Here is a 57671-nt window from a genome sequence, read left to right as displayed (position 1 = left end):
CATCGATTTGGTTTCTGTCTTTGAGGGGATCGGAAAATGGAACCACGGTGATATGACGGCTGAGGACGTGAAACGTCTTGAATGTAATGCCTGCCCTGGCCCTGGTGGCTGTGGTGGTATGTATACAGCTAATACCATGGCGACTGCTATCGAAGTTCTCGGTATGAGTTTGCCAGGCTCTTCATCTCACCCAGCTGAATCAGCTGATAAGAAAGAAGACATCGAAGCAGCAGGACGTGCGGTTGTTAAGATGTTGGAGCTCGGTCTTAAACCATCAGATATCTTGACTCGTGAAGCCTTTGAAGATGCTATCACTGTAACTATGGCTCTCGGTGGTTCTACAAACGCCACTCTTCACTTGCTTGCCATTGCCCATGCTGCCAATGTTGACTTGTCACTTGAGGACTTCAATACGATCCAAGAACGTGTGCCACACTTGGCCGACTTGAAACCATCTGGTCAGTATGTCTTCCAAGACCTCTACGAAGTCGGTGGTGTGCCTGCGGTTATGAGATATCTCTTGGCAAATGGTTTCCTTCATGGAGATCGCATCACATGTACTGGTAAGACAGTTGCTGAGAACTTAGCTGACTTTGCAGACCTCACACCAGGTCAAAAAGTCATCATGCCACTTGAAAATCCAAAACGTGCAGATGGTCCGCTTATCATCTTGAACGGGAACCTTGCACCAGACGGTGCGGTTGCCAAGGTATCAGGTGTTAAAGTGCGTCGTCACGTTGGTCCAGCTAAGGTATTTGACTCAGAGGAAGATGCGATTCAGGCTGTTCTGACAGATGAAATCGTTGATGGCGATGTAGTTGTTGTTCGTTTCGTTGGGCCTAAGGGTGGTCCTGGTATGCCTGAGATGTTGTCACTTTCATCCATGATTGTTGGTAAAGGTCAAGGAGACAAGGTTGCCCTCTTGACAGACGGACGTTTCTCTGGTGGTACTTATGGTCTAGTTGTTGGACATATCGCTCCTGAAGCTCAGGATGGTGGACCAATTGCCTACCTTCGTACAGGCGATATCGTTACGGTTGACCAAGATACCAAAGAAATTTCCATGGCCGTATCCGAAGAAGAACTTGAAAAACGCAAGGCAGAAACAACCTTGCCACCGCTTTACAGTCGTGGTGTCCTCGGTAAATATGCCCATATCGTATCATCTGCTTCACGCGGAGCCGTGACAGACTTCTGGAATATGGACAAGTCAGGTAAAAAATAAACTCAAAAAGCAAGCCAATCTCGGCTTGCTTCTTTTCATCTCCAAAAGTGATTTGCCTGCTTATACTCAATAAAAATCAAAGAGCAAACTAGAAAGCTAGGCGCAGGTTGCTCAAAACACTGTTTTGAGGTTGTGGATAGAACTGACGAAGTCAGCTCAAAACACTGTTTTGAGGTCGCAGATAGAACTGACGAAGTCAGCTCAAAACACTGTTTTGAGGTTGCAGATAGAACTGACGAAGTCAGCTCAAAACACTGTTTTGAGGTCGCAGATAGAACTGACGAAGTCAGCTCAAAACACTGTTTTGAGGTTGCAGATAGAACTGACGAAGTCAGCTCAAAACACCGTTTTGAGGTTGCAGATAGAACTGACGGAGTCAGTAACATATACCTACGACAAGCCGACTCTGACGTGGTTTGAAGAGATTTTTGAAGAGTATTAACGAGGTGGTAGTCCAAGGGCAATACGGCCATAGCGACTGATTCGTGTGATTTTCCAAGCAGGCGACCAGGTAACTTCAACCTTGACATCTTCGATACCCTCGATTTGTTTCAGACCTGCCACGATTTCGATAGGCAGGCTTTCGGCACAATCGCAGGCAGTATCGGTGAAGGTCATGACAATCTTACAGAGGCCTGTTTCGTCTAGATTGATTTCATAAATCAGCCCTAGATTGTAAACATCCAATTCCACATCTGTATCAAAAACCTTCTCTAGTTTTTCGATAATTTGGTCTTGTATGGCCAAAGCACGGTCATTGATTTTGATATCGTCTCTCATTACAGTCCCTCCACGTAATAAATATCCTCTATTTTCTCATAATTCTGACAATTTGGCAAGTTTTTGATGAATTTTCTGAAAAATATGATAAAATGAAGAAAATACTGAATCAAGGGGAAGTCTATGGAGCAGATTGGAAAAGTCTTTAGACAATTACGAGAGTCAAGAAATATCTCGCTGAGACAAGCAACTGGGGGACAATTTTCACCGTCTATGTTATCTCGCTTTGAAACAGGTCAGAGTGAGCTTTCGGTGGAAAAGTTTCTATTTGCCCTAGAAAACATATCTGCCAGTGTGGAGGAAATCCTCTTTCTGGCGAGAGGTTTTCAGTATGATACAGATTCTGAGTTGAGAAAAGAAATCATAGATGTCTTGGATCCAAAGAATATAGCTCCGCTTGAGGACTTGTATCGCAAGGAGTATCAAAAGCATGCCCATTCTCAAAACAAACAGAAACATATTCTAAATGCCATTATTATCAAGTCTTATATGAAGAGCATAGATGAAAGGGTGGAGTTAACAGCAGAGGAAGGGAAAGTTCTTCATGATTATTTGTTTTCTACCGAGATTTGGGGAATCTATGAACTCAATTTATTTTCAGTCAGTTCACCATTTCTATCTGTTTCTCTTTTTACTAGGTATGTTAGAGAGATGGTACGAAAATCTGATTTTCTAATGGAAATGTCTGGTAATCGAAACCTTTTTCACACTATACTATTGAATGGTTTTTTAGCCAGCATTGAGTGTGAAGAATTTACCAATGCCTCTTATTTTAAACGTGTTATCGAAGAGCATTTTTACAATGAAAATGAAACCTATTTCCGAATTGTCTATTTGTGGGCTGAAGGTCTCCTTGATAGCAAGCAAGGTAGAGTCAAGGAAGGCCAGAAAAAGATGGAAGATGCTGTCCATATTTTTGAGATGTTAGGCTGTGACAAATCTGCCGAGTACTATAGAAAAACGACCGATTGTTGAATATCTGCAAACTAAGAAAATTATTTGAAATTTTAAGCGATAGAACTATTGACCTCTCTCATGTCACTGGATAAATTCTATCGTTTCTTTTTGCTCATTTTATTTGTTGCATATATTCAAAAGTTTTTCCTCTAGAATTTCTAAGTGCTATACTATAGTCATACTTCACATAAAACTTATACTCTTCGAAAATCTCTTCAAACCACGTCAGCTTCATCCACAACCTCAAAACAGTGTTTTGAGCAACCTGCGGCTAGCTTCCTAGTTTGCTCTTTGATTTTCATTGAGTATTCGAACAAGAAGGGAGATTATCTATGAAATTATTGTTTAGAAATCAAGCTTATCGTCTCTTGACTTTGTCACGATTCTTCAATGCTTTTGGTGCTTCGATTTTCAACCTGGTATTTATCGTCTATGCATCGACCTTATCACAAGCATCTTTTGCGGTTGCTATGGCGAATATTGTCATGCTTCTTCCGACTCTCTTTACAGTTTTTGTAGGGATTCGGGCAGATTATACGAGGGCCAAGGTCAAATGGATGGTCTATAGCGGTTTGTTTCAGGCGATTTTATTTTTTCTAGCAGCTCTAGTTGTCCAGCAAGCTAGTCTATTTGCCTTTTCTAGCCTGTGTTTAATCAATGTCATTAGTGATGTCATCAGTGATTTTGCAGGTGGTTTGCGCATGCCTCTTATTAAGGAAAAAGTAGCTGAAGAGGATTTGATGGAGGCTTATTCTTTTTCCCAGTTCATCACCTATATTTCAGCTATTGGTGGTCAAGCTTTTGGAGTCTGGCTCTTAGGTCTATCGGTCAACAATTTTTCCCTCGTTGCGGGAATCAATGCCTGTTTCTTCCTAGTATCAGCCGTCATCCTCTTTTTAGGAAAAAGCAAATTGAGCCTGTCAATGTCATCTGCTGATGGTGAAATTCTAAAAAATGAGAAGCTTTCTATCAAAGATCAGTTCCTAACAATTTACCGAAATTTACGTCTCGTTTTTCTTAAAGGTGGACAGAAAAACTTTGGCTTCATGCTCTTTGCTGTCTTGCTTATCAATGCCTTGGGTGGCGCTTTAGGAAGCATCTATAACATCTTCTTTTTGAGCCATTCTCTTTTGGACTTTTCTTACACAGAGGCATTATTTATCAGTCAATTCTGTGCTTTGTTAGCAATCATCATCAGTAGCCTTACGGGCAATGATTATTTTGGGAAGCAGTCCCTGCCTAGATTGATGATGTGGGCTACCGTAGGGCTCACTCTAATTGGTCTGGCTAACGTATTCAATCAAGTCGTGCTTGGTTTGCTATTTCTCTTTTTAACTTTGTATGTGTCTGGTAAAGTTTCACCAAAGATTAGTGCCATGCTCCTGAAAAATCTAGCTCCAGAGGTTCTAGCTCGTACCAGTAATTTTTTAGGTTTATTGTTTACCTTGTCCATACCTGTGGGAACAGCTTGTTTTTCACTAGTAGCCATATGGAATATACAGTTGACTTGGATGCTATTTGTTGGTCTTTCCTTGTTGGCTATTCTTTTGACAGGTCTTAATCTCAAAAATGATATCTAAATCCTAAATTTTTTCTCACTGTTTTAATCCCTCTATTTATGGTAAAATAAGACTATTAAGTTTAAAGAGGGTTCCCTATGAAATTACAAAAACCAAAAGGAACGCAGGATATTTTACCTGCTGAATCTGCCAAATGGCAGTACGTTGAGGGCTTTGCCCGTGAGATTTTCAAGCGCTATAACTATGCAGAAGTGCGCACGCCTATTTTTGAGCATTACGAGGTTATCAGTCGCTCTGTCGGAGATACAACGGATATCGTAACCAAGGAAATGTACGATTTCTATGACAAGGGTGACCGTCATATCACCCTCCGTCCAGAAGGAACTGCGCCCGTTGTCCGTTCCTATGTGGAAAATAAACTCTTCGCCCCAGAAGTGCAAAAGCCAAGCAAGTTCTACTACATGGGCCCTATGTTCCGCTATGAGCGTCCACAGGCAGGGCGTTTGCGCCAGTTCCACCAGATTGGTGTTGAGTGTTTTGGCTCTAGCAATCCAGCTACCGATGTGGAAACCATCGCGATGGCAGCTCACTTCCTGAAAGAAATCGGTATCCAAGGTGTCAAATTACATCTTAACACTCTTGGAAATCCTGAGAGCCGTGCGGCCTACCGTCAAGCCTTAATTGACTATTTGATACCGCTCAAGGAGACCTTGTCTAAGGATAGCCAACGTCGCTTGGAGGAAAACCCTCTTCGTGTCTTGGACTCTAAGGAGAAAGAAGACAAGGTGGCAGTAGAGAATGCACCGTCTATCTTGGACTTTCTTGATGAAGAAAGCCAAGCTCATTTTGATGCTGTGCGTCAGATGTTGGAGAATCTTGGAGTAGATTACATCATCGATACCAATATGGTGCGTGGTCTGGACTACTACAACCACACCATTTTCGAGTTTATCACTGAGATTGAGGGCAATGATCTGACAGTCTGTGCGGGTGGTCGTTACGATGGTTTGGTTTCTTACTTTGGAGGCCCTGAAACTGCTGGCTTTGGTTTTGGACTTGGTGTAGAGCGCCTGCTTCTCATTCTTGAAAAGCAAGGTGTGGCTCTCCCTATCGGAAACGCCCTAGATGTTTATATCGCAGTCTTGGGTCAAGGAGCAAATGTCAAGGCCTTGGAGTTGGTGCAAGCCCTTCGCCAACAAGGTTTCAAAGCAGAGCGTGATTACCTCAACCGTAAGCTCAAAGCTCAGTTCAAGTCAGCCGATGTCTTTGCGGCTAAGACCCTCATCACCCTAGGAGAGAGCGAAGTCGAAAGCGGACAAGTAACGGTCAAGAACAACCAAACCCGAGAAGAAGTGCAAGTGTCTCTTGAGACAATCAGCCAAAACTTCTCAGAAATCTTTGAAAAATTAGGCTTTTAATAGTAAATAAACTGGTCAGGATCTTATTCCTGACCTTTTTCTTTTGCAAAATGACAAAAATCATAAACTTTTTGACAAATATGCTTGTCAAAAAGAAAAAGATGTGTTACAATATAAGCAAGTTAAGAAATAGGAGGGAGCCACATGTGGGTATGGATTTTGTTTCCTTTTCTCGTCTTGATTTATATGAGTCAATCTAAGAAAATCAAGCGGATAGAGAAGAGGTTAAAGGTAATCGAAAGAAAAGAGAAAGGAAATATAGAAATGTCAAGATTATTGCAAGAAATGATTGGAAAGAAACCAACAATCATTGGAGAACTATTTGGAACAAATTTTTGGGAAGTTGTGGATGTTGATGAGGAATGGGTCAAGCTACGATATGTAGACAATACGGGAAAAGAAAAAATCAAGTTGCAACGTATTGAGGATATTCAAACCGTTGAATTTGACGGAGAGTAGGTGTGTAACATGCAACTAAAAAATCGTCTAAAAGAGCTTCGGGCTCGCGATAGCCTCAATCAAACCGACCTAGCTAAACTGGCAGGGGTTTCCAGACAGACCATTAGCCTACTAGAACGGGACGAATACACCCCGTCCATTATCATTGCCCTGAAAATATCTCAAATTTTCAACGAAACAGTCGAATCGGTATTTCGCTTGGAGGAGGACGAGTGATGAACAAGTATAGAGTGATTTATTATATAAGTGTTCTTATCCTTATTGTGAATGCTTTCGCTATGGTTGGAACATTACTGGGGTGGTTCTATTTTGTTGAAAGTAAGTATTTGTTTTGGGTTAACTTAGTCCTCTTATCCATTTTCAATTGGTTAAAGAAAAAGGAGAAAAATGATGAACAAGTATAAAGTAATCTATTATGTAGTTGCCATAGCTCTATTAGTCAGCCTGTGTCTACTAATTGGAACAAATCTAGGATGGTTTGATCTCTATTATAGCGACCAATTTATCTGGGCCTACTTTGCCCTCATCCCAGTAATTGACTGGATTGAAAAGAAATCCAAAAATCTAGCAAGTGAATAAGGAGAATGAATATGGAAAAGAAAAAGAAACGTGGATTGTTGTTTTTAATGGTTGTTGTCTTGGGATTTTTCTTGGGCATTTTTGTAGGGATGTTTAAGGCTGTTGCCGAATCCCACGGAATTATGTTAGATGTAAAAATCTTGATACCCTGGATATCAGCTATTTGTTTACTGTTAGGTTTCATTAGCATTCTTTTGACTTTCAATTTCTTAAAGAAAAGCAGAAAATTTCATTCCTTGTATCAAGAGGAAATGAATGATGATCTGAATGAAACCTATTATGTGCAAATGTATCGGAATCTCGAGTTTGGAACCATTGCTTTTAATATTGCAAGTGTAGCGATTTTATTGGCTCTTTTCATCTCAGGTAGTGAAGCGGTTGTACTAAATGGAAGCCATATAACCTTATCTCTTTCTTTTTTGGCATTAGTGCTGATTTTCAGTGTTCAAAAATATCTTTTTAAGACCATTGCGATTGTTCGTCAGTTTGATTTGGCATTTTTCTCTATTCCAAAGGATATGTTAGATTATGTCAATTCTTACGATGAAGGAGAACGACAAGCTAATTTGGAACAGAGTTTTCGGATTTTATTTCAATTAAACCAATATGTTTTACCAGGTTTGTATATTTTGATTGATATCGTTTCTGTACTTACGGGAGAAATTCAGTTATTAGGTCTTTTAACTGTAGCTGTAGTCCATATTTATATCAATATAATGTATATACCTATGGTAAAACGCTATTTCAAATAAAGGAGTTTCTATGATTCGTGTTGAAAATGTAAGCAAAAGTTTTGGGAGCAAAAAAGCTCTTCACCAGATTTCTTTTGAGATTAAGGAGGGCGAAATCTTTGGTTTTCTTGGCCCTTCTGGCTCAGGTAAAACAACCATGATCAACGTCTTGACAGGTCAGTTGGCTGCAGATCAAGGTAAAACAGTTTTGTTAGGCAAGAATTCTCAAGATTTAACCTCAAATGATTTGGAACAAATTGGTATTGTTAGTGATGGCAGTGGTTTTTATGAAAAGATGAGTCTTTACAAAAATCTTCTCATCTATGCTAAGTTATATGGTCTCAAGTCAGATAGAGTAAATCAGGTGCTCCAACAGGTTGGATTGGCAGATGCTAAAGATATTATCGCAGAAAAGTTATCTACAGGAATGAAACAACGAATGTTCTTGGCTCGTGCCCTTCTGAATGCTCCTAAGATTCTCTTCCTAGATGAGCCAACCAGTGGCTTAGACCCTACAACATCTAAGATGATTCATACCCTACTCCAAGAATTAAAGCAGGCGGGGACAACTATCTTTCTGACCACGCATGATATGAATGAAGCAACTCTGCTTTGTGATCGCTTATCTCTTTTGAATAAGGGAAATTTAATAGAGTATGGAAGTCCGCAAGATATTATCCAGAAGTACCATGTGGATAAGAAAGTACGTGTGGTTTATAATGATGGACGAGAACAGATAGTTCCATTTGAAGAATTACCACATTTAGACACGACAGATTTGATGGTGGTTCACTCTTGTGAGCCAACTTTAGAAGAGATCTTTATCAGATTAACAGGAGAAAAGTTAGATGTTTAGAAAATTAAATGCCCTACTATGGTTAAGATTACAAGTTCTTATTAGTAATTCAACTTTGTTGGCGACTTTATTGATGCCTTTTGGTATTGCTGTTCTATATAATGAATTCATGAATAAGAATGGAGAATTGAGTATGTTTCTCCTCTCTACGAGTTTGACCATGGTCTTGAGTATGGGAAGTGGTTATATGGTATCGATTATGATGGCAGAAGATAAGGAAAAACGAAATCTTAAATCACTCATCCTAAGTGGTGTGACAGCAACAGAATATACTCTTAGTATGCTCGTCCTCCCTATGTTGATTATGTTGCTTGGAATGATTTTACTCCCAGTCTATCTTAAAGTAGATCTATCAGGTTACTTATTTGCCTACGTTATCTATTTGCTCCTAGCAACTATTAGTATTATTTTTCTCAACCTTCTAATCGGTGTGGTGTCAGATACTCAATCTAAAGCGCAAGTTTATAGTATCTTCCCTATGTTAATTGTCTCTTTTTTACCTATAATTGCTCTTCAAAATGATACGGCTCAAAAAGTGTTGGATTATTCGTTCATCGGTCCTATTGTAAATCTTTTAAATAAAAAAGGTGGGGAAATATCTTTTTCTAATATCGGCATGTTACTTGCATGGGTACTTGTGTTAGGAATAGCAAACCTCTTTGTATTGAAAAACAGCTATAAAGCAAGATAGGAGACTTTTATGAAATTACTTAAAAATTTTGGCTGGTTTCTTCTAGCTGTTCTATCCTTTTTATTTATCTATGGCTTCATTCAGGGGTTGGCGACCTCTTCGCTTGCCTTAGGTGCTTCACCTTATGCTGTTACCCTACTCTATGTGGCCTTGGCTGGAGTTTATGTGTACGGCATTTACAAATGGTATCAGAAAGCTCCTGTTCATATTGAGAAGAGCGGCTTCAACCGATTTATTTGGCTTCCTGCCTTGGTTTGGTTCTTATCTCTGGTTGTCCAGTTTTTCTTGCCAGATGATCCTTCAGTAAATCAACAAATAGCGACAGACTTGACCTTGTCTCAACCACTTTTCTCATTCTTTGCGGTCGTTATTTTTGCTCCTTTGACGGAAGAACTTATCTTTAGAGGGATGTTAGCACGCTACCTCTTTCCTAAGCAGGACAATAGTAAACAAACTCTGATTTTTCTTCTGGTATCCAGTGTTTTGTTTGCTTTGATTCATTTCCCAGGTGATGTGCAACAATTTTTTGTCTATTTTAGCCTTGGTTTTAGTTTAGGCTTGGCTTATATTAGCAGAAAAGGTCTGGTCTACAGTATTTCTCTTCACGCTTTGAATAATTTAGTCGGCTTTTTGATGATTCTCATGCTATAATAGAGTCAGGAGGTCACATGAAACGAGTAATTTTATTAGCAGTGATTCAAGCAGTTGTTCTATTTTTCATTATCGGGGCACTAGCTTATGCCTTCAAAGGCGATTTCTTCTACAATTATCTAGCAGTTGTCTTTGCCCCTATTGCAGGTGTACTGCGTTTTGGGACGGCTTACATAACGGAAATTGTCTTGCCTCGAAAGGCAGCCGAAATTGCTGAAAAGCGTAAAGCAGGCAACAATTCAAAATAAAAGAGTCCGGTGAAGTTCATCGGATTTTTGTTTTGGCGTTAATTTTTAGGTCCTTCACTTGATTTTTAAAGACTGACAAACTTTTCTGCTGATTTTCATGAAGAGCCTGCGCTTTTATGGTAAAATAGTAACAGAATAAAAGAGGAGAGAAACAATGAAACGTAGTATGTATGCTGGTCGTGTTCGTGAGGAACACATCGGACAAGAAATGACCTTGAAAGGATGGGTTGGCCGTCGTCGTGACCTTGGTGGTTTGATCTTTATCGATCTTCGTGACCGTGAAGGAATCATGCAGTTGGTTATCAACCCTGAAAAAGTTTCTGCAGAGGTCATGGCAACAGCTGAAAGCCTTCGTAGCGAATTTGTTATCGAGGTGACAGGTCAGGTTGCTGCGCGTGAGCAAGCCAATGATAAGTTGCCAACTGGTGCAGTTGAGTTAAACGTGACAGCTCTGACAGTGCTTAATACAGCTAAGACAACACCATTTGAGATTAAGGATGGCATTGAGGCCAATGACGATACACGTTTGCGTTACCGTTATCTTGACCTTCGTCGTCCAGAGATGTTGGAAAATCTTAAACTTCGTGCTAAGGTGACCCACTCTATCCGCAACTACTTGGATGAGTTGGAGTGTATCGACGTGGAGACACCATTCCTTTCTAAGTCAACGCCTGAAGGGGCGCGTGACTACTTGGTACCATCTCGTGTTAATAGAGGGCATTTCTACGCTCTTCCTCAAAGTCCACAAATTACTAAGCAATTGTTGATGAATGCTGGTTTTGACCGCTACTACCAAATCGTCAAATGTTTCCGTGACGAGGATTTGCGTGGAGACCGTCAGCCTGAGTTTACCCAGGTCGACTTGGAAACGTCCTTCCTTACTGAGCAAGAAATCCAAGATATTACAGAAGGCTTGATTGCGCGTGTGATGAAAGAAACCAAAGGTATCGAAGTAACGTTGCCATTCCCTCGTATGAAATACGATGATGCTATGGCTCTTTACGGTTCTGACAAGCCAGATACGCGTTTTGACATGTTGCTTCAGGACTTGACAGAAGTGGTCAAAGGTGTAGACTTTAAAGTCTTTTCAGAAGCACCTGCTGTAAAAGCCATTGTGGTCAAAGGCGCAGCGGACAACTACTCACGTAAAGACATTGATAAGATGACCGAAGTAGCCAAACAGTACGGTGCCAAAGGTCTTGCTTGGGTCAAGGTGGTTGATGGAGAATTAAACGGACCAGTTGCTAAGTTCTTGACTAGCATTCAAGCAGAATTGACAGCAGCACTTGCGCTTGAAGATAAGGACTTGGTTCTCTTTGTAGCAGATACGCTTGAAGTGGCTAATGCAACGCTCGGTGCCCTTCGTGGACGTATTGCCAAAGAGCTTGGCTTGATTGATAACGATAAATTCAACTTCCTTTGGGTGATTGACTGGCCAATGTTTGAATGGTCTGAAGAAGAAGGCCGCTACATGAGCGCCCACCATCCGTTCACCCTTCCACAGGAAGAGACTGCTCACGAATTAGAAGGTGATTTGGCTAAGGTTCGTGCCATTGCTTACGATATCGTTTTGAACGGTTATGAGCTTGGTGGTGGTAGCCTTCGTATCAACCAAAAAGACCTTCAAGAACGCATGTTCAAGGCTCTTGGTTTCTCAGCTGAAGAAGCAAATGACCAGTTTGGTTTCCTTCTTGAAGCCATGGACTATGGTTTCCCACCACACGGTGGCTTGGCTATCGGGCTTGACCGTTTTGTCATGTTGCTTGCTGGAGAAGAAAATATCCGTGAAGTCATTGCCTTCCCTAAAAACAATAAAGCAACTGACCCAATGACGCAAGCTCCTTCAACAGTCGCTCTCAAACAACTAGAGGAACTCAGCTTACAAGTAGAAGAAGATGAAACAAGCAAAACGAATTAAGCGGTGGCGCTATTATCTGCGCCGCTTTGCTTATCAGATAAAAATTTTACGTGTCTTACAAAGTATCTCTCGAGAAAAATATGATGAGAAGATTTCGGCCTCTCTGGTCTATGGTTTTTTATCAGCAGTGGCGGTCAATTTCTTTTTCCAACCAGGGCATGTGTATTCGAGTGGTGCGACAGGTCTGGCACAGATTATCTCTGCCTTGAGTAATCACTGGTTTGGTTTTCATATTCCGATTTCGCTGACCTTCTACGCCATTAACTTCCCTTTGATGGTCTTGGCCTGGTATCAGATTGGTCATAAGTTCACTGTCTTTACCTTTATCACGGTATCCATGAGTTCCTTCTTTATCCAGTTTGTCCCTGTGGCAACCTTGACGGAGGATCCCATTATCAATTCCCTTTTTGGGGGTGTTGTCATGGGCTTGGGGATTGGTTTTGCTCTTCGAAACAATATCTCCAGTGGTGGAACGGATATAGTCAGTCTGACCATTCGCAAGAAAACGGGTAAGAATGTTGGTAGTATTTCTTTCTTGGTAAATGGGACCATCATGCTGATAGCAGGTTTGACCTTTGGTTGGAAATACGCTCTCTACTCTATGATTACCATCTTTGTCTCTAGCCGTGTGACAGATGCGGTCTTTACTAAGCAAAAGCGTATGCAGGCCATGATTGTGACCAATCATCCAGACAAGGTAATTGAAAAAATCCATAAAAAATTGCACCGCGGAGCAACCATGATTCACGATGCAGAAGGGACCTATAATCACGAGAGAAAGGCAGTTTTAATCACTGTCATTACACGTGCAGAGTTTAATGAATTTAAACAGATTATGACACAAGTGGATCCAGGGGCCTTTGTCTCCGTATCGGAGAATGTTCATATTCTAGGAAGATTTGTTGAGATAGATAACTAGTGACTAGTACTTAAAATGAGTCTTCCCATAATAAAACGCATACTATCAAGTTTTTAAACACCTGATAGTATGCGTTTTTTGCTTTTAACGACTTTTTGCCCAGTCTCTTATTTTTCAATAATTTTGTGGGCGATCAACTGACGGTAGCAGATTTGTCTATTTTCTTTAGAATCATTGATGATACAGAGAATAGTTTCTAAAGAAGTGCGTCCGAGGGCTAGGCTATTGATATCTATATAGGCTGCCAAATTGAGCTTAGGATTAACCGAGTCAAAGCTGAGAACAGGGACATCCAGCTGGTGTTTGGCAATATAGTCACAAACACCTTCAGCTAGGAGGCTATCGGTTGTGATGATAGCATCAATTTGTGGATCGTGCTTGAATAATCGCTTGCTAAATTTATAGCCCTTTTCTTCCAGAAACTCGTCTGCAAAGTAGATGCGATTGGTGTCAGTGGTAAGTTTGTAATGTTTAAGCGCCTGTTCATAGCCTGTTAAACGGTCTTTGGTCACGAAGAGCTTTTTACTTCCTCCGATAAAGGCAATGCGTTTGCAGCCTTTTTTGATGAAATATTCAGTTGCATCAAAACCAGCTTGAACATTGTCGTTGTCGACAAGTGGGATGAAAGGAGATAGAGATTTACCTAAGATAAGGAAGGGGAACTGTTCTTCTGCTACGAGTTTTACGAGAGGATCTTCTTCTTGGGCATAGAGAAAGATTAGCCCATCTACACGCTTACCGTAGACCATTTGTGAAATAGCGTTGAGACGCTCCTTCTCATCTTTCCCTGTTGCTATCTGAATGGCATAGTGGTTTTCAGATGCGACTTGAGAGATGCCACGTAGAACCGATGGAAAGAAAGGATTCTGGTAGAAGGCATCTGAGTCATCAGGAAGAACTAAGCCGATAACTTGCGTATAACTGCTTACCAAGCTACGAGCGTTGAGGTTTGGGTGGTAGTTGAGCTCCTTCATAGCCTTGCGAACGCGTTTTTTTGTTTCGTCGCTAATGGTTGATTTATTTTGAATAACACGGGTTACGGTTGAAGGTGAAACACCAGCAGCCTTGGCCACGTCTTTAATCGTAACGGGCATAAAAATCTCCTATTTATGGTAATCTGGATCACGGAAATGTGTTTTATAAAAGATAGTGACCAGATAAAGGACAAAAAGAATGTTTTGTACAGTAATCAGGGTTGTCATATTTTGGCCAAATAATCCCAAAATAAGTGTAATCAGAGTTGGTAATCCTAAACAGTTCAAGATAAAATGGTAGCACTCTTTAAAGGTTCTAAATGAAAAGAGGCGTGATTTCTTAGTGATATAAAGGAGAAGACTCGCCCCTAGAGAGACGATAAAGAAATTCAAACCAAAGAGGAAGCTGGCACCGAGAACTAGGAAGAGACTGATATAGACACGATTTTGTTGGTACCAGTCTTTAGAAATCGCTTGGGTCAAGCTGTCTTTGTTTTTGAAACTCTCAGTCTGAATAGCTCGGTAATAGATGCGTGTCAACTCTTTACTTTCCTTGCTGATGACCAGTTCTTTTGTGTCGAAATGCAGTTGCAAGTCCTTAGGTAATTCCTTGCTTTGACTGGGGCCAATCACAACAGAAGGCGATTGACTAGCTGTGCCTGTATAAGTTAATGTGCCATTAAGAATTCTAGCATGCTCAGAGAGATCCTGGACAACCTCATCTGTCAGAGGTTCATAGACATTATCGATAAAGGTTTCTAGCGGATAGGTCTCCTGCGAGCTGTTTTGAATGGCAATGGGTACCATCGACAAGCTGATAAGGAAGATACTGGTAAAGAGAAGCTGAAACCAGTTGAGCCCGAAACGTTTGGACAGGGGCTTACGAAATCCCCAAATACTTGAAAAATAGGAAAATGGATATGGAAGCATAGGTATCTTTCTAAAAGGTGTTTTCTATATGAGTATTATTATATAGAGAAATGTGCTTTATTTCAAGTCTAGGAGAAAAATTGCTTGTTGTAAGGACATTACTTACAGTAACAATCGCTAATACTCAATGAAAATCAAAGTGCAAACTAGAAAGCTAGCCGCAGGTTGATCAAAACACTATTTTGAGGTTGCAGATGGAAGCTGACGTGGTTTGAAGAGATTTCCGAAGAGTATAAAATGAAAAAGGGTGGCGGGGATATATTATCCCTTGTCGCCACCACTTGTGAGTCCTGAAACAAAGTTCTTTTGTAGGAAGAAGAAGAGAATACAGATTGGAAGGGCGATGAGGATAGCACCTGCTGAGAAGTAGGCAATCTTCAAGTTTTTCACATTGCTGACGAAGGTTTGGAGACCTACGGCAACAGTAAAGTATTCTTTCTCACGAAGCAAGAAACTAGAGAGGATGTAGTCCCCAAAAGGTCCCATGAAGGCCCAGAGAGCTTGTACGGCAACCATTGGGCGAACAAGTGGAAGAACAATTTGCCAGAAGCGGCGGAAGTGTCCTGCACCGTCTAGTTTTGCAGATTCGTCTAAAGACATTGGCACTGTATCGAAGTAGCCTTTCATGAGCCAAGCATTCATCGGGATACCACCACCAACGTAGAGGAAGATGAGGAACCAGCTGTGGTTAAGGGCGTTCAACATAAGCGCCATAACGAAGAAGGCTGTCAAAGCGGCCATGGTTGGCACCATTTGGATAATCAAGAAGAAAACCAAACTTTGTTTACGAGCCAAGAAGTTATAACGGCTGTAAGCATAACCAGCAAGTACGATGATACTTGTTTGAACAGCCATGGTAATCAAGGCGATAATCAAAGTGTTGAGGTACCAAGTGCCGTACAAGGTTTCAGTGAAGAGGCCTTTAAAGTTATCAAAATTGAGGTCGATATTAGTATCTAGTTTAAAGGCTGAGACGTTACCTGCTTTAAAGGCTGACATGATGGTAATCAAAAGTGGATAGATAATCACGATTGAAAGGCCAATCAGGTAAAGGTAAGTAAGGGTTTGAGTCAGTCTACGTTTGAGTTTAATTGAGTTATTCATCTTAGACGTCCTCCATATCAAATGCGTGTAGTTTCTTGAATGCGATCATAGAGATTGAGATGACAATGATAGAGATAATCAAGGTAACAGCTGCCGCCATTGAGTATTGAGGAGATGTACCTGTTGTCAAACGGTAGATCCATGAGATCAAGATATCGGTTGAACCAGCTCCACCACCGACACTACCAGGACCACCACCATTGAAGAGGTACATGATAGAGAAGTTGTTAAAGTTGAAGGTGTATTGGCTAATCAAAGTAGGTGCCGCAACAGCCAAAATCATTGGGAAAGTGATGTTGCGGAATTTTTGCCAAGCATTAGCACCGTCAATATAAGCTGCCTCGTAAAGGTCGTTAGGAATAGATTGCAAGATACCCAAAGTCAAAACGTAGATGTATGGGAATCCAAGCCAACCTTGCATCATAATCAAGGCAATCTTAGTCCAAGTTGGGTCTGTTTTCCAAGGGATAAGAGCACCATCAAGGAAAGGAAGGAATTTAGCAAAGATTGGCAATACTTGAGTGTTGATAGCACCGACACTATCGTTAAACATGTTTGAGAATGTCAAGATAGTGATGAAGGCTGGAACAGCCCAAGGAAGAAGGAAAATAACACCGAAGATACGTTTTCCTTTGATAAACGGTTGGTTAGCAATGATAGCTGTGAAGATACCAATTACGATTTGTAAAGTAGAAGCTGCCAAAGCCCAGATGATAGTCCAAGAAAGAACAGACCCAAAGGCTGAACGGAAGGTACTCAAGCTCCAGATATTACTAAAGTTTGTCAAACCAACCCAGTCCAACAATTTGTTTGGTGGTAAGTGTTGGAAGTCATAGTTAGTAAAGGCGATCATCAAGGTTACGATAACTGGGAAGATAATCGCAAAAGTCATTGCAATATAAGATGGAATGATCAAGAGGTAAGGGAAGCCATTTTCATAGATTCCTTTGACCATTTCTTTGAGGGTACGTGGAACTGGAATTCCATTGTTAATGCGTTTTGCAATCGTATGTGCATCTTTAATATTTGCGAAATAAAAGAGTACATAAACGACTACAAAGATTAAATGGAAGGCACCACGAATCAGCATAAAGAGGGAATTGTCACGACCTGGCTTGTCACCAAGAGTGATGAGGTTGCTCAATTCAGGGGCTGCAAGTGCTAGGAAATAAAGGACAAATACAATGGTTACACCAAGGAAGATAAAACCTTTGGCTTTTTGTTTATTGTAAATCTGTCCTAACCCAGGAACGATAGACAGCAGGGCTGCTTTACTAGGTTGTTGCTTTTCCATAATAACTCCTTTCATAGGATACTGCTTTTTTATAAGAAAGCTAAATTATTTGTGTCTCTATTGATAAATTCAAAGGGGGATTTGATTTCCACCCCCCTTGAACAAACTTTTTTATTCACCAAATTTTTGTTTAATTGTTTCTTTGATCAATGTTACAGCGTCGTTAGCAGATGTTTTCGCATCTTTTTGACCACTTACAGCATCAAAGAGCATATTTTTCGCTGGATCCCAAACTGCAGACATTTGAGAGATGTTTGGAATTGGTTGAGCGTTCTTGAACTGTTTGATAACAGCTGTTGTCAACTCATCGTTTTTACCTTCAGCGTATGAACGAGCTTCGGTGTTAGCTGGAATTTCGTTAGTTGCATCGTAGAAGGCTTTTTGTTGTTCAGTTGAAACAAGGAAGTCTACAAATTTTTGAGCGCCTTCAAGGTTCTTAGTGCTTGATGGGATGATCCAAGCTTTACCCCCACCGAATGCAGCATATTCTTTTCCGTTTGGAAGAGTTGGGATAGTAGCAACACCGTAGTTTACTTTAGCATCTTTGAAGGCTTGAGCTTTCCAAGGTCCGTCGATGATAGCAGCTGTTTTACCTTCTTGGAATTGAGTTTGGATTAAGTTTCCAGCACCTTCAGTATCTTGCATACCTTTAGGCCATTTTTCGTACCAAGATTTAGCGTAGTTGATACCTGCGATAGAACCGTCGTTTGCAAGACCGATGTCTTTAGCGTCTTTACCGTTTTGTCCGAATACGTAAGCGCCGTTACCAGCAAGAAGTCCGTATGCATAGTAGAAGTTTGTCCAGTCAGCTAGGAAGGCAGTAGTTTTTCCATCTTCTCCAGCGAAGGCATATTTGCTATCTTTAGCAAGGTTTTCCAAGTCAGCAAATGTTTTTGGAGCATCTTTCACCAAGTCTTTGTTGTAGTACATAACAAGTGACTCGATAACGGCAGGAGCACCGTAAACTTTACCATCAGCAGCGGTTACAAGAGATTTAGTTGTGTCGTCTGTTTTAGCACCATCGCTCAATTTCACTTCTGAAAGTTGGCCGTCAGAACCAAGACTACCTACACGGTCGTATGGAGCCATCATAACGTCAGCAGCTTGACCTGATTGGTTGTCAAGAGAAAGTTTGTCAAGTCCACCAAGTTGGTCACCAGATTTGATGTTAATTGTTGTGCCTGATTGCTCTTTATAAGCTTTGGCAACTGTTTCAGCATAAGCTTTGTATTGGTCTTCAACGTAGAAAGTGAGTTCTTTGGCTTCAGATGAACCAGAATCAGCAGGCTTATCAGCAGTTTTGCTTCCGCAAGCTACCAAAAGCAGGCTAGCAAGTGTAACAGTTCCAAGCACAGCAGCGCTCTTCATGAATTTAGATGACATAGTGTATTCCTCCTAAAGAATAACAAGTTTTATTGACAAGGAAAACGCAAACGTTTTCCTTTATGAGCTTAGTATAGCACAAATAGAAAACGGTTGCAAGTGTTTTTGTTAAAAATTTTAAAAAAATTTTAAGTTTGATTTGATAGCATGATTTTGCTTTTTAATAGAAGAAAAGTATGAAATAGATAAGAATACAGTATTTTTAATAAAAAATAGATGGAATCTGTCTAAAGAGGGAAATCAGGAGGGGCACCTCCCTGTTTCTAATCCCTATCTATTTTCTATAGACGTTTGTGCCTCCTACATATAAATTAAAGCTTTCTAAGGAGGTTCTGCACTTTGTAGACTGTCCCGTGAGGCTCAAACTTTAGGATTAGATAGTTTTAATACTCTTCGAAAATCAAATTCAAACCGCGTCAACGTCGCCTTGCCGTACTCAAGTACAGCCTGCGGCTAGTTTCCTAGTTTGCTCTTTGATTTTCATTGAGTATAAGTTATCCTTGCTAAAATGGGTTAGTCCCCTTAAAAATAATCAAAAAAGTTTTTTAAAAACGCTTGCAATTATGCTTGAAAAGGAGTATAATTATAAGTAACGCAAACGTTTGCGTCTGCTAAAATACGCAACGTTCCATTATTTTAACACATGAGGTGCTATTATGAAAAAACGTCAAAGTGGTGTGTTGATGCACATCTCTTCTCTCCCAGGAGCCTACGGAATCGGATCGTTTGGTCAAAGTGCTTACGACTTCGTTGATTTCTTGGTTCGCACAAAACAACGTTACTGGCAAATCCTTCCACTAGGAACAACTAGTTACGGGGATTCTCCTTACCAATCTTTCTCAGCCTTCGCAGGGAACACTCATTTTATCGATTTAGATATCTTGGTGGAGCAAGGTTTGTTGGAAGCAAGTGACCTTGAAGGAGTTGACTTTGGTAGCGATGCGTCTGAAGTTGACTATGCTAAGATTTACTATGCACGTCGTCCTCTTTTAGAAAAAGCTGTGAAACGTTTCTTTGAAGTCGGAGATGTTAAAGATTTTGAGAAATTTGCTCAAGACAACCAATCATGGCTTGAGCTCTTTGCTGAGTATATGGCTATCAAAGAGCATTTTGACAATCTTGCTTGGACTGAATGGCCAGATGCTGATGCTCGTGCTCGTAAAGCTTCAGCCCTTGAAAGCTACCGTGAGCAATTGGCAGACAAGTTGGTTTACCACCGTGTGACTCAATACTTCTTCTTCCAACAATGGTTGAAATTGAAAGCATACGCTAACGACAACCACATCGAAATCGTTGGGGACATGCCAATCTACGTAGCGGAAGATTCAAGTGATATGTGGGCAAATCCACATCTCTTCAAGACAGATGTCAACGGTAAGGCTACTTGCATCGCAGGATGCCCACCAGATGAATTTTCTGCAACAGGTCAGCTTTGGGGTAACCCAATCTATGACTGGGAAGCAATGGACAAAGACGGCTACAAATGGTGGATTGAACGCTTGCGTGAAAGCTTCAAAATCTACGATATCGTTCGTATCGACCACTTCCGTGGTTTCGAATCTTACTGGGAAATCCCTGCTGGTTCTGATACAGCAGCACCTGGTGAGTGGGTGAAAGGTCCGGGCTACAAGCTCTTTGCAGCCGTTAAGGAAGAACTTGGTGAGCTAAACATCATCGCAGAAGACCTTGGTTTCATGACAGACGAAGTTATTGAGTTGCGTGAACGTACTGGCTTCCCAGGGATGAAGATTCTTCAATTTGCCTTCAACCCAGAAGACGAAAGCATCGATAGCCCACACTTGGCACCTGCTAACTCAGTTATGTACACAGGAACTCACGATAACAATACGGTCCTTGGTTGGTACCGTAACGAGATCGATGATGCGACTCGTGAGTACATGGCTCGCTACACTAACCGTAAAGAATACGAAACAGTTCCACACGCTATGCTTCGTACAGTCTTTTCATCAGTTAGCTTCATGGCAATTGCAACTATGCAAGATTTGCTAGAATTGGATGAGACAGCTCGTATGAACTTCCCATCTACCCTTGGTGGAAACTGGTCTTGGCGTATGACTGAAGAACAATTGACACCAGCTGTCGAGGAAGGTTTGCTTGACTTGACAACAATCTATCGCCGAATCAATGAAAATTTGGTAGAATTAAAGAAATAATACAATATCAGGAGACATCTTAAACATGTTATCACTACAAGAATTTGTACAAAATCGTTACAATAAAACCATTGCAGAATGTAGCAATGAAGAGCTTTACCTTGCTCTTCTTAACTACAGCAAGCTTGCAAGTAGCCAAAAACCAGTTAACACTGGTAAGAAAAAAGTTTACTACATCTCAGCTGAGTTCTTGATTGGTAAACTCTTGTCAAACAACTTGATTAACCTTGGTCTTTACGACGATGTCAAAAAAGAACTTGCAGCTGCAGGTAAAGACTTGATCGAAGTTGAAGAAGTTGAATTAGAACCATCTCTTGGTAATGGTGGTTTGGGACGTTTGGCTGCCTGCTTTATCGACTCAATTGCGACTCTTGGTTTGAATGGTGACGGTGTTGGTCTTAACTACCACTTTGGTCTTTTCCAACAAGTTCTTAAAAACAACCAACAAGAAACAATTCCAAATGCATGGTTGACAGAGCAAAACTGGTTGGTTCGCTCAAGCCGTAGCTACCAAGTGCCATTTGCAGACTTTACTTTGACATCAACTCTTTATGATATTGATGTTCCTGGTTACAAGACAGAAACGAAGAACCGCTTGCGTTTGTTTGACTTGGATTCAGTTGATTCTTCTATTATTAAAGACGGTATCAGCTTTGACAAGACAGACATCGCTCGCAACTTGACTCTCTTCCTTTACCCAGATGATAGTGACCGTCAAGGTGAATTGCTCCGTATCTTCCAACAATACTTCATGGTTTCAAACGGTGCGCAATTGATCATCGATGAAGCAATCGAAAAAGGAAGCAACTTGCATGACCTTGCTGACTACGCAGTTGTACAAATCAACGATACTCACCCATCAATGGTTATCCCTGAATTGATCCGTCTTTTGACTGCACGTGGTATCGAGCTTGACGAAGCAATCTCAATCGTTCGTAGCATGACTGCCTACACTAACCACACAATCCTTGCTGAAGCCCTTGAAAAATGGCCTCTTGAATTCTTGCAAGAAGTGGTTCCTCACTTGGTACCAATCATCGAAGAATTGGACCGTCGCGTGAAAGCAGAAGTGAAAGATCCAGCTGTTCAAATTATCGATGAGAGCGGACGTGTTCACATGGCTCACATGGATATCCACTACGGATACAGCGTTAACGGGGTTGCAGCACTTCACACTGAAATCTTGAAGAACTCTGAGTTGAAAGCTTTCTACGACCTTTACCCAGAAAAATTCAACAACAAAACAAACGGTATCACTTTCCGTCGTTGGCTCATGCATGCTAACCCAAGATTGTCTCACTACTTGGATGAGATTCTTGGAGACGGTTGGCACCATGAAGCTGATGAGCTTGAGAAACTCTTGTCATACGAAGACAAAGCAGCTGTCAAAGAAAAATTGGAAAGCATCAAGGCTCACAACAAACGTAAATTGGCTCGTCACTTGAAAGAACACCAAGGTGTGGAAATCAATCCAAACTCTATCTTTGACATCCAAATCAAACGTCTTCACGAGTACAAACGCCAACAAATGAACGTTTTGTATGTGATTCATAAATACCTTGACATCAAAGCTGGTAACATCCCTGCTCGTCCAATCACAATCTTCTTTGGTGGTAAAGCAGCTCCAGCCTACACAATCGCTCAAGACATCATCCACTTGATCCTTTGCATGTCAGAAGTTATTGCTAACGATCCAGCAGTTGCTCCACACTTGCAAGTAGTTATGGTTGAAAACTACAACGTTACTGCAGCAAGCTTCCTTATCCCAGCATGTGATATTTCAGAACAAATCTCACTTGCTTCTAAAGAAGCTTCAGGTACTGGTAACATGAAATTCATGTTGAACGGAGCTTTGACTCTTGGTACTATGGACGGTGCTAACGTAGAAATCGCTGAGTTGGTTGGCGACGAAAACATCTACATCTTCGGTGAAGATTCAGAAACTGTTATCGACCTTTACGCAAAAGCAGCTTACAAATCAAGCGAATTCTACGCTCGTGAAGCTATCAAACCATTGGTTGACTTCATCGTTAGCGATGCAGTTCTTGTAGCTGGAAACAAAGAGCGCTTGGAACGTCTTTACAATGAATTGATCAACAAAGACTGGTTCATGACTCTTCTTGACTTGGAAGACTATATCAAAGTCAAAGAGCAAATGCTTGCTGACTACGAAGACCGTGATGCATGGTTGGATAAAGTTATTGTTAACATTTCTAAAGCAGGATTCTTCTCATCTGACCGTACAATCGCTCAGTATAACGAAGATATCTGGCACTTGAACTAAGATACAAATTTATACGAATACATTTTGTAAAAAAGCGAGTTTCGATTGAAATTCGCTTTTTTAATGATGTAGATTTGAGTCAATCTTGTCTTAAAAAGATAGAAATCATAGATACAGTGAAGGCTTTAAATACTGCTTTTTACTCTCTTTCAACCTCATAGTCCTTATATTCGCTTACATAAAGTATTATAATATAATTGTAGGAAAGAAGGTGTTTTTATGTGGAAAAAATATTTTTCAAAATATAAATGGACTGATTTATTTTGGATACTATTTGTTATTTTGACATGCCTCTTGACGGGTAATAATACTCTTTTCCCCCTTACCCATCAAGAAATCTCTTATCATGGGTGCTTATTGGGAATTACACTTGCCTTATATCACTTGCTATTTATTGATAAGTTTGTTATCTCGAATCGAAAATAAAGATTAGGGCTATGCTTAACTGTGTACTTTTAGAATTTATTTTGGAGGGAAGATTTTGTCTCTATTATTTATTATTTTAAATTTGTTTATCTTGTACAAGATCTATTCTTTGAGGCGGGAGAAATCGAAATACTTGATTTATACGGCCTATATCATATTTGGGATAAATGTACTATATGGTATTCAATGGTTATTAAGAGAACTGATTTCAACTATTTCCCCTTAATGTGTATAGAAACTCCAGTGATTTTTGCATAACAAAACGCATAAGATTAAGGATTTAGTTCTGTATTGCACAGGACTGAGTCCTTTTAGTTTTACCTTAATTCGTTTATTGTTGTAGTAATCAATATAGTCTACAATGGCTTGTTCCAATTGCTTAAGCGACTGAAACGACTTCTCATAACCGTAAAACATTTCCGATTTCAAAATCCCAAAGAAGGACTCCATCATACCGTTGTCTGGGCTGTTACCCTTACGTGACATGGATGCTTGAATTCCCTTACCCTCAAGAAACTGATGATAAGAATCGTGTTGGTATTGCCAGCCTTGGTCACTATGGAGAAAGGTATTCTCGTAGCGTTTCTCTGTGAATGCCTGTTCCAACATTGCTTTTGCTTGTTCTAAGTTGGGTGAAGTTGAAAGATTATAGGCGATAATTTCGCTATTAAAGCCATCTAAAACTGGTGATAAGTAAAGCTTTTGAGTACTTGCTGGAATGGCAAATTCTGTCACATCTGTGTAGCACTTTTCCATTACTTTAGAGCCTTCAAATTGACGTTGAATGAGATTCTCTGCCTTCTTGCCAACATCTCCTTTATGAGAAGAATATTTTCGTTTCTGTCGCATTTTAGCTTGTAAATTGAGTACTTTCATCAAGCGTTGAACTCTTTTCTGGTTTACCATATAACCACGATTTCTTAGTTCTAAATGAACCCGACGATAACCATAATTTCCCTTGTGTTCGATAAAAATGAATTGAATTTCAGCTTTAAGCTCTCGGTCCTTATCTGGTTTATCTAGCTGTTTCAAGTGATAGTAGTAGGTCGAACGAGCTAGTTTAATGACTTTTAGAAGAATATCTAACGAAAACTCAGTCATTAATTCTTGAACAATTTCTGTCTTTCTTCTTTCTCTTTTTCCTCCTTCAATCGGAGTTCTCTTAACTTTTTTAGGATAGCATTCTCCGCTCTCAGGTACTCATTTTCTGCTTGAAGACGTTCTAATTCTGTTCTCTCTTCAGGTTTCTTTTTTGGCTTACGTCCCATTTTAGGTACTCTCCCTCTTGTTTTCTCAACAATAGTATACCCGTTTTTCCTGTATTGTGCTAGCCAATTAAGAAGTATCGTACGACTTGGGAGGCCGTATTCAAGAGAAACTCTATCTTTAGTCCAGCCTTCATGTATGACTTTATGAATCATTTCTTGTTTTAAATCAGGAGAATAGTAACGATTTTTTCCTTTTTTGACGAACTCTATTCCGTAACGATCAATCAATTTAATCATGTACCTAATATTAGAATTGTTTATCCCAAATTTATTTGAAAGCTTCTCTAAGCTATATCCTTGTTTTCTAAGTTCATAGATCTGAACTTTATCATCATAAGTTAACTTCATGATAAAAACACCCCAAAAGTTAGATTTTTTTCTGTCTAACTTTTGGGGTGCAGTTCATTCACTAAATTACCGTTTTTTGTTTGAATTCTATTACTATTAACTACCTATTATTACTAATATTATTACCAACAGTACTAATATTAGTACTAATTACCCTGAGGCCATCGTTTGTAAATTGACCCAAAACGTCAAATCCGTCATAAATTCCTTTATAAATAAAGAGTCCTAAAATTATAGATGAAATAATAATACTTGCACAAATAAAATATGTATGTTTTTTTTCGTTCATAATATCAATCCTCCTTTTTATTTGTATCCGCTTACATTTTATCATATAATGTTATTGTAGTCAAGAAAATGTGCTATTATGTTAAAAAATATTTTTCAAAATATAAATGGACTGATTTATTTTGGATTTTATTTGTTATTTTGACCTGCCTCTTGGCGGGTAATGATACTCTTTTCCCCCTTACCCATCAAGAAATCTCTTATCATGGGTGCTTATTTGGAATTACACTTGCATTATATCACTTGCTATTTATTGATAAGTTTGTTATCTCGAATCGAAAATAAAGTTTAGGGATATGCTTAGCTGTGTACCTTTAGGATTGATTTTTGGAGGAAGATTTTGTCTCTATTATTTATTATTTTAAATTTGTTTATCTTGTACAAGATTTATTCTTTGAGGCGGGAGAAATCGAAATACTTGATTTATACGGCCTATATCATATTTGGGGTAAATGTACTATATGGTATTCAATGGTTATTAAAAGAATTGGTTTCAAAGATTTCCACTTAATGTGTATGGAAACTATAACAAAACGCATAAGATTAAGGTTTTGACCACCTGTTCTTATGCGTTTTTGTAATATTGAAGATTTTCGATAAGTTTTATAGCTTTGGGAAGTATAGTTTAGAATGCTTTCCCAACAAGGATCTCTGCTTCAATGGTAATCTCTGTCAGTTGGCTCCAGTCAATCTTGCTCTGGTCGATGTGAAAGAGGAGAGGAGTCATACTGAGTAGGGCTTGGAGCTGCTCTGCTGTGATAGTCTTAGTCAGAGAGGCCGTTTGGCTAGATAGGATGGTAAAGTGTTCTTGGAAATGATTTTTGATGTCTTGGTTAGAATAATCCTTGTTTGTCAGCTGGTCCTGTACCCTTTGACGGATTTCTTTAAGGTGATTTTCAGTTGGGATAATCTTTATCAAGATACCGTCTTTGGATAAAACGCGACGAAATTCTCCATAGTTGGCAGGCGAAAAGATATCAAGCAGGATGTCCATGCTTGCGTCTTTTATAGGAAGACGAGTCAGGTCGCCAACAAACCAATTGACTGCCCAGTTTGGTTCGCTCTTGGCAGCGATTTGGACGGAATCTTTTGAAATGTCAAAGGCATAGAAGGTTTTGTCAGAGTGATTTTCTTGGAGTTTACGAGAATAAAAACCTTCGCCACAGCCAATATCCAAGATTGTTGTGCTAGTTTTTGAGCTTGCAAGCAAGTCAGATACAGCATCTAAGATAGCCTGATAAAAGCCGGCTTCTAGGATTTGTTGGCGGTTTTGAAAGTTTTCCTTGTCGTAGTTAGCAGATTGCTTGATTTGAGGCGCTAGATTGACATAGCCAAATTTCGCCAAGTCAAAAGAATGGCGGTTGCAGCACTTGAAACTAGTCTCTAACAGAGTCAGATTTTCTTGACAGATAGGACAGGCAAAGGCAGTCGCAGAAGCAAAACGCTGAAGTTTAGGTTTGAGATTTGTATTCATAGTTTAAGTGTATCAAAAGAGGCAAATGAAAGCAACTTTAGGATGATTTGTAATAGAATTAAATAGTAGTATAATTACTTTTCAAAGTACCAAAATTAAATTGCTTTTATATCCAAAATGCTATATAATAATGATAAGGAGGAAATAAGTATGTTAAAAGAAGTATTAACCGTTGCAAAAGTTGCGAAAAAATCATCACTCTTTTTGGGTGGTGTCGCATTTGGTACCCTTGGTTTGAAAATCTTGGCAAGTAAGGAAGCTAAAAAAGGTTATTCTAAAGCCTTGGCTAAGGCTTACAAGTTGAAAGACGGGCTAGATGCATCTGTTTCTGTTGTGAAACAACATGGAGACGATGTCTTGCAAGATGCCAAATATTTGTACGAGCAAGAGAAAAAAGAAGAGCAATTAGATAGCCTTATAGGAGAATAATATGTCTTTTAAAGTGCTACATAGAGGATACCAACATATCCGACTATCATCTTCTTTTTCACTCACCTTGGATATTCAAGACTATCTTCGTTCCTTGGCGAGAGATGAAAAGGGGATTGAGTCTATCCAGTTTTACATGGATCAACAGCACTTTACTCTACGCATAAAAGAAGGCTTTTCTGTATTAGATAATGCAGAAGCCTTTTTAAAAAGAATTGATAAAGGGAAAGTTTCTGAGTTGATGACTCTTCCCATTCGTAGAGAAGAGAGTGCTTATTCTATTGTTTCAGGTGCAGCGATTAAGCGTATGATTTTTCGTAGTTTTGTGCCGTATCCTATTCGCTATATATGGACTTGTTATCAGGCTTTTGGCTATATTAGAGAAGCCTATCAAACACTAGCGCGTAAGGAACTAACGATGGAAGTCTTGGACTGTTCGGCGATTTTATTGTCCTTGTTTATGAACCAATCCAAGACGGCAAGTAATATCATGTTTATGCTTGATTTGGGGAATCATTTAGATCAGTGGTCCTTGAAAAAAACTGCAACAGATTTAGAACAGAGTCTTCTTGCAAAAGAGAGCGATGTATTCTTAGTGCAGGGCGATACGGTCGTTAGTATCAAGAGTTCCGATGTTCAAATAGGAGATGTCTTGGTCCTATCTCAAGGAAATGAAATTCTGTTTGATGGACAAGTGGTTTCAGGTTTAGGTATGGTCAACGAAAGTTCCTTGACGGGAGAGAGTTTTCCAGTTGAAAAAAGAGAGTCTGATTTGGTTTGTGCAAATACAGTATTAGAAACTGGAGAGTTACGCATTCGTGTAACCGATAATCAGATGAACAGCCGTATTTTACAACTGATTGAGTTGATGAAGAAATCTGAAGAAAACAAGAAAACGAAACAACGCTATTTCATCAAGATGGCGGACAAGGTCGTCAAATATAATTTCTTGGGGGCTGGTCTGACTTACCTATTGACAGGTTCTTTTTCTAAGGCTATTTCTTTTCTATTAGTCGATTTCTCCTGCTCTTTGAAAATCTCTACTCCTGTAGCTTATTTGACAGCTATCAAGGAGGGGTTGAATCGTGAAATGGTGATTAAGGATGGGGATGTTCTGGAGAAATATCTGGAAGTTGATACTTTCTTGTTTGATAAGACGGGAACAATCACAACTAGTTATCCTATAGTTGAAAAGGTGTTACCTTTTGGGGACTATAGTGAGGAAGATATTCTCAGAATCAGTGCCTGTCTTGAGGAACACATTTATCATCCTATTGCTAATGCCATCGTCAAGCAAGCTGAGATAGAGGGGATTGAACATGAGGAAATGCATGGGAAACTTCAATATATCGCAAGCAAGGGAATCAAATCTCATATAGATGACCAACCAGTTCTTATTGGAAATTATGTCTTGATGCAGGATGAGCAGATTCATATCAGTTCAGAACAAAATGCTTTAATTGAAGAGTACAAGAGTCACTACAATCTCTTATTCTTGGCTTATCAGAATGAATTGATTGGAATGTTCTGCATTCATACTCCTTTGAGAAAAGAAGCAAAAGCAGCCTTGGAGAAACTTAAGGCACAAGGGAAAAAATTGATTCTGGCAACAGGGGACACCTTGGTTAGGACAGAGGAATTAGTCAAAGATTTGCCCTTTGATCAGGTTTATACAGATTTGAAACCTGATGGGAAATTTGAGTTAGTAGAGGAACTGCAGAAAGCAGGTCACACTATTTTGATGGTTGGGGATGGGTTGAATGACTCAGCTGCTCTAACCCTATCAGATATCGGTGTGGTGATGAATGAGAGTGCAGATATTTCTAAGCAGATGAGTGATATCTTATTGTTAGATAATCGTTTGGATTTCTTCCAAGAGTTGGATTGGCTATCATCATCTTTGCAAACACTCATCAAGAAGAATATTCAAGATACTGTTGTCGTAAATAGTAGTTTGATTGGCTTTGGCTTATTTAATTGGCTCAGTCCTTCAAATCTCTCTATCTTACATAATCTAACAACCTTGCGCATTGTACTGCGTAGCCTGTCTATTAAAAATAGATAGATGAGAGTTATCAACAACAAAAAGGAGTTACCTTTCTCGAGGTTAACTCCTTTTTTTATAGGTAAATGTTGAACAGTTTAGTAAGTCAATACAAAGTATTTTTTCTTTCCACGACGAATAACAGTCAGTTCGTTTTCTAACTTATCTGCGTCACTCAAGACATAGTCAAGGTCTTGGATGCGATCGCCGTTGACGTAGATAGCTCCGTTTTGGACGTCTTCACGGGCTTGGCGTTTTGAGTTAACTACACCAGATGAGACGAGCAGTTCCACGATATTGTGGTTTTCGTCTGCCTGAACTTGGTAGTTTGGTACACCACGAAGTCCTTGTTTGAGCTCTTTGACAGAAAGGTTTTTGATGTTTCCTGCAAAGAGTTGTTCAGTGATGTTGAGGGCTTCTTTGTAAGCTTCTTCGCCGTGAACAAGTGTGACAACTTCACGAGCCAAGACTTTTTGAGCCAAGCGTTCGTGTGGAGCCGATTCAAATTGTTTGCGGATGTCTTCAATCTCATCAAGTGACAAGAAAGTAAAGATTTTCAAGAAGCGAACAGCGTCAGCGTCCATAACGTTCATCCAGAATTGGTACATTTCGTATGGAGAAGTCTTTTCAGGATTGAGCCAGACTGCGTTTCCTTCTGATTTACCAAATTTCTTACCAGTTGCATCGGTAATCAGTGGAACAGTGACAACGTGACCAGTTTTGTCAGCCTTACGACGAAGCAATTCAGTACCAGCTGTCATATTTCCCCACTGGTCAGAACCACCGATTTGAAGAGTGACATTATGGTCTTGGTTAAGGACGAAGAAGTCGTACCCTTGCATGATTTGGTAAGCGAACTCAGTGTAAGAAATTCCTGTTTCAATTCGTTTTTTCACAGATTCCTTGCTCATCATGTAGTTGACAGTGAAGTATTTTCCGATATCACGGAGGAAGTCAATGAAGCTGATGCTGCCAAACCAGTCGTAGTTGTTGACCATGACAGCCTTGTTTTCGCCATTTTCAAAATCAAGAAAACGAGAAAGTTGTCCTTGGATAGACTTGACCCAGCCATCTACTGTGTCTTTTGTTTGGAGACTACGTTCAGCATCTTTGAAGGACGGATCTCCGATGAGACCTGTAGCACCGCCAACGAGCGCATAAGGTTTGTGACCTGCTAGTTGCAAGCGACGACTTGTCAAGATTGCGACAAGGTGGCCTAGGTGAAGGCTGTCAGCAGTTGGATCGTAGCCAGTATAATAAGAAACTTGACCTTCTTCTAGGGCTTTACGCAAAGCTTCTTCATCAGTCGTTTGAAAAATCAAACCACGCTCTTTTAGCTCATCAAAAATGTGCATGTGTCTTTTCTCCTTTTTAAAATTATTGTTTCTACCTATTGTATCACAAACTTGGGCAATAGCCTAGCAGAATAGGGAAGAAAGTGGCTATTTTATTGAAAGTTTCCCTTTTGTGGTATAATAGATAGAGTGAGGAAATCCATGCAAAATCAATTAAATGAATTAAAACGAAAAATGCTGGAATTTTTCCAGCAAAAACAAAAAAATAAAAAATTAGCTAGACCTGACAAGAAAGGTTCAAGTACCAAAAAATCTAAAACCTTAGAGAGGCCAGCCATTTTTCCAGCTATTTTACTGAGTATAAAAGCCTTATTTAACTTACTCTTTGTACTCGGTTTTCTAGGAGGAATGTTGGGAGCTGGGATTGCTTTGGGGTACGGGGTGGCCTTATTTGACAAGGTTCGGGTGCCTCAGACAGAAGAATTGGTACATCAGGTCAAGGACATCTCTTCTATTTCAGAGATTACCTATGCAGATGGGACGGTGATTGCTTCCATAGAGAGTGATTTGTTGCGCACTTCTATCTCATCTGAGCAAATTTCGGAAAATCTGAAGAAGGCTATCATTGCGACGGAAGACGAACACTTTAAAGAACATAAGGGTGTAGTGCCCAAGGCGGTGATTCGTGCGACCTTGGGGAAATTTGTAGGTTTGGGTTCCTCTAGTGGGGGTTCAACCTTGACCCAGCAACTGATTAAACAGCAGGTGGTTGGGGATGCGCCAACCTTGGCTCGTAAGGCGACAGAGATTGTGGATGCTCTTGCCTTGGAACGCGCCATGAATAAAGATGAGATTTTAACGACCTATCTCAATGTGGCTCCCTTTGGCCGAAATAATAAGGGACAGAATATTGCAGGGGCTCAGCAAGCAGCTGAGGGAATTTTCGGTGTAGATGCCAGTCAGTTGACGGTTCCTCAAGCAGCATTTTTAGCAGGACTTCCACAGAGTCCCATTACATACTCTCCTTATGAAAATACTGGGGAGTTGAAGAGTGATGAAGACTTAGAAATAGGCTTGAGACGGGCTAAGGCAGTTCTTTACAGTATGTATCGCACAGGTGCATTAAGCAAGGACGAGTATTCTCAATACAAGGATTATGACCTTAAACAGGACTTTTTACCATCGGGCACGGTTGCAGGAATTTCACGAGACTATTTATACTTTACAGCCTTGGCAGAAGCTCAAGAACGTATGTATGATTATCTAGCTCAGAGAGACAATGTCTCCGCTAAGGAGTTGAAAAATGAGGCAACTCAGAAGTTTTATCGTGATTTGGCAGCCAAGGAGATTGAAAATGGTGGTTATAAAATTACTACTACCATAGACCAGAAAATTCATTCTGCCATGCAAAGTGCGGTTGCTGACTATGGCTATCTTTTAGACGATGGAACAGGTCGTGTAGAAGTAGGGAATGTCCTGATGGACAACCACACAGGTGCTATTCTAGGCTTTGTAGGTGGTCGTAATTATCAAGAAAATCAAAATAATCATGCCTTTGATACCAAACGTTCGCCAGCTTCTACTACCAAGCCTTTACTGGCCTATGGAATTGCTATTGACCAGGGCTTGATGGGAAGTGAAACGATTCTCTCTAACTATCCAACAAACTTTGCTAATGGCAATCCGATTATGTATGCTAATAGCAAGGGAACAGGAATGATGACCTTGGGAGAAGCTCTGAACTATTCATGGAATATCCCTGCTTACTGGACCTATCGTATGCTCCGTGAAAAGGGTGTTGATGTCAAAGGTTATATGGAAAAGATGGGTTACGAGATTCCTGAGTACGGTATTGAGAGCCTGCCAATGGGTGGTGGTATTGAAGTCACAGTTGCCCAGCATACCAATGGCTATCAGACCTTAGCTAATAATGGAGTTTATCATCAGAAGCATGTGATTTCAAAGATTGAAGCAGCAGATGGTAGAGTGGTGTATGAGTATCAGGATAAACCGGTTCAAGTCTATTCAAAAGCTACTGCGACGATTATGCAGGGCTTGCTGCGAGAAGTTCTATCCTCTCGTGTGACAACAACCTTCAAGACGAATCTGACTTCTTTAAATCCTACTCTGGCTAATGCAGATTGGATTGGGAAGACTGGTACAACCAACCAAGACGAAAATATGTGGCTCATGCTTTCGACACCTAGATTAACCCTAGGTGGCTGGATTGGGCATGATGATAATCATTCATTGTCACGTAGAGCAGGTTATTCCAATAACTCTAATTACATGGCTCATCTGGTAAATGCGATTCAGCAAGCCTCACCAAGCATTTGGGGGAACGAGCGCTTCGCTTTAGATCCTAGTGTCGTAAAATCCGAAGTCTTGAAATCAACAGGCCAGAAACCAGGGAAGGTTTCTGTTGAAGGAAAAGAGGTAGAGGTCACAGGTTCGACTGTTACCAGCTATTGGGCTAATAAGACAGGAGCGCCAACGACCAGTTATCGCTTTGCTATTGGTGGAAGTGATGCGGATTATCAGAATGCTTGGTCTAGCATCGTGGGGAGTCTACCAACTCCATCAAGCTCCAGCAGTTCAAGTAGTAGCTCTAGCGACAGTAGTGACTCAAGTGCTACACGGCCTTCTTCTTCAAGGACGAGACGATAAGTTCTATAAACTGTGCTAAATGAAGTGGCTAATCAATGGATTGCCACTTTTTTCTTTTTTCCTTTCGTGTTACAATAAAGGTATGAATCAGTATCAGAAAAAGATTGTTAAAGGAACCATTTATTCGCTCTTATCTGGCTTAATCTGGGGAATTTGTGGGATTTTAGGAGAGTATTTCTTTACTCATTATCAGGTGTCCTCTGGCTGGATTACCTCTATGCGTTTAACACTGGCAGGAAGTCTTGTGCTCATTTGGTCTGCAATGCAATTAAAATCACAAGTGCTAGATATTTGGCGAGATAAGAAAAATTACCTGCCCTTTTTGGCCTACGCTATTTTGGGAATTTTCTCAGTCCAGTATTTTTTCTATCTCTGTGTAGAATTTTCTAATGCTGCTACAGCGACTATTTTACAGTTTATCAGCCCTGTCTTTATCCTCTTTTACAATCGCTTGGTTTATCAAAAACGAGCGTCAAAAAGCGCTATTTTTTATGTTTTGGTTGCCATGTTGGGTGTTTGCCTGATGGCGACAAAGGGAGATCTCTCTCAATTATCCATGACACCACTAGCACTTGTGACGGGTTTGCTGAGTGCCATGGGTGTTATGTTTAATGTTATCCTACCCCAGCCTTTCGCGAAGCGCTATGGTTTTGTACCCACGGTCGGGTGGGGAATGATTTTGGCCGGTTTATTTAGCAATGTCCTCTCGCCGGTTTACCAGCTTTCCTTTACTCTTGATATTTGGAGTATCTTGATTTGCCTCATTATCGCTTTCTTTGGGACGGCTTTTGCTTTTTTTATTTCCATGAAGGCTGTGTCCTTGGTTTCTCCTTTGGTGGTTTCCGTTATCAGTGCCAGTGAACCTCTCTCTTCTGCTCTCTTGAGTGTTTTGTTCTTAGGATTGGTAGTGGATTGGTCACTTCTTCTAGCTATGGCCTTGATTATTTTGCCTATGATATTTTTGTCTATAGAAGAAGCGAAAGAAAGTAGATAAAAAGTCTTTTCTTAATTCTAAAAGTGTGCTATACTAGAATAGTCAATAAAACACGGGGAGATAGTTGTGAAGATTGTTTTTAGGTTGTATCGGTAGGGGCTTGCTTTTACCGACAGCACGTTTTATCTCACATCCCTAAAAAATCATACCTAAAAACAGACAAAAAGGCTTCAAATTTGAGGCCTTTTTTGGTAGAATAGGTATCATTATAAAGAATGAGAGGCCTTTTATGACTGCTACAAAAATGAACGCACAAGAAATTATCCAATTTATCGCCAATGCTGAAAAGAAAACCAGTGTGAAAGTAACCTTTGAGGGACAACTCGCAACTGCTGTACCAAGCTCTGTTGTCAAACTAGGGAATGTCCTATTTGGAGACTGGAAGGACGTGGCTCCGCTTCTTGATGGTTTGGTAGAAAATCAAGATTATGTTGTTGAGCAAGATGCTCGTAATTCTGCAGTTCCTTTGCTAGATAAACGTGCTATCAACGCTCGTATCGAGCCAGGTGCTATTATCCGTGATCAGGTTGAAATTGGTGACAATGCTGTTATCATGATGGGAGCGGTTATCAATATCGGTGCTGAAATTGGCGCAGGAACTATGATTGACATGGGTGCTATCCTTGGTGGCCGTGCTATCGTTGGGAAAAACAGTCACGTTGGTGCAGGTGCCGTTCTTGCAGGTGTGATTGAGCCAGCTAGCGCTGAACCAGTCCGTGTTGGAGACAATGTTCTTATCGGTGCTAATGCAGTGGTTATCGAAGGAGTCCAAATCGGTAGTGGTTCAGTTGTCGCAGCAGGAGCTATTGTTACCCAAGATGTTCCAGAAAACGTGGTAGTAGCAGGTGTTCCAGCTCGTATCATCAAAGAGATTGATGCCCAAACCCAACAAAAAACAGCGCTAGAAGATGCGCTTCGTACCTTGTAATTGTAAAAGAAAAATAGAGGCGGAACCCTTTTTCCAGCCTCTTTCTGCTATATAGGAGGATAGATAGATGTTAGATTTGATTCAGACTAGACGAGATTTGCACCAGATTCCAGAGATTGGCTTGGAGGAGTTCAAGACTCAGGCTTACTTGCTGGATGTGATTGAAAAATTGACTGCGGGTAAGAATTTTGTCCAAGTTCGTACTTGGCGGACAGGGATTTTGGTTTATTTGCAGGGAAGTCAACCAGAGCGAACCATTGGTTGGCGAACAGATATTGATGGCCTGCCTATCGTTGAACAAACAGGTTTTCCTTTTGCTTCTCAGCACCAAGGTCGTATGCATGCTTGTGGACATGATTTCCACATGACCATTGCTTTGGGCTGTCTTGAGCGAGCCCTTGAGGAGCAACCAAAGAACAATCTGCTCTTTCTGTTTCAACCTGCTGAAGAAAATGAAGCTGGTGGCATGCTCATGTATGAGGATGGCGCTTTTGGAGACTGGTTGCCAGACCAGTTTTATGGGCTTCATGTTCGGCCAGATTTGAAAGTCGGGCAGATTGCGACCAATACTCATACACTCTTTGCAGGAACTTGCGAGGTGAAGATCCGTTTCAAAGGTAAAGGTGGCCATGCAGCCTTTCCACATGAAGCCAATGACGCCTTGGTGGCTGCTAGTTACTTTGTGACCCAGGTGCAGTCAGTTGTCAGCCGTAATGTCAACCCAATCGAGGGAGCAGTGGTGACCTTTGGAGTTTTCCAAGCTGGAACAACCAACAATGTTATCACAGATACAGCCTTTTTGCATGGAACTATTCGGGCCTTGACTCAAGATATGAGTCTCTTGGTGCAAAAGCGGGTCAAAACAGTTGCAGAAGGAGTTGCAGCTGCCTTTGATATGGAAATCGAAGTGGAACTCAAACAAGGTGGATACCTACCTGTTGAGAACCATCCAGCCTTGGCGCGTGAACTGATGGATTTCTTTGAAGAAAAAGACGGAATCGAGCTGATTGATATCGAGCCTGCTATGACAGGTGAAGACTTTGGTTATCTTCTTTCAAAGGTTGATGGTGTTATGTTTTGGCTAGGTATCGATAGTCCCTACGCTCTTCATCACCCTCAAATGAGTCCTAAGGAAGAGGCTTTATCTATTGGGGTGGATGCGGTCTCTAGTTTCCTGAAAAAGAAGGCAGCAGAGTAGAGGAATTGGCTATGAAAGCAGAATTACGCAAGCAAGTATTGCAAGAAATGAAGGCTATATCTCAAGAGCAAAAACAGGCTTTAAATCAAACTTTAACCGAGCGATTGTTACAACATCCCTTCTACCAAGAAGCCAAGGTCATCGCAACCTATCTCTCTTTTCCTCATGAGTTTCAAACGCAGAAACTGATTGAGCAGGCGCTGAAGGACGGCAAGAAGGTTCTGATACCCAAAACTTATCCCAAGGGGCGCATGGACTTTGTGGTATATGATCCGCAGCAGTTGGTAAAAACTTCCTTTGGATTACTGGAACCACAGGGAAATTTGGAAGTGGTGGATGCCTCTCAGATTGATTTGATTCATGTTCCGGGGCTGGCTTTTACGATAAGGGGCTATCGAATTGGCTATGGCGGAGGTTATTATGACCGCTATCTGGAACAGTTTACTGGTCATACTTTGAGTACGGTTTATCCTTGTCAAATTCGGGACTTTAGCCCTGAAAATCATGATATTCCTGTTCAGGAGGTACTGATTGATGAAAGGAATCTTTGATAGGCGTTACCCTGTGACGAGTTTCTTTCTCTTAGTGACGGCCTTGGTATTTCTACTAATGTTGGTGACCACAGGAGGAAACTTTTATAGGGCAGATACCCTATTTCGATTTGGAGCCATGTATGGGCCTGTCATTCGCCTCTTTCCTGAGCAGGTTTGGCGTCTCTTCTCTGCCATTTTTGTTCATATTGGGTGGGAGCATTTCATTGTTAATATGCTTTCGCTCTATTATCTTGGTAGGCAAGTAGAGGAGATTTTCGGTTCTAAGCAGTTTTTCTTTCTCTATCTCTTATCTGGAATGATGGGCAATCTCTTTGTTTTTGTATTTAGTCCCAAATCCTTAGCAGCAGGAGCCTCGACTTCTCTCTATGGGCTATTTGCTGCAATTATTGTTCTTCGCTATGCAACGCGTAATCCTTATATCCAGCAGTTGGGACAATCCTATCTGACACTTTTTGTGGTTAACATTATTGGAAGTGTTCTGATTCCAGGAATCAGCCTAGCAGGCCATATCGGTGGTGCAGTCGGTGGAGCATTTCTAGCAGTTATCTTTCCAGTTCGAGGAGAAAGACGGATGTATAGCGCTAGTCAGAGACTGGTAGCGTTAGTGTTGTTCGTAGGACTCGCAGTCTTGCTTCTCTACAGGGGGATGGGATGAAAATTTGTGTAATGAAAAAAGATAAGGAATTTTTCGAACCTTATCTTTTTATGTTATTCTTTCTCGGCCAATTCTTTTCCAAGCTGGATGAGGTAATCCTTCAAATCATCTTTGACTTGTGGGTGCTTGAGGGCGTAGTCAATAGATGTTTTCATAAAGCCGAACTTATCCCCAACGTCGTAACGAGCTCCTGTAAATTCACGGGCAAAAACACGCTGTGTTTTATTAAGCGTATCAATAGCATCGGTAAGCTGGATTTCATTTCCAGCACCAGGAGCCTGCTTTTCGAGGATCTCAAAAATTTCTGGTGTCAGAAGATAGCGACCGATAATAGCTAGATCACTTGGAGCCTCTTCTGGAGCTGGTTTTTCAACGAAAGTTTCAACGCTATAAAGACCGTTAATCCCTTCACCTTGAGGAGCGATAACTCCATATGATGAAACGTCTTCGTGTGGTACAGGCATGACAGCAATGGTTGAGGCGTGTGTCTTTTCGTAATCATTCATCAGTTGTTTTGTCAAAGGAACGGCATTCTCGTCTGTGATGTCCATAAGGTCATCACCCAGCATAACAACGAAGGGCTCATTCCCTACAAAAGCTTTGGCTTGTAAGACAGCATCTCCAAGACCACGAGGGTGAGTTTGGCGAATGAAATGGAGGCGCATACCAGTTGCTTCATCTACCAATTTTAACAAATCCGTTTTGCCTTTTTCCTTAAGATTGTATTCAAGCTCAAAGTTTGAGTCAAAGTGGTCCTCAATAGAACGTTTTGATTTACCAGTGACAACCAGAATATCTTCAATACCTGATTTGAGAGCCTCTTCCACGATGAACTGGATAGTTGGTTTGTCTACAATTGGCAACATTTCTTTGGCAAGAGCCTTGGTTGCTGGTAAAAATCGAGTTCCTAGTCCAGCGGCAGGAATGACTGCTTTTCTAACTTTCAGTGCCATAAGAATCCTTTCTCTAGAGGGTTAAGACCACTCATTTTCTGCTTTAAATTCATTGTTCATGATGTCATAAATGGCATCTTTGATATTGGTTCCGTGGTAGATAACTTGGTAAATGGCTTGTGTAATGGGCATATAGACTCCAAGTTCTTGCGCTAGTTCATAGGCTGCTCGGGTCGTCGAAATTCCTTCAATTACCATGCCCATATTGGCTTCGATATCAGCTAGAGATTCTCCACGACCAAGAGCATCTCCGGCTCTCCAGTTACGAGAGTGGATGGAGGTTCCCGTTACGATCAAGTCTCCTACACCGGATAAGCCACTATAGGTCAATGGACTGGCCCCAAGTGCTACTCCTAGGCGGGTAATTTCTGCCAGGCCTCGAGCGATGATGGCTGCCTTGGCATTGTCACCAAATCCTAAACCATGTAAGGCTCCAGCACCGACAGCGATAATGTTTTTAAGAGCACCAGCGGTTTCGACCCCGATAACATCCGTATTGGTATAAAGTCGGAAGTAGTGATTACTAAAGAGTTCTTGAACGTATTGAGCTGTGTGTAAATCTTTAGAAGCAGCAGTGATTAAAGTCAGGTCACGCACAATGGTCTCTTCTGCATGACTAGGGCCTGAAACAACGACAATATCACTGCGGAGATGTTCAGGAATTTCTTCTTCAAGGATGGTTGATAATCGTTTATGGCTATCAGGTTCTAATCCCTTTGATGCGTGCATGATGATAGCCTTATGATCTAAGGTTTGTGCAACTTGTTGGGCAACAAGTCGTGTCACTTTTGTTGGGACAACAAACAAAATCGCATCTACATCTTTTAATGCCTCTGATAAGTCGGTGTAGGCAATGATACTTTCATCTAGAACGACATCTTTAAAGTAGTGCTTGTTAGTATGATAGGTATTAATTTCATTGATTTGCTCGGGAAGATTTCCCCAAATACGTACCTCGTGTCCATTGTCATTTAAGACTTGTGAAAGGGCAGTTCCCCAAGAACCAGGCCCCAAGACGGCGACGGTTTGTTTTTCCATGATTTCCTCCTTAATAGAGTCCTTTCCCTTATTCTATCATATTTTAGAGGATTTTGCACTTTCATTGCTGGGGAGTGGTGGCTTTGTGACTTCAGAAATACACAAAAACCGAGGCTAAGTATTAAACTCTTAGTCTCGGTTTTCATATTTCTTAAAGAATGGCTAGGTTTATTTCAATTGATCTGTAATGTCTTTTGATAGCAACATTCCCAGATGATAAGTTTTATTGATGTAAGCAATGACATCATTGATATTTTCAGTCGTGTGAATTTTCTCTTTGATATCAGTCCTAAATGTTTCATCCTTCAAAAGTTGTTCTTGGTAGAGCCTTTGAAGTCTCTCCTTCTCGTACTTATTGAGCAGAAAAAGGAACACCAAGCTAATTACAACGAGGACATAAGCATATTGGCTCATAGAATATCTCCTTGGATAGTGAGGAAGTAGTAGTGAGTAGATTGAATTAGTGAAGCGTCTAAGCAAATACCTGATAGGATTTGGCGTTAGTTACTTAGACTACTTTACAATAAAGTGATTAAAAGATTATGACATGAACCAAACCCAATTGATACTATTTGGTTTGGTGAATTAGTGAAGCGTTTAGGCAAGTGTCTCTAGTTACGACGTCATGGTCTCTAAATCGATTATATTTAGAAACTATGACTGGTGAAGCAGTTAGCTAGTCCGCATATAAGCGACTAACGTCTAACAATTAGGAACTTTAGTTCCAATAATTTTAAGATTACGACGTTTTAGAACATAAATCGATCATATTTATGTCCTAAAACTAGTGAAGCGCCTAGCCAAATACCTAATAGAATTTGGCGTTAGTTACTTAGACTACTTTGCAATCAAGTAATTAAAAGATTACGACATGAGCCTAACCAAATCACCATGACTAGTGAAGCAGTTAGCTAGTCCGCATATAAGCAGCTAGCGTCTAACAATTGGGAACTTTAGTTCCAATAACTTTAAGATTACGACGTTTTAGGACATAAATCGATCATATTTATGTCCTAAAACTAGTGAAGCGTTTAGGCAATTCGCCATATAGCGATTGCCGTCAAGAGACTAGGAACTTTAGTTCCAGTCTCTTGTAACGATTTACATCTTCTCAGGCGATTCTACTCCAAGCAAGCGAAGGGCTTCTTTGAGAACAACTGCAGTTGCGTAGCTAAGAGCTAGACGGCTGTCGCGTTCTGGGCTTTCATCCAAGATACGTGTATGTGCATAGTATTTGTTAAAGGCTTGAGCCAGGCTAATTGCAAATTTAGCAATGATAGAAGGTTCAAAGTTATCCGCTGCACGGTTGATAATACGTGGGAAGTCTTGGATGAGTTTGATGATTTCCCAGCTTTCAGCATCATTCAAGCTATAGTTGCTAGCTGTTTCTGGTTTGAAGTCTGCTTTGCGCAAGATAGATTGGATACGAGCGTAGGCGTATTGAACATAAGGTCCAGTTTCACCCTCGAAGGATACCATAGCCTCTAAGTCGAAGTCGTATCCATTTGTACGGTCGGTTTTGAGGTCATAGAATTTAATGGCTCCAACCCCAACAGCATGGGCTACTTGGTCTTTGTTTTCAAGTTCAGGATTTTTAGCCTCGATTTGGGCCTTGGCACGACTAACGGCCTCTGCAACAGTTGGTTCTAGCAAGATGACATTCCCTTTACGAGTGGAGAGTTTTTTCCCCTCTTTTGTAACTAAACCAAAAGGAACGTGAGTAATGTCGTTACTCCAGTCGTAGCCCATTTCTTGCAAGACAGCTTTGAGCTGTTTAAAGTGGGCAGATTGCTCTTGACCAACGACATAGATAGATTTAGCAAATTGGTATTCGTTTTTACGGTAAAGAGCTGCAGCCAAGTCACGTGTGATGTAGAGAGTTGCACCATCAGATTTTTTGATAAGGGCTGGATGTTCAATTCCATATTTCTCAAGATTCACAACTTGGGCACCTTCTGATTCAACAAGAAGGCCTTTTTCAGAAAGAATGTCTACAACTGCATCCATCTTATCGTTGTAGAAGGCTTCTCCGTTGTAGCTGTCAAATTCGACTTGCAATTCATTGTAAAGGCGGTTAAATTCCACCAAACTTTCATCACGGAACCATTGCCAAAGTGCGAGAGCTTCCTCGTCTCCATTTTCAAGTTTACGGAACCATTCGCGTGCTTCTTCATCCAAACTTGGGTCATTTTCAGCCTCAGCGTTGATGCGGACATAGAGTTTAAGAAGTTCATCGATTGGATGAGCTTTTACAGCTTCTTCGTTGCCCCATTTTTTGTAGGCAACAATCAACATCCCAAACTGTTTCCCCCAGTCTCCCAAATGGTTGACCTTGACCGTTTGATAACCGATTTTTTGGAAGATATGTGACAAGCTATCTCCGATAACAGTTGAGCGCAGGTGACCAATAGAGAATGGTTTAGCGATATTGGGACTAGACATATCGATCACAACATTTTCTTGTTTGCCAATAGTTTGGTCAGCATAGTGTTCTTTTTCAGTGATAACAGCTTGCAATACTTGAGCAGAAATGGCAGATTTATCAAGGAAAAAGTTAACGTAAGGTCCTGTTGCAACAACCTTTTCAAAGGCTTGGCTGTTAATTTTTTCAGCCAGTTCAGCCGCAATCATTTGAGGTGCCTTACGTTCGACTTTTGCAAGTGAAAAAGCAGGGAAAGCAATGTCTCCCATTTCTGAGTTTTTAGGGGTTTCCAGTAAATTTAAAATAGCCTCTTGGTCCAGGCTATCAATGACGCTAGCCAATTCGCTAGCAATCAATTCTTTTGTATTCATTAAGAGCTCCTTTTTGGACTTTTCTACTATTTTATCACAATTTTAAAGAAAGAAGAAAAAATTTTTGAAATCTCCTATTTTTTTGGTATAATATAGTTATAAAAATAGTTATAAATATTCACATAAGAGGATTTTATGAGAAAAAGAGATCGTCATCAGTTAATAAAAAAAATGATTACTGAGGAGAAATTAAGTACACAAAAAGAAATTCAAGATCGGTTGGAGGCGCACAATGTTTTTGTGACGCAGACAACCCTGTCTCGTGATTTGCGCGAAATCGGCTTGACCAAGGTCAAGAAAAATGATATGGTGTATTATGTACTAGCAAATGAGACAGAAAAGATTGATTTGGTGGAATTTTTGTCTCATCATTTAGAAGGTGTTGCAAGAGCAGAGTTTACCTTGGTGCTTCATACCAAACTGGGAGAAGCCTCTGTTTTGGCAAATATTGTAGATGCAAACAAGGATGAATGGATTTTAGGAACAGTTGCTGGTGCCAATACCTTATTGGTCATTTGTCGAGACCAGCACGTTGCCAAACTCATGGAAGATCGTTTGCTAGATTTGATGAAAGATAAGTAAGGTCTTGGGAGTTGCTCTCAAGACTTATTTTTGACAAGGAGAGACGGAAAATGGCGACAGAAAAGCTATCACCCGGCATGCAACAGTATGTGGATATTAAAAAGCAATATCCAGATGCTTTTTTGCTCTTTCGGATGGGTGATTTTTATGAATTATTTTATGAGGATGCGGTCAATGCTGCGCAGATTCTGGAAATTTCCTTAACGAGTCGCAACAAGAATGCCGACAATCCGATTCCTATGGCGGGTGTTCCCTATCATTCTGCCCAACAGTATATCGATGTCTTGATTGAGCAGGGCTATAAGGTGGCTATCGCAGAGCAGATGGAAGATCCTAAACAAGCAGTTGGGGTTGTGAAACGAGAGGTTGTTCAGGTCATTACGCCAGGGACAGTGGTCGATAGCAGTAAGCCGGACAGTCAGAATAATTTTTTGGTTGCCATAGACCGTGATGGCAATCAATTTGGCCTAGCTTATATGGACCTGGTGACGGGTGACTTTTATGTGACAGGTCTTTTGGATTTCACGCTGGTTTGTGGGGAAATCCGTAATCTCAAGGCGCGAGAAGTGGTGCTGGGTTATGACCTGTCTGAGGAAGAAGAACAAATCCTCAGTCGTCAGATGAATCTGGTGCTCTCTTATGAAAAAGAAGGCTTTGAAGACCTTCATTTACTGGATTCACGATTGGCAGCTGTGGAGCAATCGGCCTCTAGTAAGCTACTCCAGTATGTTCATCGGACCCAGATGAGGGAATTGAACCACCTCAAGCCTGTTATCCGCTATGAAATCAAAGATTTCTTGCAGATGGATTATGCGACCAAGGCTAGTCTGGATTTGGTTGAGAATGCCCGTTCAGGCAAGAAGCAAGGCAGTCTTTTCTGGCTTTTGGATGAAACCAAAACGGCTATGGGTATGCGTCTCTTGCGTTCTTGGATTCATCGTCCTTTGATTGATAAGGAACGAATCGTCCAACGCCAAGAAGTGGTGCAGGTCTTTCTTGACCATTTCTTTGAGCGCAGTGATTTGACAGACAGTCTCAAGGGTGTTTATGATATCGAACGCTTGGCTAGTCGAGTTTCTTTTGGAAAAACCAATCCCAAGGATCTCTTGCAGCTGGCGACTACCTTGTCTAGTGTGCCACGGATTCGTGCGATTTTAGAAGGGATGGAGCAACCTGCTCTAGTCTATCTCATCGAACAATTGGATGAAATCCCTGAGTTGGAGAGTTTGATTAGCGCAGCGATTGCTCCTGAAGCTCCTCATGTGATTACAGATGGGGGAATTATCCGAACTGGATTTGATGAGACTTTAGACAAGTACCGTCGCGTTCTCAGAGAAGGGACTGGTTGGATTGCTGAGATTGAGGCTAAGGAACGCGAAAACTCTGGTATCAGCACGCTTAAGATTGACTACAATAAAAAGGATGGCTACTATTTCCATGTGACCAATTCACAACTGGGAAATGTGCCTGCTCACTTTTTCCGCAAGGCGACGCTGAAAAACTCAGAACGCTTCGGTACCGAGGAATTAGCTCGTATCGAAGGCGACATGTTGGAGGCACGTGAGAAGTCAGTCAATCTAGAGTACGAAATTTTTATGCGTATTCGTGAAGAGGTCAGCAAGTACATCCAACGTTTACAAGCTCTAGCCCAAGGAATTGCGACAGTTGATGTCCTGCAAAGTCTCGCAGTTGTTGCTGAAACCCAGCATTTGATTCGACCTGAATTCGGAGATGATTCGCGAATTGATATCCAGAAAGGGCGCCATGCTGTCGTTGAAAAGGTCATGGGGGCTCAGACCTATATTCCCAATACGATTCAGATGGCAGAAGATACCAGTATTCAACTGATTACAGGGCCCAACATGAGTGGGAAATCAACCTATATGCGTCAGTTAGCCATGACGGCAGTTATGGCCCAGTTGGGTTCTTATGTGCCAGCAGAAAGTGCCCATTTACCGATTTTTGATGCAATTTTTACCCGTATCGGAGCAGCCGATGACTTGGTTTCAGGTCAATCAACCTTCATGGTGGAGATGATGGAGGCCAATAATGCCATTTCGTATGCAACCAAAAATTCCTTGATTCTCTTTGATGAATTGGGACGGGGAACTGCAACTTATGATGGTATGGCTCTTGCTCAGTCCATCATCGAATACATTCATGAACATATCGGAGCCAAGACCCTCTTTGCGACCCACTACCATGAGTTGACTAGTCTGGAGTCTAGCTTGGAACACTTAGTCAATGTCCACGTGGCAACTTTGGAACAGGATGGGCAGGTTACCTTCCTTCACAAGATTGAACCAGGGCCAGCTGATAAATCCTACGGTATCCATGTTGCCAAGATTGCTGGCTTGCCGGCAGACCTTTTAGCAAGGGCGGATAAGATTTTGACTCAGTTAGAGAATCAAGGGACAGAAAGTCCTGCTCCCGTGAGGCAAACAAGTGCTGTCACAGAACAGATTTCACTCTTTGATACGACTGAAGAACATCCTATCCTAGAAGAATTAGCTAAACTGGATGTTTACAATATGACACCTATGCAGGCTATGAATGTCTTAGTTGAGTTAAAACAGAAACTATAAAACCAAGACTCACTAGTTAGTCTAGCTGTATCAAGGAGACTTCTTTGACAATCACCCACTTTTTTGCTAGAATAACATCACACAAACAGAATGAAAAGGAGCTGACGCATTGTCGCTCCCTTTTGTCTATTTTTTAAGGAGAAAGTATGCTGATTCAGAAAATAAAAACCTACAAGTGGCAGGCCTTGGCTTCGCTCCTGATGACAGGCTTGATGGTTGCCAGTTCACTTTTGCAACCGCGTTACCTGCAGGAAGTGTTAGACGCCCTACTTGCTGGGAAATATGAAGCAATTTATAGTATCGGGGCTTGGTTGATTGGTGTGGCTTTGGTCGGTCTAGTTGCTGGTGGGCTCAATGTTGTCCTCGCAGCCTATATTGCCCAAGGAGTTTCATCCGACCTTCGAGAGGATGCCTTCCGTAAAATCCAAACATTTTCTTATGCTAATATTGAACAATTTAATGCGGGAAATCTAGTCGTTCGCATGACAAATGATATCAACCAGATTCAGAATGTCGTCATGATGACCTTCCAAATTCTTTTCAGACTTCCCCTCTTGTTCATCGGTTCGTTTATTCTTGCAGTTCAAACCCTTCCTTCTCTATGGTGGGTAATTATTCTCATGGTGATCTTAATTTTTGGTTTGACTGCTGTCATGATGGGAATGATGGGGCCTCGTTTTGCCAAGTTTCAAACCCTTCTTGAGCGCATCAATGCCATTGCCAAGGAAAATTTGCGTGGCGTTCGCGTGGTCAAGTCCTTTGTCCAAGAAAAAGAGCAGTTTGCTAAGTTTACGGAGGTTTCAGACGAGCTTCTCGGTCAAAACCTTTACATCGGTTATGCCTTTTCAGTAGTGGAACCTTTCATGATGTTGGTCGGTTATGGGGCAGTATTCCTCTCTATTTGGCTGGTTGCTGGCATGGTTCAGTCGGATCCGTCTGTTGTTGGCTCCATTGCTTCTTTTGTCAATTACCTAAGCCAGATTATCTTTACCATTGTCATGGTTGGATTTTTGGGGAATTCTGTCAGTCGTGCTATGATTTCTATGCGTCGTATTCGAGAAATTCTGGACGCAGAGCCAGCCATGACCTTCAAGGATGTCCCAGATGAAGAGTTGGTCGGAAGTCTTAGCTTTGAAAATGTGACCTTTACCTATCCAATGGACAAGGAACCGATGCTGAAAGATGTGAGCTTTACTATTGAACCTGGTCAAATGGTTGGTGTCGTTGGAGCGACTGGTGCAGGAAAATCAACCTTGGCTCAATTGATTCCACGTCTCTTTGACCCGCAGGAAGGGGCTATCAAAATCGGTGGCAAGGATATTCGAGAAGTGAGTGAAGGGACCCTGCGTAAAACAGTTTCTATCGTTCTCCAACGTGCCATTCTCTTTAGTGGAACGATTGCAGATAACTTGAGACAGGGTAAGGGAGATGCTACTCTATTTGAAATGGAGCGCGCAGCAAATATTGCCCAAGCTAGTGAATTCATTCATCGTATGGAGAAAACCTTTGAAAGTCCAGTTGAGGAAAGGGGAACCAATTTCTCTGGTGGGCAAAAGCAAAGGATGTCGATTGCTCGTGGAATTGTCAGCAATCCACGTATTCTGATTTTTGACGATTCGACCTCGGCCTTGGATGCCAAGTCAGAGCGCCTGGTTCAAGAAGCCTTGAATAAGGACTTGAAAGGGACGACAACCATTATCATCGCTCAAAAGATTAGCTCGGTTGTTCATGCAGATAAAATCTTGGTTCTAGATCAAGGACGATTGATTGGTCAAGGTACGCATGCAGACTTGGTTGCCAACAATGCCGTTTACCGTGAAATCTACGAAACACAGAAAGGAAAGGAGGAGTAAAATGAAGACAGTTCAATTTTTTTGGAATTATTTTAAAGTCTATAAGCTATCATTTGTAGTTGTCATCCTGATGATTGTTCTGGCTACTCTTGCCCAAGCTCTCTTTCCGGTCTTTTCTGGACAAGCAGTAACAGAGCTAGCCAATTTAGTTCAAGCTTATCAAGATGGCAATCCAGAACTTGTTTGGCAAAGCCTATCAGGAATCATGTTCAATCTTGGTCTGCTGGTTTTGGTTCTATTTATCTCTAGTGTGATATACATGTGTCTCATGACGCGCGTGATTGCGGAGTCGACCAACGAGATGCGCAAAGGTCTCTTCGGTAAGCTTGCTCGGTTAACGGTTTCTTTCTTTGACCGCCGACAGGATGGCGATATACTGTCTCGTTTTACCAGTGATTTGGATAATATCCTCCAAGCCTTTAACGAAAGTTTGATTCAGGTCATGAGCAATATTGTTTTATATATCGGTCTGATTCTTGTCATGTTTTCGAGAAATGTGACCCTGGCCCTCATCACTATTGCCAGCACACCAGTGGCCTTCCTTATGCTGATTTTTATTGTAAAAATGGCACGCAAATACACCAACCTCCAGCAGAAAGAGGTAGGGGAACTCAACGCCTATATGGACGAGAGTATTTCAGGCCAAAAAGCCGTGATTGTGCAAGGAATTCAAGAGGATATGATGGCAGGATTTCTTGAACAAAATGAGCGCGTGCGCAAGGCAACCTTTAAAGGAAGAATGTTCTCAGGAATTCTTTTCCCTGTCATGAATGGTATGAGTTTGGTTAACACAGCCATCGTCATCTTTGCTGGTTCAGCTGTACTTTTGAATGATAAGTCTATTGAAACAAGTACAGCCCTAGGTTTGATTGTTATGTTTGCCCAATTTTCACAGCAGTACTACCAGCCTATTATCCAAGTTGCAGCTAGTTGGGGAAGCCTTCAGTTAGCCTTTACGGGGGCTGAACGGATTCAGGAAATGTTTGACGCAGAGGAAGAAATCCGACCTGAAAAGGCTCCGGTCTTCACTCAGTTGCAAGAAGGTGTTGAAATTAGTCATATTGATTTTTCATACCTACCTGATAAACCTATTTTGAAAGATGTCAGCATTTCTGCCCCTAAAGGCCAGATGACAGCAGTTGTTGGTCCGACTGGGTCAGGGAAAACGACTATTATGAACCTCATCAATCGCTTTTATGATGTTGATGCTGGTGGTATTTATTTTGACGGCAAAGACATCCGTGACTATGATTTAGATAGTCTTAGAAGCAAGGTGGGGATTGTCTTGCAAGATTCGGTCTTGTTTAGCGGAACGATTCGAGACAATATCCGTTTCGGTGTGCCAGATGCTAGTCAAGAAATGGTTGAGGCAGCAGCCAAGGCAACCCATATTCATGACTATATCGAAAGCTTACCTGACAAATACGATACTCTTATCGATGATGACCAGAGCATCTTCTCAACAGGGCAAAAACAATTGATTTCTATCGCTCGAACCCTGATGACAGATCCAGAAGTTCTCATTCTCGATGAAGCCACTTCAAACGTAGATACGGTGACAGAAAGCAAGATTCAGCATGCCATGGAGGCGGTTGTAGCAGGCAGAACTAGTTTCGTCATTGCCCACCGTTTGAAGACCATCCTCAATGCTGATCAGATTATTGTCCTTAAAGATGGAGAAGTCATTGAACGTGGTAACCACTATGAACTCTTGAAGCTAGGTGGATTCTATTCAGAACTCTATCACAATCAATTTGTTTTTGAATAAGAAAAAAGTTGTCCTATGTGGGCAGCTTTTTCTTGTCCATAAAAAATTTTTATCACAGCCTTAAAAAAAACATATTAGACGAAAGGCGTTTTGAGTGATATGATAGGACTATCGCTAGTATTCGAAAGGAGAGACATCATGCCTAGAACGGTTGTAGGAGTTGCTGCAAATCTATGTCCCGTAGATGCAGAAGGCAAAAACATTCATTCATCTGTATCTTGTAGATTCGCAGAGAGCATTCGTCAAGTCGGCGGTCTCCCTTTAGTCATTCCTGTTGGTGATGAGTCAGTTGTACGCGATTATGTAGAAATGATTGACAAACTTATCTTGACAGGCGGTCAAAATGTCCATCCTCAGTTTTATGGAGAGAAAAAGACCATCGAGAGCGATGATTACAATCTAGTACGTGATGAGTTTGAACTGGCTCTCCTGAAAGAAGCGCTTCGTCAGAATAAACCAATTATGGCAATCTGTCGCGGTGTCCAACTTGTCAATGTTGCCTTTGGTGGAACCCTCAATCAAGAAATCGAAGGTCACTGGCAAGGCCTACCTTTCGGAACATCTCACTCTATTGAGACAGTGGAAGGAAGCGTGGTGGCCAAGCTATTTGGGAAAGAAAGTCAGGTCAACTCTGTCCATCGTCAAAGCATTAAAGATTTGGCACCTAATTTCCGTGTAACTGCTATTGATCCAAGAGACCAGACCATCGAAGCGATTGAGTCTATCGATGAGCACCGCATTATCGGTTTGCAGTGGCATCCAGAGTTTCTGGTTAATGAAGAAGATGGTAATTTAGAATTATTTGAGTATTTATTGAATGAACTGTAACGACTGGAACATCTAGTCGTTCTTTCTTTTATTTTTTCAAAATTTTTGGAATGTGGGATTTTACGCAAACGTTTGAATTCTGATAAAAATTGGAGAAATTCGATAAAAAACTTGAAAAAAACGAAGGTAAGCGTTATGATAGAAAAGAAGAAATATTGGAGGAATAACATGTCACATATTAAATTTGATTATTCAAAAGTCTTAGACAAATTTGTTGCACCACATGAAGTGGAATACATGCAATCACAAGTAACAGCAGCAGATGAATTGATCCGTAAAGGAACTGGTGCTGGTAGCGACTTCTTGGGATGGTTGGATCTTCCTGAAAACTACGACCGTGAAGAATTTGACCGTATCTTGAAAGCTGCTGAGCAAATCAAATCAGACAGCGATGTCTTGGTTGTAATCGGTATCGGTGGATCTTACCTTGGTGCCAAAGCAGCAATCGACTTCTTGAACCACCACTTTGCTAACTTGCAAACAAAAGAAGAACGCAAGGCTCCACAAATCCTTTACGCAGGAAATTCAATCTCATCTACTTACCTTGCTGACTTGGTAGAGTATGTTGCAGACAAAGACTTCTCAGTAAACGTGATTTCTAAATCAGGTACAACAACTGAACCAGCCATTGCTTTCCGCGTTTTCAAAGAACTCTTGGTTAAGAAATACGGTCAAGAAGAAGCAAACAAACGTATCTATGCCACAACTGACCGCCAAAAAGGTGCTGTTAAGGTTGAAGCAGACGCTAACGGATGGGAAACATTTGTTGTTCCAGATGATATCGGTGGACGCTTCTCAGTATTGACAGCCGTTGGTTTGCTTCCAATCGCTGCATCAGGAGCTGATATCAAAGCCCTTATGGAAGGTGCGAATGCAGCTCGCAAAGACTACACTTCAGATAAAATCTCTGAAAACGAAGCTTACCAATACGCAGCAGTTCGTAACATCCTTTACCGTAAAGGCTATGCAACTGAAATCTTGGTAAACTATGAGCCATCACTTCAGTACTTCTCAGAATGGTGGAAACAATTGGCTGGTGAATCAGAAGGGAAAGACCAAAAAGGTATCTACCCAACTTCAGCCAACTTCTCAACTGACTTGCACTCACTTGGTCAATTTATCCAAGAAGGAACTCGTATCATGTTTGAAACGGTTGTTCGTGTTGACAAACCTCGTAAAAACGTTATTATTCCTACATTGGAAGAAGACCTTGATGGACTTGGTTACCTTCAAGGAAAAGACGTTGACTTTGTAAACAAAAAAGCGACTGATGGTGTTCTTCTTGCCCACACAGATGGTGATGTACCAAACATGTACGTGACTCTTCCAGAGCAAGACGCCTTCACTCTTGGTTACACTATCTACTTCTTCGAATTGGCTATCGCCCTTTCTGGTTACTTGAACGCCATCAACCCATTTGACCAACCAGGTGTTGAAGCTTACAAACGTAACATGTTCGCCCTTCTTGGAAAACCAGGATTTGAAGAATTAAGCAAAGAACTTAACGCACGTCTATAATAGAAGAAAAGAGTGGTTTGTCCACTCTTTTTACTCTCTTTATTCATAGCAATTGGACTCAGCCAAGACTTGTGATATAATATAGAGAGCAAAAAGGCAGACGCCTAGAGACTTTATAGGAGAAACTATGTCAAAAGATATCCGCGTACGTTACGCACCAAGTCCAACAGGACTACTACACATCGGGAATGCCCGTACAGCATTGTTCAACTACTTGTATGCACGTCATCATAGTGGAACTTTTATTATTCGTATAGAAGATACTGACCGTAAACGTCATGTCGAAGATGGGGAACGTTCACAGCTTGAAAACCTTCGTTGGTTAGGTATGGATTGGGATGAAAGCCCAGAAACACATGAAAATTACCGCCAGTCTGAGCGTTTGGACTTGTATCAAAAATACATTGACCAATTGCTAGCTGAAGGAAAAGCCTACAAATCTTATGTTACAGAAGAAGAGTTGGCAGCTGAACGCGAACGCCAAGAAGCAGCTGGTGAAACCCCTCGTTACATCAATGAATACCTTGGTATGAGTGAAGAGGAGAAAGCAGCTTACATCGCAGAACGTGAAGCAGCAGGGATCATCCCAACTGTTCGTTTGGCTGTCAATGAGTCAGGTATCTACAAGTGGCATGATATGGTCAAAGGTGATATCGAATTTGAAGGTGGCAATATCGGTGGTGACTGGGTTATCCAAAAGAAAGACGGCTATCCAACTTACAACTTTGCCGTTGTTATCGATGACCACGATATGCAAATCTCTCATGTTATCCGTGGAGATGACCATATTGCTAACACACCAAAACAGCTTATGGTTTATGAAGCACTTGGTTGGGAAGCTCCAGAGTTCGGTCACATGACCTTGATTATCAACTCTGAGACTGGTAAGAAGTTATCTAAACGTGATACTAATACACTTCAATTTATCGAAGATTACCGTAAGAAGGGTTACCTTCCAGAAGCGGTCTTTAACTTTATTGCTCTTCTTGGTTGGAACCCAGGTGGCGAAGATGAAATCTTCTCTCGTGAAGAACTCATTAAACTTTTCGATGAAAACCGCCTCAGCAAGTCTCCAGCAGCCTTTGACCAGAAAAAACTCGACTGGATGAGCAATGATTATATCAAGAATGCAGACCTAGAAACTATCTTTGAAATGGCAAAACCATTCTTAGAGGAAGCAGGCCGTTTAACTGACAAGGCTGAAAAATTAGTTGAGCTCTATAAACCACAAATGAAATCAGTAGATGAGATTATCCCATTGACAGATCTCTTCTTCTCAGATTTCCCAGAATTGACAGAAGCAGAGCGCGAAGTTATGGCGGGTGAAACAGTTCCAACAGTTCTCGAAGCCTTCAAAGCAAAACTTGAGGCGATGACAGATGATGAATTTGTGACAGAGAATATCTTCCCACAAATTAAAGCAGTCCAAAAAGAAACAGGGATTAAAGGGAAAAATCTTTTCATGCCTATTCGTATCGCTGTTTCAGGTGAAATGCATGGACCAGAATTGCCAGATACGATCTTCTTGCTAGGTCGTGAAAAATCAATCCAGCATATCGAAAATATGTTAAAGGAAATCTCTAAGTAAGAAGGGTACAACAATGGACATCTGGGAAAAGATGCACGAAGAAGCACAGAAACTATACAATCCACATGAAGTATCTGATTTTGTTTACGCTAACCATGTTGTGGCCGCAGTAGAAGCAGAAGATGGACAAATATTTACAGGTTTCTGTATGGAGGGAACCTGTGGTGTTTTCCATCTCTGCGCAGAGCGGGCGGCCCTCTTCAATATGTACCAATTTTCAGGACAAACTAAGGTTAAGAAAGTATTAGCCTTTCGAGATAAACCACCTTATGGTGGAAGTTCAGCCATGCCTTGCGGTGCTTGTAGAGAATTCCTTTTAGAACTGAATGCTGAAAATAAAGATGCAGAATTCATGATGGACTATGATACAAGAAAAACAGTTAAAGTCGCAGAACTAATCCCTTATTGGTGGGGAGAAGAACGTGCTTCTAAGTTTAATAATCAATAGGAGAGTCAGTATAATTCTGGCTCTTTTTACTATAATTTGAAAAACTGTACTTGAAAAACTTAAAAAAGTTAAAAAAAGGTGTTGACAAAGTTTGAAAAGTCGGTATAATAGTAAGAGTTGAAAATAACAACTCTGGTCCGTTGGTCAAGGGGTTAAGACACCGCCTTTTCACGGCGGTAACACGGGTTCGAATCCCGTACGGACTATGGGTATGTTACGGTTGTAACACTTGATGAAAAAAACTTAAAAAAGTTTCAAAAAAGTGTTGACAAGCGAAAGCGGCTGTGATATACTAATATAGTTGTCGCTTGAGAGAAGCGAGTGACAAAGACCTTTGAAAACTGAACAAGACGAACCAATGTGCAGGGCACTACAACAACTGTTGTAGTACTGAACAATGAAAAAACAATAAATCTGTCAGTGACAGAAATGAGTGAGAACTCAAACTTTTAATGAGAGTTTGATCCTGGCTCAGGACGAACGCTGGCGGCGTGCCTAATACATGCAAGTAGAACGCTGAAGGAGGAGCTTGCTTCTCTGGATGAGTTGCGAACGGGTGAGTAACGCGTAGGTAACCTGCCTGGTAGCGGGGGATAACTATTGGAAACGATAGCTAATACCGCATAAGAGTAGATGTTGCATGACATTTGCTTAAAAGGTGCAATTGCATCACTACCAGATGGACCTGCGTTGTATTAGCTAGTTGGTGGGGTAACGGCTCACCAAGGCGACGATACATAGCCGACCTGAGAGGGTGATCGGCCACACTGGGACTGAGACACGGCCCAGACTCCTACGGGAGGCAGCAGTAGGGAATCTTCGGCAATGGACGGAAGTCTGACCGAGCAACGCCGCGTGAGTGAAGAAGGTTTTCGGATCGTAAAGCTCTGTTGTAAGAGAAGAACGAGTGTGAGAGTGGAAAGTTCACACTGTGACGGTATCTTACCAGAAAGGGACGGCTAACTACGTGCCAGCAGCCGCGGTAATACGTAGGTCCCGAGCGTTGTCCGGATTTATTGGGCGTAAAGCGAGCGCAGGCGGTTAGATAAGTCTGAAGTTAAAGGCTGTGGCTTAACCATAGTACGCTTTGGAAACTGTTTAACTTGAGTGCAAGAGGGGAGAGTGGAATTCCATGTGTAGCGGTGAAATGCGTAGATATATGGAGGAACACCGGTGGCGAAAGCGGCTCTCTGGCTTGTAACTGACGCTGAGGCTCGAAAGCGTGGGGAGCAAACAGGATTAGATACCCTGGTAGTCCACGCCGTAAACGATGAGTGCTAGGTGTTAGACCCTTTCCGGGGTTTAGTGCCGTAGCTAACGCATTAAGCACTCCGCCTGGGGAGTACGACCGCAAGGTTGAAACTCAAAGGAATTGACGGGGGCCCGCACAAGCGGTGGAGCATGTGGTTTAATTCGAAGCAACGCGAAGAACCTTACCAGGTCTTGACATCCCTCTGACCGCTCTAGAGATAGAGTTTTCCTTCGGGACAGAGGTGACAGGTGGTGCATGGTTGTCGTCAGCTCGTGTCGTGAGATGTTGGGTTAAGTCCCGCAACGAGCGCAACCCCTATTGTTAGTTGCCATCATTCAGTTGGGCACTCTAGCGAGACTGCCGGTAATAAACCGGAGGAAGGTGGGGATGACGTCAAATCATCATGCCCCTTATGACCTGGGCTACACACGTGCTACAATGGCTGGTACAACGAGTCGCAAGCCGGTGACGGCAAGCTAATCTCTTAAAGCCAGTCTCAGTTCGGATTGTAGGCTGCAACTCGCCTACATGAAGTCGGAATCGCTAGTAATCGCGGATCAGCACGCCGCGGTGAATACGTTCCCGGGCCTTGTACACACCGCCCGTCACACCACGAGAGTTTGTAACACCCGAAGTCGGTGAGGTAACCGTAAGGAGCCAGCCGCCTAAGGTGGGATAGATGATTGGGGTGAAGTCGTAACAAGGTAGCCGTATCGGAAGGTGCGGCTGGATCACCTCCTTTCTAAGGATAAGGAACTGCGCATTGGTCTTGTTTAGTCTTGAGAGGTCTTGTGGGGCCTTAGCTCAGCTGGGAGAGCGCCTGCTTTGCACGCAGGAGGTCAGCGGTTCGATCCCGCTAGGCTCCATTGGTGAGAGATCACCAAGTAATGCACATTGAAAATTGAATATCTATATCAAATAGTAACAAGAAAATAAACCGAAAACGCTGTAGTATTAATAAGAGTTTATGACTGAAAGGTCAGAAAAATAAGGTTAAGTTAATAAGGGCGCACGGTGGATGCCTTGGCACTAGGAGCCGAAGAAGGACGTGACAAACGACGATATGCCTTGGGTAGCTGTAAGTAAGCGATGATCCAGGGATTTCCGAATGGGGGAACCCAACAGGTACTACCTGTTACCCGCATCTGTTAAGGATGTGAGGAGGAAGACGCAGTGAACTGAAACATCTAAGTAGCTGCAGGAAGAGAAAGCAAAAGCGATTGCCTTAGTAGCGGCGAGCGAAACGGCAGAAGGGCAAACCGAAGAGTTTACTCTTCGGGGTTGTAGGACTGCAATGTGGACTCAAAGATTATAGAAGAATGATTTGGGAAGATCAGCCAAAGAGAGTAATAGCCTCGTATTTAAAATAGTCTTTGTACCTAGCAGTATCCTGAGTACGGCGGGACACGAGAAATCCCGTCGGAATCTGGGAGGACCATCTCCCAACCCTAAATACTCCCTAGTGACCGATAGTGAACCAGTACCGTGAGGGAAAGGTGAAAAGCACCCCGGGAGGGGAGTGAAATAGAACCTGAAACCGTGTGCCTACAACAAGTTCGAGCCCGTTAATGGGTGAGAGCGTGCCTTTTGTAGAATGAACCGGCGAGTTACGTTATGATGCGAGGTTAAGTTGAAGAGACGGAGCCGTAGGGAAACCGAGTCTGAACAGGGCGAATTAGTATCATGACGTAGACCCGAAACCATGTGACCTACCCATGAGCAGGTTGAAGGTGCGGTAAGACGCACTGGAGGACCGAACCAGGGCACGTTGAAAAGTGCTTGGATGACTTGTGGGTAGCGGAGAAATTCCAAACGAACTTGGAGATAGCTGGTTCTCTCCGAAATAGCTTTAGGGCTAGCGTCGATATTAGAGATTCTTGGAGGTAGAGCACTGTTTGGGTGAGGGGTCCATCCCGGATTACCAATCTCAGATAAACTCCGAATGCCAATGAATTATGGTCGGCAGTCAGACTGCGAGTGCTAAGATCCGTAGTCGAAAGGGAAACAGCCCAGACCACCAGCTAAGGTCCCAAAATAATTGTTAAGTGGAAAAGGATGTGGGGTTGCACAGACAACTAGGATGTTAGCTTAGAAGCAGCTATTCATTCAAAGAGTGCGTAATAGCTCACTAGTCGAGTGACCCTGCGCCGAAAATGTACCGGGGCTAAAACAATTTACCGAAGCTGTGGATACCTTTATAGGTATGGTAGGAGAGCGTTCTATGTGTGAAGAAGGTATACCGTGAGGAGTGCTGGAACGCATAGAAGTGAGAATGCCGGTATGAGTAGCGAAAGACAGGTGAGAATCCTGTCCACCGTAAGACTAAGGTTTCCAGGGGAAGGCTCGTCCGCCCTGGGTTAGTCGGGACCTAAGGAGAGACCGAAAGGTGTATCCGATGGACAACAGGTTGATATTCCTGTACTAGAGTATGTAGTGATGGAGGGACGCAGTAGGCTAACTAAAGCAGACGATTGGAAGAGTCTGTCTAAGCAGTGAGGTGTGAATTGAGTTAAATGCTTAGTTCTATAACATTGAGCTGTGATGGGGAGCGAAGTTTAGTAGCGAAGTTAGTGACGTCACACTGCCAAGAAAAGCTTCTAGCGTTTAAACATACTCTACCCGTACCGCAAACCGACACAGGTAGTCGAGGCGAGTAGCCTCAGGTGAGCGAGAGAACTCTCGTTAAGGAACTCGGCAAAATGACCCCGTAACTTCGGGAGAAGGGGTGCTGACTTTAAGTCAGCCGCAGTGAATAGGCCCAAGCAACTGTTTATCAAAAACACAGCTCTCTGCTAAATCGTA

General features: G+C 41.5%; 50 protein-coding genes, 2 tRNA genes and 2 rRNA genes (2 of these 54 only partly in view). 40 read left to right on the top strand and 14 right to left on the bottom strand.

Annotation, left to right across the window (positions count from 1 at the left end):
• A protein-coding gene (ilvD, locus tag HWX15_RS07255) for a dihydroxy-acid dehydratase (protein WP_000137346.1) crosses the window boundary here: on the top strand, positions 1–1225 show its 3' portion. It extends 479 nt beyond the left edge of the window; the window shows 1225 of its 1704 coding nt (coding positions 480–1704); its start codon lies off the left edge, out of view; its stop codon occupies positions 1223–1225.
• Positions 1226–1357: 132 nt separating this feature from the next.
• Positions 1358–1645 (top strand): hypothetical protein, encoded by a 288-nt coding sequence (locus HWX15_RS07245; RefSeq protein WP_175880685.1) that lies wholly within the window; start codon positions 1358–1360, stop codon positions 1643–1645.
• An 18-nt stretch (positions 1646–1663) separates the two neighbouring features.
• On the opposite strand, the gene HWX15_RS07240 is transcribed toward HWX15_RS07245, so the two are convergent.
• Positions 1664–2005, bottom strand: coding sequence for a metal-sulfur cluster assembly factor (locus HWX15_RS07240; RefSeq protein WP_023944033.1), 342 nt, complete (start codon positions 2003–2005; stop codon positions 1664–1666).
• 123 nt (positions 2006–2128) lie between these two features.
• On the opposite strand from HWX15_RS07240, the gene rgg reads away from it, so the two are divergent.
• The 14 genes from rgg (at position 2129) to HWX15_RS07175 (ending at position 12952) form a co-directional block, all read left to right on the top strand.
• Complete coding sequence (rgg, locus tag HWX15_RS07235; protein WP_175880684.1) at positions 2129–2980, top strand: quorum-sensing system transcriptional regulator Rgg; 852 nt, start codon at positions 2129–2131, stop codon at positions 2978–2980.
• 314 nt (positions 2981–3294) lie between these two features.
• Entirely contained in the window at positions 3295–4542 is a 1248-nt protein-coding gene (locus HWX15_RS07230; protein WP_175880683.1) for an MFS transporter, read from the top strand.
• 77 nt (positions 4543–4619) lie between these two features.
• The gene (gene hisS / locus HWX15_RS07225; RefSeq protein ID WP_175880682.1) at positions 4620–5900 is read left to right on the top strand and encodes a histidine--tRNA ligase; all 1281 of its coding nucleotides are present in this window, start codon (positions 4620–4622) and stop codon (positions 5898–5900) included.
• 144 nt (positions 5901–6044) lie between these two features.
• Positions 6045–6359 (top strand): hypothetical protein, encoded by a 315-nt coding sequence (locus HWX15_RS07220; protein WP_175880681.1) that lies wholly within the window; start codon positions 6045–6047, stop codon positions 6357–6359.
• 9 nt (positions 6360–6368) lie between these two features.
• Positions 6369–6575, top strand: coding sequence for a helix-turn-helix transcriptional regulator (locus tag HWX15_RS07215; RefSeq protein ID WP_033675762.1), 207 nt, complete (start codon positions 6369–6371; stop codon positions 6573–6575).
• The gene (locus tag HWX15_RS09995) at positions 6575–6763 is read left to right on the top strand and encodes a hypothetical protein (RefSeq protein WP_254867356.1); all 189 of its coding nucleotides are present in this window, start codon (positions 6575–6577) and stop codon (positions 6761–6763) included. The genes HWX15_RS07215 and HWX15_RS09995 overlap by 1 nt, the downstream gene beginning before the upstream one ends.
• Positions 6750–6938, top strand: coding sequence for a hypothetical protein (locus HWX15_RS07210; RefSeq protein ID WP_175880680.1), 189 nt, complete (start codon positions 6750–6752; stop codon positions 6936–6938). Before HWX15_RS09995 ends, HWX15_RS07210 begins: the two co-directional genes overlap by 14 nt.
• An 11-nt stretch (positions 6939–6949) precedes the next feature.
• Positions 6950–7690 (top strand): DUF3169 family protein, encoded by a 741-nt coding sequence (locus HWX15_RS07205; RefSeq protein ID WP_175880679.1) that lies wholly within the window; start codon positions 6950–6952, stop codon positions 7688–7690.
• 10 nt (positions 7691–7700) lie between these two features.
• Entirely contained in the window at positions 7701–8525 is an 825-nt protein-coding gene (locus tag HWX15_RS07200; RefSeq protein WP_000621677.1) for an ABC transporter ATP-binding protein, read from the top strand.
• Positions 8518–9216, top strand: a complete 699-nt coding sequence (locus HWX15_RS07195) for an ABC transporter permease (protein WP_175880678.1) — start codon at positions 8518–8520, stop codon at positions 9214–9216. The genes HWX15_RS07200 and HWX15_RS07195 overlap by 8 nt, the downstream gene beginning before the upstream one ends.
• Positions 9217–9225: 9 nt before the next feature.
• Positions 9226–9867, top strand: coding sequence for a CPBP family intramembrane glutamic endopeptidase (locus tag HWX15_RS07190; RefSeq protein ID WP_175880677.1), 642 nt, complete (start codon positions 9226–9228; stop codon positions 9865–9867).
• 17 nt (positions 9868–9884) lie between these two features.
• Positions 9885–10115: a hypothetical protein gene (locus HWX15_RS07185; protein WP_000832181.1), complete on the top strand. Its 231-nt coding sequence runs from the start codon at positions 9885–9887 to the stop codon at positions 10113–10115.
• A gap of 154 nt (positions 10116–10269) precedes the next feature.
• Complete coding sequence (gene aspS / locus HWX15_RS07180; protein ID WP_175880676.1) at positions 10270–12033, top strand: aspartate--tRNA ligase; 1764 nt, start codon at positions 10270–10272, stop codon at positions 12031–12033.
• Positions 12011–12952 (top strand): YitT family protein, encoded by a 942-nt coding sequence (locus HWX15_RS07175; RefSeq protein WP_175880675.1) that lies wholly within the window; start codon positions 12011–12013, stop codon positions 12950–12952. Before aspS ends, HWX15_RS07175 begins: the two co-directional genes overlap by 23 nt.
• Positions 12953–13059: 107 nt before the next feature.
• On the opposite strand, the gene HWX15_RS07170 is transcribed toward HWX15_RS07175, so the two are convergent.
• The 5 genes from HWX15_RS07170 to HWX15_RS07150 form a co-directional block, all read right to left on the bottom strand.
• Complete coding sequence (locus HWX15_RS07170) at positions 13060–14046, bottom strand: LacI family DNA-binding transcriptional regulator (RefSeq protein WP_050261020.1); 987 nt, start codon at positions 14044–14046, stop codon at positions 13060–13062.
• 9 nt (positions 14047–14055) lie between these two features.
• Complete coding sequence (locus tag HWX15_RS07165; RefSeq protein ID WP_175880674.1) at positions 14056–14856, bottom strand: DUF1189 domain-containing protein; 801 nt, start codon at positions 14854–14856, stop codon at positions 14056–14058.
• A 261-nt stretch (positions 14857–15117) separates the two neighbouring features.
• Complete coding sequence (locus HWX15_RS07160) at positions 15118–15960, bottom strand: sugar ABC transporter permease (protein WP_001065647.1); 843 nt, start codon at positions 15958–15960, stop codon at positions 15118–15120.
• A gap of 1 nt (position 15961) precedes the next feature.
• Entirely contained in the window at positions 15962–17254 is a 1293-nt protein-coding gene (locus HWX15_RS07155) for a carbohydrate ABC transporter permease (protein ID WP_175880673.1), read from the bottom strand.
• Between the two features lie 111 nt (positions 17255–17365).
• Positions 17366–18637 (bottom strand): extracellular solute-binding protein, encoded by a 1272-nt coding sequence (locus HWX15_RS07150; protein WP_175880672.1) that lies wholly within the window; start codon positions 18635–18637, stop codon positions 17366–17368.
• Positions 18638–19293: 656 nt separating this feature from the next.
• Between HWX15_RS07150 and malQ the strand changes: the two genes are divergently transcribed.
• The 3 genes from malQ (at position 19294) to HWX15_RS09990 (ending at position 23521) form a co-directional block, all read left to right on the top strand.
• Entirely contained in the window at positions 19294–20811 is a 1518-nt protein-coding gene (gene malQ, locus HWX15_RS07145; RefSeq protein ID WP_061439895.1) for a 4-alpha-glucanotransferase, read from the top strand.
• Between the two features lie 25 nt (positions 20812–20836).
• Positions 20837–23095 (top strand): glycogen/starch/alpha-glucan family phosphorylase, encoded by a 2259-nt coding sequence (glgP, locus tag HWX15_RS07140; RefSeq protein WP_175880671.1) that lies wholly within the window; start codon positions 20837–20839, stop codon positions 23093–23095.
• Between the two features lie 219 nt (positions 23096–23314).
• Complete coding sequence (locus tag HWX15_RS09990) at positions 23315–23521, top strand: hypothetical protein (RefSeq protein ID WP_078706315.1); 207 nt, start codon at positions 23315–23317, stop codon at positions 23519–23521.
• A 222-nt stretch (positions 23522–23743) separates the two neighbouring features.
• Here HWX15_RS09990 and HWX15_RS07135 read toward each other — a convergent pair.
• Positions 23744–25137 (bottom strand): IS3 family transposase gene (locus HWX15_RS07135; protein ID WP_175880670.1). Its coding sequence is split into 2 segments (ribosomal slippage): positions 23744–24687 and positions 24687–25137, totalling 1395 coding nucleotides; the frame shifts between segments, so codons are not numbered across the junction.
• A gap of 100 nt (positions 25138–25237) precedes the next feature.
• On the bottom strand, positions 25238–25426 hold the full coding sequence (locus tag HWX15_RS07130) for a hypothetical protein (protein ID WP_050116737.1): 189 nt from the start codon (positions 25424–25426) through the stop codon (positions 25238–25240).
• Positions 25427–25494: 68 nt separating this feature from the next.
• On the opposite strand from HWX15_RS07130, the gene HWX15_RS09985 reads away from it, so the two are divergent.
• Complete coding sequence (locus tag HWX15_RS09985; RefSeq protein WP_254867355.1) at positions 25495–25710, top strand: hypothetical protein; 216 nt, start codon at positions 25495–25497, stop codon at positions 25708–25710.
• A gap of 340 nt (positions 25711–26050) precedes the next feature.
• Here the strand turns inward: HWX15_RS09985 and HWX15_RS07125 are convergent, their stop codons facing one another.
• Positions 26051–26899, bottom strand: coding sequence for a putative RNA methyltransferase (locus HWX15_RS07125; protein WP_175880669.1), 849 nt, complete (start codon positions 26897–26899; stop codon positions 26051–26053).
• A gap of 150 nt (positions 26900–27049) precedes the next feature.
• On the opposite strand from HWX15_RS07125, the gene HWX15_RS07120 reads away from it, so the two are divergent.
• Positions 27050–27328, top strand: a complete 279-nt coding sequence (locus HWX15_RS07120) for a DUF6110 family protein (RefSeq protein ID WP_000910910.1) — start codon at positions 27050–27052, stop codon at positions 27326–27328.
• Position 27329: 1 nt separating this feature from the next.
• Positions 27330–29393, top strand: coding sequence for a heavy metal translocating P-type ATPase (locus tag HWX15_RS07115; RefSeq protein WP_050116739.1), 2064 nt, complete (start codon positions 27330–27332; stop codon positions 29391–29393).
• 77 nt (positions 29394–29470) lie between these two features.
• Here HWX15_RS07115 and tyrS read toward each other — a convergent pair whose 3' ends face one another.
• Positions 29471–30727, bottom strand: coding sequence for a tyrosine--tRNA ligase (gene tyrS, locus HWX15_RS07110; protein WP_175880668.1), 1257 nt, complete (start codon positions 30725–30727; stop codon positions 29471–29473).
• 141 nt (positions 30728–30868) lie between these two features.
• Here tyrS and pbp1b point away from each other — a divergent pair, with 141 nt between their 5' ends.
• The 6 genes from pbp1b to HWX15_RS07080 all read left to right on the top strand — a co-directional run bounded on the left by pbp1b (position 30869) and on the right by HWX15_RS07080 (position 37663).
• A complete protein-coding gene (gene pbp1b, locus HWX15_RS07105) occupies positions 30869–33334 on the top strand; it encodes a penicillin-binding protein PBP1B (protein WP_175880667.1) in 2466 nt (821 codons plus the stop codon).
• Positions 33335–33416: 82 nt separating this feature from the next.
• Positions 33417–34328 carry a DMT family transporter gene (locus tag HWX15_RS07100; RefSeq protein WP_173306747.1) on the top strand — a complete coding sequence of 304 codons (912 nt, stop codon included), beginning with the start codon at positions 33417–33419 and terminating at the stop codon, positions 34326–34328.
• A gap of 229 nt (positions 34329–34557) precedes the next feature.
• Entirely contained in the window at positions 34558–35256 is a 699-nt protein-coding gene (gene dapD, locus HWX15_RS07095; RefSeq protein WP_000127460.1) for a 2,3,4,5-tetrahydropyridine-2,6-dicarboxylate N-acetyltransferase, read from the top strand.
• Positions 35257–35323: 67 nt separating this feature from the next.
• On the top strand, positions 35324–36454 hold the full coding sequence (locus HWX15_RS07090; RefSeq protein ID WP_175880666.1) for an N-acetyldiaminopimelate deacetylase: 1131 nt from the start codon (positions 35324–35326) through the stop codon (positions 36452–36454).
• Between the two features lie 11 nt (positions 36455–36465).
• Positions 36466–37005 (top strand): 5-formyltetrahydrofolate cyclo-ligase, encoded by a 540-nt coding sequence (locus tag HWX15_RS07085; RefSeq protein ID WP_175880665.1) that lies wholly within the window; start codon positions 36466–36468, stop codon positions 37003–37005.
• Positions 36989–37663 (top strand): rhomboid family intramembrane serine protease, encoded by a 675-nt coding sequence (locus tag HWX15_RS07080; RefSeq protein WP_175880664.1) that lies wholly within the window; start codon positions 36989–36991, stop codon positions 37661–37663. Before HWX15_RS07085 ends, HWX15_RS07080 begins: the two co-directional genes overlap by 17 nt.
• 53 nt (positions 37664–37716) lie before the next feature.
• Here HWX15_RS07080 and galU read toward each other — a convergent pair whose 3' ends face one another.
• The 4 genes from galU to argS form a co-directional block, all read right to left on the bottom strand.
• Positions 37717–38616, bottom strand: coding sequence for a UTP--glucose-1-phosphate uridylyltransferase GalU (gene galU, locus HWX15_RS07075; protein WP_175880663.1), 900 nt, complete (start codon positions 38614–38616; stop codon positions 37717–37719).
• 21 nt (positions 38617–38637) lie between these two features.
• Entirely contained in the window at positions 38638–39654 is a 1017-nt protein-coding gene (locus HWX15_RS07070) for an NAD(P)H-dependent glycerol-3-phosphate dehydrogenase (RefSeq protein WP_175880662.1), read from the bottom strand.
• 168 nt (positions 39655–39822) lie between these two features.
• Positions 39823–40068 (bottom strand): hypothetical protein, encoded by a 246-nt coding sequence (locus HWX15_RS07065; protein WP_033679559.1) that lies wholly within the window; start codon positions 40066–40068, stop codon positions 39823–39825.
• Positions 40069–40755: 687 nt separating this feature from the next.
• Entirely contained in the window at positions 40756–42447 is a 1692-nt protein-coding gene (gene argS, locus HWX15_RS07060; protein WP_175880661.1) for an arginine--tRNA ligase, read from the bottom strand.
• A 135-nt stretch (positions 42448–42582) separates the two neighbouring features.
• Between argS and argR the strand changes: the two genes are divergently transcribed.
• The 12 genes from argR to HWX15_RS07000 form a co-directional block, all read left to right on the top strand.
• Positions 42583–43029, top strand: coding sequence for an arginine repressor (gene argR / locus HWX15_RS07055; protein WP_001231476.1), 447 nt, complete (start codon positions 42583–42585; stop codon positions 43027–43029).
• Positions 43030–43079: 50 nt separating this feature from the next.
• On the top strand, positions 43080–45614 hold the full coding sequence (gene mutS / locus HWX15_RS07050) for a DNA mismatch repair protein MutS (protein WP_175880660.1): 2535 nt from the start codon (positions 43080–43082) through the stop codon (positions 45612–45614).
• 146 nt (positions 45615–45760) lie between these two features.
• Positions 45761–47467, top strand: a complete 1707-nt coding sequence (gene patA / locus HWX15_RS07045; RefSeq protein WP_175880659.1) for a multidrug efflux ABC transporter subunit PatA — start codon at positions 45761–45763, stop codon at positions 47465–47467.
• Position 47468: 1 nt separating this feature from the next.
• Positions 47469–49235, top strand: coding sequence for a multidrug efflux ABC transporter subunit PatB (gene patB / locus HWX15_RS07040; RefSeq protein ID WP_175880658.1), 1767 nt, complete (start codon positions 47469–47471; stop codon positions 49233–49235).
• 138 nt (positions 49236–49373) lie between these two features.
• Positions 49374–50063, top strand: a complete 690-nt coding sequence (locus HWX15_RS07035; protein WP_001138351.1) for a gamma-glutamyl-gamma-aminobutyrate hydrolase family protein — start codon at positions 49374–49376, stop codon at positions 50061–50063.
• A 168-nt stretch (positions 50064–50231) separates the two neighbouring features.
• Positions 50232–51581 (top strand): glucose-6-phosphate isomerase, encoded by a 1350-nt coding sequence (locus tag HWX15_RS07030; protein WP_000018269.1) that lies wholly within the window; start codon positions 50232–50234, stop codon positions 51579–51581.
• Between the two features lie 127 nt (positions 51582–51708).
• On the top strand, positions 51709–53169 hold the full coding sequence (gene gltX, locus HWX15_RS07025) for a glutamate--tRNA ligase (RefSeq protein WP_175880657.1): 1461 nt from the start codon (positions 51709–51711) through the stop codon (positions 53167–53169).
• A 13-nt stretch (positions 53170–53182) separates the two neighbouring features.
• Positions 53183–53617 (top strand): cytidine deaminase family protein, encoded by a 435-nt coding sequence (locus HWX15_RS07020; RefSeq protein ID WP_175880656.1) that lies wholly within the window; start codon positions 53183–53185, stop codon positions 53615–53617.
• A 134-nt stretch (positions 53618–53751) separates the two neighbouring features.
• Positions 53752–53823, top strand: a tRNA-Glu gene (locus HWX15_RS07015).
• A 242-nt stretch (positions 53824–54065) separates the two neighbouring features.
• Positions 54066–55611, top strand: a 16S ribosomal RNA gene (locus HWX15_RS07010).
• Positions 55612–55662: 51 nt separating this feature from the next.
• Positions 55663–55735: transfer RNA gene (locus tag HWX15_RS07005), tRNA-Ala, on the top strand.
• A 125-nt stretch (positions 55736–55860) separates the two neighbouring features.
• Positions 55861–57671, top strand: a 23S ribosomal RNA gene (locus tag HWX15_RS07000) (it continues 1091 nt past the right edge of the window).
• The 16S and 23S rRNA genes sit together here with 2 tRNA genes alongside, the layout of an rRNA operon.

This window comes from Streptococcus thalassemiae, assembly GCF_903645285.1.
Classification (GTDB): domain Bacteria; phylum Bacillota; class Bacilli; order Lactobacillales; family Streptococcaceae; genus Streptococcus; species Streptococcus thalassemiae.
This window is presented reverse-complemented; position numbering and strand designations above follow the sequence as displayed.

What these genes read in the sequence shown, in the direction of transcription:
- HWX15_RS07240 (WP_023944033.1), bottom strand. Translation starts at nt 2,005, where the DNA reads ATGAGAGACGATATCAAAATCAATGACCGTGCTTTGGCCATACAAGAC.
- rgg (WP_175880684.1), top strand. Translation starts at nt 2,129, where the DNA reads ATGGAGCAGATTGGAAAAGTCTTTAGACAATTACGAGAGTCAAGAAAT.
- HWX15_RS07230 (WP_175880683.1), top strand. Translation starts at nt 3,295, where the DNA reads ATGAAATTATTGTTTAGAAATCAAGCTTATCGTCTCTTGACTTTGTCA.
- hisS (WP_175880682.1), top strand. Translation starts at nt 4,620, where the DNA reads ATGAAATTACAAAAACCAAAAGGAACGCAGGATATTTTACCTGCTGAA.
- HWX15_RS07220 (WP_175880681.1), top strand. Translation starts at nt 6,045, where the DNA reads ATGTGGGTATGGATTTTGTTTCCTTTTCTCGTCTTGATTTATATGAGT.
- HWX15_RS07215 (WP_033675762.1), top strand. Translation starts at nt 6,369, where the DNA reads ATGCAACTAAAAAATCGTCTAAAAGAGCTTCGGGCTCGCGATAGCCTC.
- HWX15_RS09995 (WP_254867356.1), top strand. Translation starts at nt 6,575, where the DNA reads ATGAACAAGTATAGAGTGATTTATTATATAAGTGTTCTTATCCTTATT.
- HWX15_RS07210 (WP_175880680.1), top strand. Translation starts at nt 6,750, where the DNA reads ATGAACAAGTATAAAGTAATCTATTATGTAGTTGCCATAGCTCTATTA.
- HWX15_RS07205 (WP_175880679.1), top strand. Translation starts at nt 6,950, where the DNA reads ATGGAAAAGAAAAAGAAACGTGGATTGTTGTTTTTAATGGTTGTTGTC.
- HWX15_RS07200 (WP_000621677.1), top strand. Translation starts at nt 7,701, where the DNA reads ATGATTCGTGTTGAAAATGTAAGCAAAAGTTTTGGGAGCAAAAAAGCT.
- HWX15_RS07195 (WP_175880678.1), top strand. Translation starts at nt 8,518, where the DNA reads ATGTTTAGAAAATTAAATGCCCTACTATGGTTAAGATTACAAGTTCTT.
- HWX15_RS07190 (WP_175880677.1), top strand. Translation starts at nt 9,226, where the DNA reads ATGAAATTACTTAAAAATTTTGGCTGGTTTCTTCTAGCTGTTCTATCC.
- HWX15_RS07185 (WP_000832181.1), top strand. Translation starts at nt 9,885, where the DNA reads ATGAAACGAGTAATTTTATTAGCAGTGATTCAAGCAGTTGTTCTATTT.
- aspS (WP_175880676.1), top strand. Translation starts at nt 10,270, where the DNA reads ATGAAACGTAGTATGTATGCTGGTCGTGTTCGTGAGGAACACATCGGA.
- HWX15_RS07175 (WP_175880675.1), top strand. Translation starts at nt 12,011, where the DNA reads ATGAAACAAGCAAAACGAATTAAGCGGTGGCGCTATTATCTGCGCCGC.
- HWX15_RS07170 (WP_050261020.1), bottom strand. Translation starts at nt 14,046, where the DNA reads ATGCCCGTTACGATTAAAGACGTGGCCAAGGCTGCTGGTGTTTCACCT.
- HWX15_RS07165 (WP_175880674.1), bottom strand. Translation starts at nt 14,856, where the DNA reads ATGCTTCCATATCCATTTTCCTATTTTTCAAGTATTTGGGGATTTCGT.
- HWX15_RS07160 (WP_001065647.1), bottom strand. Translation starts at nt 15,960, where the DNA reads ATGAATAACTCAATTAAACTCAAACGTAGACTGACTCAAACCCTTACT.
- HWX15_RS07155 (WP_175880673.1), bottom strand. Translation starts at nt 17,254, where the DNA reads ATGGAAAAGCAACAACCTAGTAAAGCAGCCCTGCTGTCTATCGTTCCT.
- HWX15_RS07150 (WP_175880672.1), bottom strand. Translation starts at nt 18,637, where the DNA reads ATGTCATCTAAATTCATGAAGAGCGCTGCTGTGCTTGGAACTGTTACA.
- malQ (WP_061439895.1), top strand. Translation starts at nt 19,294, where the DNA reads ATGAAAAAACGTCAAAGTGGTGTGTTGATGCACATCTCTTCTCTCCCA.
- glgP (WP_175880671.1), top strand. Translation starts at nt 20,837, where the DNA reads ATGTTATCACTACAAGAATTTGTACAAAATCGTTACAATAAAACCATT.
- HWX15_RS09990 (WP_078706315.1), top strand. Translation starts at nt 23,315, where the DNA reads ATGTGGAAAAAATATTTTTCAAAATATAAATGGACTGATTTATTTTGG.
- HWX15_RS07130 (WP_050116737.1), bottom strand. Translation starts at nt 25,426, where the DNA reads ATGAACGAAAAAAAACATACATATTTTATTTGTGCAAGTATTATTATT.
- HWX15_RS09985 (WP_254867355.1), top strand. Translation starts at nt 25,495, where the DNA reads ATGTGCTATTATGTTAAAAAATATTTTTCAAAATATAAATGGACTGAT.
- HWX15_RS07125 (WP_175880669.1), bottom strand. Translation starts at nt 26,899, where the DNA reads ATGAATACAAATCTCAAACCTAAACTTCAGCGTTTTGCTTCTGCGACT.
- HWX15_RS07120 (WP_000910910.1), top strand. Translation starts at nt 27,050, where the DNA reads ATGTTAAAAGAAGTATTAACCGTTGCAAAAGTTGCGAAAAAATCATCA.
- HWX15_RS07115 (WP_050116739.1), top strand. Translation starts at nt 27,330, where the DNA reads ATGTCTTTTAAAGTGCTACATAGAGGATACCAACATATCCGACTATCA.
- tyrS (WP_175880668.1), bottom strand. Translation starts at nt 30,727, where the DNA reads ATGCACATTTTTGATGAGCTAAAAGAGCGTGGTTTGATTTTTCAAACG.
- pbp1b (WP_175880667.1), top strand. Translation starts at nt 30,869, where the DNA reads ATGCAAAATCAATTAAATGAATTAAAACGAAAAATGCTGGAATTTTTC.
- HWX15_RS07100 (WP_173306747.1), top strand. Translation starts at nt 33,417, where the DNA reads ATGAATCAGTATCAGAAAAAGATTGTTAAAGGAACCATTTATTCGCTC.
- dapD (WP_000127460.1), top strand. Translation starts at nt 34,558, where the DNA reads ATGACTGCTACAAAAATGAACGCACAAGAAATTATCCAATTTATCGCC.
- HWX15_RS07090 (WP_175880666.1), top strand. Translation starts at nt 35,324, where the DNA reads ATGTTAGATTTGATTCAGACTAGACGAGATTTGCACCAGATTCCAGAG.
- HWX15_RS07085 (WP_175880665.1), top strand. Translation starts at nt 36,466, where the DNA reads ATGAAAGCAGAATTACGCAAGCAAGTATTGCAAGAAATGAAGGCTATA.
- HWX15_RS07080 (WP_175880664.1), top strand. Translation starts at nt 36,989, where the DNA reads ATGAAAGGAATCTTTGATAGGCGTTACCCTGTGACGAGTTTCTTTCTC.
- galU (WP_175880663.1), bottom strand. Translation starts at nt 38,616, where the DNA reads ATGGCACTGAAAGTTAGAAAAGCAGTCATTCCTGCCGCTGGACTAGGA.
- HWX15_RS07070 (WP_175880662.1), bottom strand. Translation starts at nt 39,654, where the DNA reads ATGGAAAAACAAACCGTCGCCGTCTTGGGGCCTGGTTCTTGGGGAACT.
- HWX15_RS07065 (WP_033679559.1), bottom strand. Translation starts at nt 40,068, where the DNA reads ATGAGCCAATATGCTTATGTCCTCGTTGTAATTAGCTTGGTGTTCCTT.
- argS (WP_175880661.1), bottom strand. Translation starts at nt 42,447, where the DNA reads ATGAATACAAAAGAATTGATTGCTAGCGAATTGGCTAGCGTCATTGAT.
- argR (WP_001231476.1), top strand. Translation starts at nt 42,583, where the DNA reads ATGAGAAAAAGAGATCGTCATCAGTTAATAAAAAAAATGATTACTGAG.
- mutS (WP_175880660.1), top strand. Translation starts at nt 43,080, where the DNA reads ATGGCGACAGAAAAGCTATCACCCGGCATGCAACAGTATGTGGATATT.
- patA (WP_175880659.1), top strand. Translation starts at nt 45,761, where the DNA reads ATGCTGATTCAGAAAATAAAAACCTACAAGTGGCAGGCCTTGGCTTCG.
- patB (WP_175880658.1), top strand. Translation starts at nt 47,469, where the DNA reads ATGAAGACAGTTCAATTTTTTTGGAATTATTTTAAAGTCTATAAGCTA.
- HWX15_RS07035 (WP_001138351.1), top strand. Translation starts at nt 49,374, where the DNA reads ATGCCTAGAACGGTTGTAGGAGTTGCTGCAAATCTATGTCCCGTAGAT.
- HWX15_RS07030 (WP_000018269.1), top strand. Translation starts at nt 50,232, where the DNA reads ATGTCACATATTAAATTTGATTATTCAAAAGTCTTAGACAAATTTGTT.
- gltX (WP_175880657.1), top strand. Translation starts at nt 51,709, where the DNA reads ATGTCAAAAGATATCCGCGTACGTTACGCACCAAGTCCAACAGGACTA.
- HWX15_RS07020 (WP_175880656.1), top strand. Translation starts at nt 53,183, where the DNA reads ATGGACATCTGGGAAAAGATGCACGAAGAAGCACAGAAACTATACAAT.